This window comes from Flavobacterium polysaccharolyticum (assembly GCF_038739875.1).
Lineage (GTDB): Bacteria > Bacteroidota > Bacteroidia > Flavobacteriales > Flavobacteriaceae > Flavobacterium > Flavobacterium polysaccharolyticum.
In genome coordinates, this window is record NZ_JBCGDP010000003.1 from 173,014 (window position 1) to 230,684 (window position 57,671).

Consider the following 57,671-nt stretch of genomic DNA (forward strand, 5'->3'; position numbering starts at 1 on the left):
AAAAAGAAAATTATATTAAAGCCTTTGGAAATGTACAATTGGTGCAAGGAGACACCCTATTTTTAAATAGTAAATATGCGGAATACAGTGGGAACGTAAAAAAAGCATTCGCCACTGGAAATGCCGTTATGAGCTCACCTGATGCGACTTTAGCCACAGACACCATTAATTTTGATCGCAATACACAAGAAGTATTTTATAATACTAACGGAACCATTGTCAACAAAGAAAATACGCTCAAAAGTAAATCTGGAAGGTATTATGTAACCCAGAAAAAATTTCAATTCTTAACTGCGGTAACTATAACCAATCCAACTTATACCATAAAATCGAATCATCTCGACTATTATAGTAACTCGGGACATTCTTATTTACTTGGGCCTTCGACTATTACAAGTAAAGCGAATTATATTTACACAGAAAAGGGATTTTATGACACTAAGAAAAATTTAGCTCATTTTTTAAATAAATCCTATATCAAATACGACGATCGACTAATCAAGGGAGACAGTTTATATTATGATCGAAATAAAGAATTTGCATCCGCAACGCGAAATGTAAAAATTACAGACTCTATTAACCGAGGAATTGTAAAAGGCCATTACGCCGAAGTGTACAAAAAACAAGATTCCATGTTTGTAACCAAACGTGCCGTAGCGGTTAACTTTGTAGAAAATGACTCAGTGTATATTCATGGCAAAAAATTAATGGTCACAGGAAAAGAAGGCAACCGAATCATCAGAGCTTTCAATAACGTTCGATTTTACAAGACAGATATGAGCGGTAAATGCGATTCCATCCACTCAAGTACCAAAACGGCGTTAACAAAGCTAATTGGTAATCCCATTTTATGGAATGCAGAAAATCAAATTACAGGCGATCTCATGCATTTAATTGGAGATTCTAAAACGGAAAAATTAGACTCTTTAAAAGTCCTCTATAACACGTTTATCGTCTCGAAAGACACCTTGGGTACTGGTTTTAATCAAGTAAAAGGTCAGGATTTATTTGGCAAATTTAAAGATGGAAAACTCCACGATGTCGATATTATAAAAAACACAGAAGTCATTTACTATATGCGGAATGACGATAAAGAACTCATAGGAATCAACAAAAACAAGAGCAGTAAAATCAATATTGTTTTTGATAAAAATGCCATTGAAACTATTACTTTCTTCAAAGAAGTAGATGGTGATATTTTTCCAGAGAAAGATCTTCCCGAAAATGCCCGAAAACTAAAAGGACTCGTCTGGAGAGGGGACGAAAGAATAAAATCGAAAGACGACATTTTCCCACCCGAGGAAAACATAGACAACGAAAAAATTGCCAAACAAACCAAGATAGCAAATGATCGAGCTGGTGTACCTATAAAACCTAGGAAAGAAACATTGAATTACGACAAGAAGAAACCTACAGCAAAGTCAAAAAAATAGCTGAAGCCGATTTTAAGTATTCAAAAACATCCATAATAAAGAAAATGTAACATCTTTATTTAACAACTTAGCATTAAAAATGAATACAGATTTCATCAAATACCAAGCACAAACTTCGCCTTACCCATTAGGAATTGAAGTTTCACATGCCATTGGTTCCTATATTTACGACACAAATAATAAGAAATATTTAGATTTTGTAGCTGGGGTCTCAGCTTGCACATTGGGCCATCAAAACAAACGCGTGAACGATGCTATCAAAAATCAATTAGATAAATATTCGCATGTTATGGTTTACGGTGAATATTCTCAAAGTCCTTCTGTGGCTTTTTGCAAATTATTGGCGGAACAATTACCTGAACCGTTAAAGAAAACCTATTTAGTCAATTCTGGAACAGAAGCTATTGAAGGTGCCTTAAAATTAGCAAGAAGAACCACAGGTAGAAGCCAATTAATCTCATGCCATAATGCCTATCACGGAAACACTATGGGATCAATGAGTGTTATGGGTTTTGAAGAAAGAAAGCAAGTATTTCGTCCTTTAATTCCAGATGTGGATTTTATTACCTTCAACAACGAAGCCGATTTAGAAAAAATAACTACTAAAACTGCAGGAATCATCCTAGAAACCATTCAAGGTGGCGCTGGTTTCATTCAACCAGAAAATGATTTTCTAAACAAAGTAAGACAACGTTGCACTGAAGTTGGTGCTATGATGATTGTTGATGAAATTCAACCTGGATTTGGAAGAACAGGTAAATTATTTGGCTTTCAAAACTATGATGTAATTCCTGATATAGTGGTTATGGGAAAAGGCATGGGCGGCGGAATGCCTGTTGGTGCATTTACAGCAGCACCAGAAATGATGGATTTATTGAGTTATGACCCAAAATTGGGACATATTACCACCTTTGGAGGTCACCCTGTCATTGCGGCAGCTAGTTTGGCTACCTTGCAGGAAATTACCGAGACAAATCTTATGACTGCCGCTTTAGAAAAAGAAAAACTGTTTAGAAGTCTTTTGGTACATCCTTTGATAAAAGAAATCAGAGGAAAAGGATTAATGCTGGCAGCCATGACGGAACACGCCGAAATCACCAACGAAGTAATCTTAAAATGTCAAGACAGAGGATTAATTCTATTTTGGTTACTTTTTGAAGGATGCGCCATACGAATCACACCTCCTCTAACCATTTCAGAAGAAGAAATAAGAGAAGGTTGCGCCATTATTCTTGAGGTAATGAATGAAGTAGCATTAAGCAAAAGCTTATAGCATCACGTTTGAGCAAACAACAAAATGAAATACTTTTTTAAAATCAATTAAGATGTGTTAATTAAATTGTTCACAACAATTCCAAAAAGACCTCACAATAACAGTAAGGTTGCCTACTTTTAGTAAGGCAAACTCAAAAACAATTTAAGTATGCAATTAAGCAACGAAGAAGAAGACTATAGCTTATCGCTATCCAAATTTGAGTCGATGTTGAAAACCAACAAAGTGTTCTTTTTCGACTCCGAGGAATTTGAAGAAATCATTCTTCATTACCTTGATATGGGGAAAGCCAACTTGGCAAAGAAAGCCTTAAAACTAGGACTAGATCAGCATCCCAAATCTACTGGATTAAAACTAGTTCAGGTAGAAATGTTAGTGTATGATGATAAATTAGACCTAGCAGAAAAAATGCTCAATGAGTTGTATGCGATTGAGCCCACAAACGAAGAAATTTTTATTCAAAAAGCTAATATTTGGTCAAAAAGAGACCAACACGAAAAAGCAGTTGAACAACTCAAAATCGCTTTAAAATATACTGACGATTATGCTGATGTTTACAACTTGATAGGCATGGAATATTTGTTTATGGACAATTTAGAATTAGCCAAACAAAGTTTCATACAATGTTTAGAAGAAGACATTGAAGATCAATCTGCCTTGTATAACGTAGTGTATTGTTTTGAATTTTTGGATCAAAACCAAGAAGCAATTGCCTATCTCATCAAATACATTGACAGAAATCCCTATAGCGAAATTGCTTGGCATCAACTAGGTCGTTTGCATTATAGCGTAAAAGAATACGAAAACGCCATTCGTGCCTTTGATTATGCAACACTAATCGACGAAGAATTCTTGGGTGCTTTTATGGAAAAAGCAAAAGCTTTAGAACGTTTAAAAAAATATGAAGAAGCCATTGTAAGTTACACTCGAACTATCGAATTAGACGACGCAACTTCTTATGCTTTACTTCGCATTGGAAAATGCCATGAAAAACTGGGCAATAAAGCATTGGCTCTAAAGTTCTTTAACCAAACCGTTCATGAAGATCCTTTGTTGGACAAAGGTTGGATAGCCATTACTGATTTTTACATGCGTCAAAAAAACTACCAAAAAGCATTGTTTTTTGTCAATAAAGCTTTGGCGATAGACAACCAAAATCGTTTGTATTGGAAACGCTATGCCACCATCAATAAACAAATGAATTTCTTTGAGGAAGCTGAATTTGGATACCGTAAAGCAGTAGAATTTGGCGATTATCAACTGGATACTTGGTTGTTTTGGGTAGATATTTTACAATTTTTGGGTGAATTTGAAACGGCGATACAAACTTTATTACAAGCAGCCGAATTTTTTCCAGAGGAAAATGAAATTGAATATCGATTGGCCGGATTATACCTGATGATCCAAGACGATACTAAAGCAAAATTTCATTTAAGCAATGCGTTACGACTTAATTTTGAAAATTACACTTTAATAGAAGATTTATTCCCAGTAGTTTGGAATCGAAAAATGGTTCAAAACTATATTGCAAAACACAAAAAATAACAATGATTGATTCTCTGAAGATGCGTTTTGGATTACTCGGACGCAATATTAGCTATTCGTTTTCAAAAGGTCATTTTACAGAAAAGTTTAAAGACTCTATTTTTGAGGGTTATACTTATGAAAATTTTGACATTGAGGATATTAATTATTTTACCGAATTAATCAAAAACAATCCCGATTTAAGAGGGTTGAACGTTACTATTCCTTACAAAGAAGCCATACTCCCTTTTTTGGATAAACTTTCAAAAAAAGCATCAGTTATTGGCGCCGTAAACACCATTAAATTCACTAAAAGTGGAAAGCTCAAAGGGTATAATACTGACTATTACGGATTCAAAAAATCATTAGAGCCGCTATTGCAACCGCATCACACAAAAGCACTGATTTTAGGTACGGGTGGTGCAGCAAAGGGTGTTGCTTTTGCATTAGATGAATTAGGGATTTTGTACACCTTTGTTTCGAGAGAAAACAAAGAAAAAACCATTCGCTACGATTTATTGAATGAGACCGTGTTTGAGAACCATACGATTATCATCAACACAACACCACTAGGAACTAGTCCGAACACCGATAATTTCCCAACTATTCCGTATGAATTCTTTACAGAAAAACACATTGCTTATGATTTGATTTACAATCCTGCAGAAACAGTTTTTCTAAAGAAAGCTAAAAAACATGGAGCTCAAACCAAAAACGGATTAGAAATGCTTATTCTACAAGCCGAGAAAGCTTGGCGCATTTGGAATAAATAGATTTTTTATTCTTCATAACAAAACATCAAGTGAATTCATTTGGTGTTTTTTTTTTATTTTATAAAAACCTCCATAAAACACATTCAAGAAAACAACATAAAAAACTAAAAATCAATACATTTACTAAATTAACTTAACATAAATTCATCTTTTTATGAGAAAGCTGTTGGTACTTTTGTGTTTTATACTATCCCATTGGGGAATTGTAAATACTCAAGACGAGATAACGATTCGAAGTGAACAAAAACCATTTTCTGAACCTCGATTTACTTATTTTAGAGAAACAACTGTTTCATTTAATGAATAGTTGAGGCTAAAAAAGTTCATTTAACACCATCAAAATTAGGATATAAAAAACCAATTCGTAATCGCGCCTCGAACATTCGTTTTGATGAGCCTTTAGTCTCTACAAAATCAAATTCTATAATAGCTTTATAAAGTAAGGAAAAATTTTGCAATTAGCCAATCCTTTAGTACCTTTCGCACTATTAAAAATTAACCCTAAACATTTCATAAAATGTTAGACGAAAAGCATGATAACCTGCCCGATGCAGATGGAAGCCAATTATCAGAATTTATTGATAACCAAAACACTATCGAAAATCACATTGATAGTGATTCAATTCCAGCATCAAGTCCAGAAGATTCTACTTCTGAGAATCAAACTATTTTGGATGCCATTGCTAATACCAATGCAGAAGAAAGCGAAGATGAAACCCTAAAAGAACGTCATGACATTCCTATGCTAGATTATGAAGCATTGGATATGGAAACGCTTGTGAATGAATTAAAGCAATTAGTCACTACTGAAAAAGTAATGTCTATCAAAGAACATGTTGAGGAGATAAAAAAAGCATTCTTGGCTAAGTATTATCATCTTTTAGAAGAGAAAAAAGAAGAATTTCAGGTTGAAAATACAGATCCAAACGAGACTTTTGAATATCATTTCCCCTTAAAAAGCAAGTTTGATCAATATTACACACTGTATAAAGAAAATAAAAACATTCATTTTAAGAGTCTTCAAAGCAGTTTAAAAGGCAACCTAGAAACAAGATTAGCCATAGTTGAAGAATTGAGAAATTTAATTGATCCTCAAGCCAATATCAAAGACACGCTAAAACATTTTAACGACTTGAGAGAGCGTTGGAAAAATGCAGGACCAATTCCTAAAGACAAATACAACCATGTTTGGAACAACTATCATTTTCATGTAGAGAATTTTTATGATTATTTACATTTAGATCGTGAAGCAAGAGATATTGATTTTAAACACAACTTGGATTTAAAACTTAAGATAATTGCACGTGTTGAAGAATTAATTCTTGAAGAAGACATCAACAAAGCGTTCCGCGAATTGCAAGATTTACATAAAATCTGGAAAGAAGATATTGGACCAGTTTCCAAAGAACACCGTGATGAAATCTGGAATAAGTTTAGTGAATTAACTAAACAAATGCATGACAAGCGCGAAAAATTGTTCGAAAAACAAAGAGGCTCAGAGCTAGAAAACTTAGCCGCCAAAAAAGAAATCATTGAAAAAATCGAACAATTAGCCACAGAAAAAGTTAATGCTCATGCACAATGGTTACTACAAATAGAAAAAGTGGAAGCACTTAGAAATGCTTTTTTTACAGCAGGAAAAGTACCTTCAGATGTAAATGAAGCAACTTGGTCAGCATTTAAAACTGCAGTTAGAAATTTTAATAGTTTCAAAAATTCTTTTTATAAAGACATCAAAAAAGACCAAACGGAAAATCTAAACAAGAAAATAGCCTTAGTTGCCAAAGCAAAAGAGCTCCAAGAAAGTGAAGATTTTGCAACCACTACTCCGATAATGAAACAAATTCAGGAAGAATGGAAACAAATTGGTCATGTTCCAAGAAAATATTCTGATAAAATTTGGAATGAATTCAAAGAAGCTTGTAATCATTATTTTGCTAAACTTAAAGAGCAACGTAATGAGGAAAACTCCGAAGAAATGGCCGCTTTTGAAAACAAAAAAGCGTATCTAGAGACTATAAAAGAGTTCCAGCTTGTTGGCGATCACAAAACGGATTTAGAGGCTATAAAAAAACACATCGAAACATGGAAAAACTTTGGTAAGGTTCCTTTCCCAAGAAGACATATCGAAGGAAAATTCAATAAAATCTTAGATGCCTTATTCGAGAAGTTGAGCCTTAGCAAGAAAGAAACCGATATGATGCGTTTTTCTAACCGTATGGAAAACTTATCCGAGAGCAATGATGTTCGCAAATTAGATAATGAAAAGATATTCTTGATGCGTAAAATTGAAGAAGTTCAAAACGAAATTTTTCAATTAGAAAACAATATTCAATTTTTCACTAATACCAAGAATGCTAAGAAAGAGAATTCAATAGTACTTGAGGTTAGAAAAAATATTGCTATTCATAAAGAGAGTTTAGAGGTGTGGAAAGAAAAACTACAACAACTTCGAAATTTAAATTTAGAACAATAACTACTTAAATCCTCAATCTTAACAATTGGGGATTTTTTTTATCCACACATCAAAGATTAACAATCATTTAAGTCCATTACTTACATAAACCACCAAGAGAATTGTAGCTTTGCCAAATGGATTTTTTACGTAAAATAGTAATACTATCAGGATTATTGTTTTTGTTTTGTCTTGCACAAAGCGAAAACAAAAATCAAAGTGTTTCCATTTTAGAAACACAAAAAGACTCCAATTTACGTCAACAATTTGCCAACTCATCTTGTTTCATTCAGCCAACAACGTTTCATTTTACAGCAATAAGCAACCGCTTTGATACTCCAAGCTTTGCCTTATTCACTGCTCTTTTTTTCGCTCTAGCACTTGTTAACAATGAAGAAATTATTGCTAAAGCGTTTTCTTCAAAAAGCATTAATCGAGTACCAAGAGTATCCTTTTTACTCTTTCCTGTCCATTATTTTTGGTGATTGTATTGAAATAATTGCATTCAGATACGCATTGTGTCTTAATTACTGATTTTCAAAAATGAATTTCAGCGTTTCATTATTTATCACTTAAAACAAAATAACATGGATACCACAGTTACAATTATCGGTTTAGTAATAATCATTTTAATAACCATACCTCTATACTTCGTTATAAGAGGAAATAGTATCAATAAAAATAAAATTAAAGCGATACAAGCCCTTCACAATGCCGATAACACATTAAACTTTGAAGAAACCGACAAACAAAACAAGAAAGTCTTTTCGATTGACAAAAAGAACAAAGCCTTTCTTTTTATTGATTTCAACCCTAAAGAAACCTTCTATAAATTCTTTGATTTAAACCAAATCGTAGGCTGTCACATGCTCTACACAACAGATCCAGATACCAATAAAACCGTGAAAATTGAATTTGAGTTACTGCATAAACACATCAATCACAAAGAAGTTTTTACCGTTTATGATGCAAAATTCGACCCTATGAATCAAGTCTGCCTTTTTGAGGATGAAAAACTAGCCAAAAACTGGAGACAAAAGATTAATTCTTTGTTGGTTTAAACAACATAATGCATACATAATTAACAACTGAGGAAAGATTTTTTTTATTCTTTTCTCAGTTTTTTAGTGTTTATGATAAATATCATTTCCTTAGGGAGCAATAACAGATATTTTTGTAGTCTAAATTTAAGTTAATTATGAAAAAAAATCTAATTCAAAAATACAACGTGCCAGGACCTAGATATACTAGTTACCCAACGGTACCGTATTGGAATGAGTTGCTTTTTTCTAAAGACTTATGGGTAGAAACACTAAAGCGCTCATTCAAAGAAAGTAATTCAACCGAGGGTATTAGTTTATACATTCATTTGCCTTTTTGCGAAAGTCTTTGCACCTTTTGCGGATGCAACAAAAGAATTACAAAAAATCACAATGTTGAGCATCCTTACATCGAAGCTTTGTTGACGGAATGGAACTTGTATTGTAATCTACTAGAAAAAAAGCCAATCATCAAAGAAATTCACTTGGGAGGAGGAACTCCCACTTTCTTTTCTTCGGAACATTTAGAAAAATTAATCCACGGAATTTTAAGTAAAGCGCATAAAGCTCCTAACTATGAATTTAGTTTTGAAGGGCACCCAAACAATACTACTAAATCACAACTTCAATCGCTGTATGACTTAGGTTTTCGAAGAGTAAGTTTTGGCGTTCAAGATTATTCAGAAACAGTTCAAAACGCCATACACAGAATACAGCCTTTTCATAATGTAGCCAAAGTCACTTTTTGGGCTAAAGAAATTGGGTATACCTCAATAGGTCATGACATTATTTTTGGTCTACCCTTTCAACAACTCGAAGATGTTGTTGATACGATTGAGAAGACAAAATCGTTACATCCTGATCGTTTGGCATTTTATAGCTATGCGCATGTCCCATGGATCAAAGGAAATGGACAAAGAGGTTTTAAAGATTCTGACATTCCAAAGGACGAAGAAAAACGTCAATTGTATGAAATGGGGAAAAAATTATTGAGTAAAAATGGCTACCACGAGATTGGAATGGATCATTTTGCCCTGGAAGAAGACAGTCTTTTTGAGTCATTCAAAAACAAAAAACTACATCGCAATTTTATGGGCTACAGCTCCTCTAAAACCCAACTAATGATTGGTTTGGGCGTATCTTCAATAAGTGACAGTTGGTATAGTTTTGCTCAAAATGTAAAAACCATCGAAGAATACTACGAATGGTTACAAAAAGGCGAATTACCAGTATACCGTGGCCATATTTTAACTCCAGAAGATCTAATCATCAGACAGCATATCCTCAACTTAATGTGTCAATTTCAAACTTCTTGGAAAAACGAAGATACTTATTTTGAAGAACTTCCTGAGGTAATTTCACAATTAGAAGAAATGCAAAAAGACGGTCTAATCACCATCAAGAATCAAAAAATCACTGTCCTAGAAGCAGGAAAACCTTTTGTTCGTAATATTTGTATGGCTTTCGACTTACTACTAAAAAGAAAAGCACCTGAAACGGCGCTTTTTTCTATGACTGTATAAAAGTTAAATCTTTTTTAATGGCAATTTGGATTTTGTTGCACAAATAAACTTGTTGTATTGGGCGAAATATATGGAATACCTAAACCTAATCCTCTTAGAATAAACAATACCCCAATAAAAACAGCAACATAAGGTATGATTTTTTGAATTTTATTTCGAACAGCCAGCGTCAAGAAAGAGTTTATATATACTACTGTGCTCATCAAAGGAATTGTTCCCAATCCAAATAAAATCATATAAAGCACCCCAAGTTCAGGACTTTGCATAGCAATAGCGCCAAACAAAGCTACATACACCATTCCGCAGGGTAAAAATCCATTAAACAAACCAATTGTAAATAATGATTTGTACGTTTTTTTCTTGAATTGACTTCCTAGTTTTTGCTTCAAACTAGAAATTAATCGATAAATGGGTTTCGAAAAATTGTACTTTGCAAAAATGTTTTCTGGAATTAAAACTACTACAATCATTATAATACCGATAACAATAGAAAGTTTTTGCTGAATTCCAGCCATAAAAAAGCCTTTACCCAATAGTCCAAAAAGCAATCCCATACTTCCATAGGCTGTGAGTCTTCCAAAATGATAGGTTAAAATTTGAGTTACCTTCTTAGCCTGATTCGAACGATCTACTGGCAAAAGCATTGCGATAGGTCCACACATTCCAACACAGTGAAAACTACTTATTAATCCGAATAAAAAAGCGGTATATAACATTTGGAGATAACTTTAAATGCTTATTACTTACTTGATGTAAATCGTTTCTTTGGTCAAATACGCTTTGCCTTCATACTGCCATTCCATATTGATGTCCCAGCTTCCCCCAACAAGATTTGTTTTGGGAATGTGCAAAACAGGTTCTGTCAAAGCTAATTTTACTTGAAAATCCAATTTCTTATTAGACGGACGGTATAAAGCTACATTACCAGTAATTTTTTTTGGATCAAAGTTCTCTGGAAAAGTAATCGTAACTTCATTTTCCAATTGTGATACTAGAGGCTTATTAGGCAAATCTTGCGCATTTTGAACTCTTTGCATTTCTTCTTGATAATGAATATCGTGTTTATAATATTCCTCAACCACTAAGTCATTATCGTATTTAGAATCTGATTGTACTTTTACAACAAAGTATAGAATAAACGTCATAAACAAAGCAAAAGCTATTACAATGTATGTTCCCCAATTTAACTTTAATTTCATCTTTTATAATTTAATTATTAAAAACAGTATTAATCAAAACTACGAGGTCCTAAAAAATTGGTCACAGTAGTTTGTATTAATTCATTTCCTTCGTAAACTTCTATTTCAACTTTGGTTTTATCGCTCTCTAATAAGTATTTATTGATTTCGATAAAAAGGGTTCCACTACTCATACCTTGTCTTGGCACCACTAGATTTTGTTTTCCTACCACATTCAATGTTCCTTTAATGTCTTTCAATTTAAAGTGAACGTCTTTAATCTCATTGTTGGACTTATTGATAATCTTGAAGGTGTACACATTGCTTATGTTATTCCCTTTGTGTTGAAACAATTGTCCAGGCAAGCGCAAAATAGACGTTTCAATTTCGGCGCGTAAAAACAATAAACCAGAGAGAATTCCAATTAAAATAAACAGCACAGCACTATAGCCTTTCATTCTAGTTGTGAACTTGAACTTTTCGTTTTTCTCAATTTCATCTTCTGAAGCATAACGAATTAATCCTTTTGGTAAGCCAACACTTTCCATAATCGTATCACACTCGTCAATACAAGCCGTACAATTAATACACTCTAATTGAGTTCCATTTCTAATATCAATTCCGGTTGGACACACATGAACACATTGCTTACAATCAATACAATCACCTTTTCCCGTTGTCGCTCTGTCTTCTTGTTTATTAAATTTTGCACGTCCTTTTTCTTTTTCTCCACGTACAAAATCATAGGCAACATTTATCGATTTATTATCTAATAAAACACCTTGTAAACGACCATACGGACAAGCAATAATACAAACTTGTTCTCTAAACCAAGCGAATACAAAATAAAATACTCCCGTAAAAATCAATAGTGAAATTAATGTGCTCAAATGTCCTTTAGGCCCATCTTCAATCATGTGAAGCAACACATCACTACCTATTAAATAGGCTAAAAATACGTTGGCAATAAAGAAAGAAATCAAAAGAAAGATAAACCATTTTGCAACTTTCTTTCTTATTTTATCGGCATTCCATTCTTGCTTATCCAATCGGATTTGAGCTCCGCGATCACCTTCAATCCAATATTCAATTCTTCTAAAGACCATTTCTAAGAAGATGGTTTGAGGGCAAATCCATCCACAAAAAATACGTCCAAAAATCACAGTAAATAGTATCACAAATACTACTCCCACTATCATGAACAATACAAAGAGATAGAAATCTTGTGGCCAAAATGGAAAGCTAAAAATATTAAAACGACGTTCTAAAACATTGAACATCATGAACTGATTGCCATTAATTTTAATAAATGGATTGGCAACAAGAATGATCAACAAAAAATAACTTAACCATTTGCGATAGTCGTAAAATTTCCCAGAAGGTTTTTTGGGAAAAATGTACTTTCTATTGCCTTCTTCATCGATAGTTGCAATACTATCACGAAAAGATTCATCAGGTAAAACTGCCATGGCTTTTGTTTTTATAAGACTTTTTAAAACGACTGTGTCAAAGCAAAACACTTTGACACAGACTATACAACTATTAAAATTATATTATTTAACTTGAGTGCTATCTTTAGCTGCAGCAACTGCAGCAGCAGCGTCAGCTTTTGGAGCGGCATCATCAACCCAAATTTCACCATCTGGAGCTTTTGGATCTTTAGGATTACTACCTCTTAAAGATAATACATAACTTGCCACTTTTTGCATTTCTTTTGGTTTTAATGTTCCTTTCCAAGAAATCATCCCTTTTCCGTCACGACCACCATTCATAATGGTATGAAAAACGTTTTTGATACCTCCACCCAAAATCCAATGATCATCGGTTAAGTTTGGACCAATTTGACCACCACCATCTGCTCGGTGACAAGCAGCACAATTGGTTGTGAATATTTCTTTTCCAATGGCTAATTCAGCTGGATCAGTCAACAAAGTAACTGTTTTCTCATCCATCAAATCAGGAGCTGTTTTCATATATTCAGCCACTTCAATTTTGGCTTGTGCTATTTCATTTTTCAATTCTGTTTCTTGATCCGGAGCGCCTAATATTTCATAACGAATTAAATATACAGCGGCAAAAACGATACAAGTATAGAATAAATACACCCACCAAGGCGGGAGACTATTATCTAACTCACGAATACCATCATAATCGTGATCCAATAGCAACTCCCCTTCTTTTTCAATTGGAGCCGATTTGGTTAATTTTTTCATTAGATTTTTATACCAATCACTTTGTCCTAAACTAACTGAGGAAGCTTCTTCTAATTTAGCTTTTTGTTCATCTGTTAATAAGCTATAAGTAATAGCATCAATAGCGCTAACCGTGATCTCGATGGCAATCAATAAGAAAAGAAAGACAAACAAGAATACAGAAACCATTGGAAATTTAATAAATGCAGGACGATCCCCTGAGTCGATAAAATACTCCATCGCACCAAAAACGGCGAAGAAAATAAGGGGAACCCTAACGTATACTGGAATTAATTTTTTCATTTTTTTTACGCTTTAAAATTATACAGAAGGATTGTCTTCAAGGGGAATATTGCTCATTTCTTGAATGGTTTCTTTTTTATATGAAAACACCCAAAAAGCTAATCCTACAAAGAAGAAAAAGAAAATCAATAATGAAAGCACTGGATAGATTTCAATCCCTGCAATCGTCTCCATATTGTGTTTAATTTGTTCAAACATCTTCTTTCTTATTTATTGTCCTTTACTTTGATATCAGTACCTAAACGTTGCATATAAGCAATCAAAGCTACAATCTCTCTTTCGTTCATCGGAACAAATTTCTCTCCTCTTGCTTCAGCTTTCTTTTTACTCTCTTCGTAACTTTTCACGAAATCAGGATCATTTTTCAAGCTCTCTTCAATTTTGATAGCTTGCGCTCTCAGGTCTTTTTGTCCGTTGGCAATTTGTGCCTCTGTATATGGAACACCAAGAGTAACCATTGCTTTCATTTTCTTTTCAGTCATAGAAACATCCATCGGCTTGTTATCAAACAGCCATTTATAACTTGGCATAATAGAACCTGCTGAAATACTTTGTGGGCTCCAGAAATGGTTAAAGTGCCAGTTATCGTTGTATTTTTGACCTACACGTTGCAAATCTGGACCTGTACGTTTTGATCCCCAAAGGAATGGATGGTCGTATACAAACTCCCCTGCTTTAGCCTGAGGACCGTAACGCTCTACCTCACTTCTGAATGGTCGAACGGATTGAGAGTGACAGCTAACACAACCTTCACGGATATACAAATCACGCCCTTCTAATTCTAGAGGAGTATAAGGTTTAACACTAGCAATAGTTGGAATATTCGATTTGACCATAATTGTTGGAACAATTTGAATAATTCCTCCAATTAAAATAGCTACAGTAGCTAAAATTGCCATTTGTATTGGTCTTCTTTCTAACCAAGTATGGTATTTTTCACCTCTAAAACGTTTTGAGCTGATATCTTGAAGTGCAGGAGCTTCTGCCAATTCATCTTCAATAGCATCGCTGTTGCGCACGGTTTGTACAATGTTATACACTAACACCAACATTCCGGTTAAGTACAAAGTACCACCAACAGCTCTCATCCAATACATTGGCATAATTTGAGTTACTGTTTCTAAGAAGTTTCCATAAGTTAATGTTCCATCAGGATTGAACTGTTTCCACATGGATGCTTGTAAGAAACCAGCAACATACATTGGCAAAGCATAAAGTATAATCCCTAAAGTACCAATCCAGAAGTGGAAATTCGCCAATTTAGTAGAGTATAAAGTTCCTTTTGACATTCTTGGGATTAACCAATAAATAATACCAAAAGCCATAAACCCGTTCCAAGCTAATGCTCCTACGTGAACGTGTGCAATAATCCAATCCGTATAGTGTGCAATAGCGTTAACATTTTTCAAAGATAACATTGGACCTTCAAAAGTTGCCATACCATAACCCGTCATTGCCACTACGAAGAATTTCAAAACAGGCTCAACTCTAACTTTGTCCCAAACTCCTCTCAAAGTCAACAATCCATTAATCATACCTCCCCAAGATGGAGCAATCAACATTACTGAGAAAACTACTCCTAAGTTTTGTGCCCAAGTAGGCAATGCAGAATACAATAAGTGGTGTGGTCCAGCCCAAATGTATAAGAAAATCAGAGACCAAAAGTGAATGATTGATAAACGATAAGAATAAACAGGACGATTGGCTACTTTAGGCACAAAATAGTACATTAATCCTAAAAACGGCGTTGTTAAGAAAAATGCTACTGCATTGTGACCATACCACCATTGTACTAAAGCATCTTGAACTCCAGCATAAACTGAGTAACTTTTCATTGCCGAAATAGGCAATTCTAAACTATTGAAGATATGTAAAACAGCTACGGTAATAAAAGTAGCTATGTAAAACCAAATCGCTACATACAAGTGACGCTCTCTTCTTTTGAGCATTGTTCCAATCATATTGATACCAAAAACAACCCAAATCAAAGCAATAGCAATATCAATTGGCCATTCTAGCTCAGCATACTCCTTAGATGAAGTATATCCTAACGGTAATGAGACTGCTGCGGCAACAATGATTAACTGCCAGCCCCAAAAATTAAGATTACTCAAGAAATCGCTAAACATTCTCGCTTTTAGCAATCGCTGTAAAGAGTAGTAAACCCCTGCAAACATTGCGTTTCCTACAAAGGCAAAAATAACAGCGTTAGTGTGTAAAGGTCTCAATCTTCCAAAACTCAACCAAGAAATCCCCTCGGTTACGTTTGGAAACAGAAACATAAAAGCCAAAATAAGGCCCACAAGCATTCCCACAACACCAAAAACGATGGTTGCGTAAATGAACTTCTTTACAATTTTGTTGTCGTAATAAAATTGTTGCATTTCCATAATTAAATTAGTTTTCTTTTGTTATTGTTGATTTTTGATTTTTTTTGGCTAACTCATCATCAAAGAGCATTCGCACAGAAGGGGTGTAATCGTCATCGTATTGTCCGGTTCTTACTGCAATAACAAAAGCAACAAAAAAGCCTATAGCGACAAAAATACTGATCGAGATTAAAAGATAAATGACACTCATACTATAAGTTTTATATGGACAAAAATACTTTTAAGAAAAATTTCAAAATATGACTTTTATCATATTTAATCTTGTTTTGTTAAAATTATGCAAAAAAAGAATCTTTCTGGTATAATCTGTTTGTTTTCTTTCGCGAGTAGTAATTACTCATGATAGTTACAAAACTCACTATAGTAATGGTACTCAGCGGCATAATGATGGCTGCAACCAATGGCAAGAGGTTTCCAGTAATCGCAAAGGAGAGTCCAACTACATTATACAACAAGGATAATCCAAAGCTCATTTTTATAGTTTTTATAGCGTCTTTGGACAAGTTTAAAAAGTAGTTTAACTGGAAAAATTCCGATGCATCGAGAATCGCATCACAGGCTGGTGAAAACACATTTACATTCTCTGAAATCGAAATTCCAACATTACTTTGTGCTAAGGCACCTGCATCATTTAATCCATCACCCACCATCATCACATTTTTGCCTTGCTCTTGCAATTGTTTGATAAAAGCTAATTTTTCATCTGGTTTTTGATTAAAAACCAATTCCACATCATCAGGAAGTATTTTTTCTAAAGTAGGTCTTTCGCCTTCGTTATCTCCAGATAATATCTTAATTTCATACTTATTATTCAATACTTGAAATAATTCTTCTAAACCAGTTCGATATTCATTATTAAACACATAATGACCGTAGTATACCTCATCAATTTTGATATGAACCGCAGTTTGCTCCAACTCTTCATCTTGTACTTTACCTACAAAAGAAGCGGAACCAATTTGAATTTGTTTATCTAGCACCTTAGCTTGGATTCCTTTTCCCGGAATTTCATCAAAAAGGAAGACTTTTTCTCTTTTGGTTTCAGGCAAAAAGCCATAGAGCATCCTACTCAAAGGATGATTTGAAGCTCTCAAAACACTCTTTATCATAGCTTGTTCTCCAACGCTCAATTCGACACCTTGATAACTAATATTCGATTTTTTATTGGTAGTTATAGTACCTGTTTTATCAAAAACTATAGTATCGACTTTGGCCAATTGCTCTATTACCAAAGCATTTTTGAGATAGAACTTTTGTTTCCCCATAATCCGTAACACATTCCCCATAGTAAATGGCGCTGTCAAAGCCAATGCACAAGGACAAGCTACAATCAAAACTGCGGTGAAAACATTGAAAGCAGTATTGGCATCAAAAAATATCCAATACAGAAAACCTGCAAATGCAATCAATAATAAAATAGGAGTGAAATAACGCGAAATCGTATCGGTAATGGTTTTGTGTTTTTGCTCGACTTTCTTCTGAAAAATGTCGTTACTCCACAACTGTGTCAAATAACTTTGAGAAACAGAATGCAATACTTCCATTTCGATAACTTTCCCAATTTGTTTTCCTCCCGCAAAGATTTTATCGCCTGAATTTTTTACAATCGGAATCGCTTCGCCAGTAACAAAACTATAATCAATCTCTGATTTTTCGCTAATTAAAATACCATCAACAGGAATAAGTTCTTGATTTCGAATCAATAATCGATCTCCTTTTTGAATATCAAAAACAGGAATACTTTCTTCGGAAGCATCAGGATTAATTCTAGTAATAGCGATAGGAAAATAGGATTTAAAGTCTCTTTCAAAACTTAAAAAACTATAGGTTTTTATCTGAAACATTTTTCCCAAAAGCATGAAAAAAATCAGCCCACATAAACTATCAAAAAATCCAGAACCGTAATCCATGATAATATCAAAGGTGCTTCTGACAAACATGACAACTATCCCAAGCGCGATTGGAATATCAATGTTAAGCATTTTGGAACGAATACTTTTATAAGCCGATACATAATAACCACTTGCCGAATAGAAAAAACTAGGTAAAGAAAGAGCAAAAATCAACCAACGAAAAAAACCACGATATTGATTCAACCAATATTCTTCTACTTCAAAATATTCAGGAAAAGAGAGCAACATAATATTTCCAAAACAAAAGAAAGCCATCCCTAATTTGTAAGTCAAACTTCTATCTATCTTTTCTTTTCCAGTCTCATAATTTTCAAGACTTATGTAGGGTTCATACCCTATAGAACTCAAAAGATAAACGATATCTTTTACGGTTACTAAAGTTGGATTGTAATTGATTCTAACTTTTTTCTCTGGAAAATTGACCTGTGAAATATTGATGCCTGATTGCAATCGCTGTAAGTTTTCTAAAATCCAAATACAAGAACTGCAATGAATATGTGGAATATTTAAAGTAATGATTTCTGTATTTTCTTCTTGAAAATCAAGAAGTTTAGCTACAATAGTTGGATTGTCTAAAAAATCGTATTTTCCTGCAATATCAAGAGGCGTGGCTCCAGGTGATTGTTCAAAATCATAATAGCAAGAGAGGTCATTCGTACTAAATATTTCATAAACCGTTTTACAACCGTTGCAACAAAAAAATTTAGTATCAAAATGGATTTCTTCAGCCTTCTCAATGTCTAAGCCGCAGTGAAAACAATTCTCTTTTTTCATATTTTATTGTTCCTGTTAAAGTGCCGCAAAGGTTGCCAATTGATTCGCTTAAAAATATGATTTTTGTCATAAATTTGCTTATTTTTGCCGAAAATTATTCCAACCGCAAATGAGCAAATGTGAGCAATGTATTGTACGTGAATTTAGTTCTTTAAAAGCACTAAACAAAGAAGAACTCTTAAAAGTTGCTAGTTGTAAAACTTCTTACACCATTAAAAAAGGTGAGCCTCTCTTTGAAGAAGGCGAAGTGATTAACGGTGTGTATTGTGTTAAAGATGGTTTTTGCAAACTATCTAAACTCAGTACCAACGGAAAAGATCAAATTGTAAAACTCGTAAAAGCAGGAGAACTATTAGGACAACGTTCTATGGTTAGTGACGAACCCGCAAATCTCTCAGCTATAGCACTTGAGGACATGGAAGTATGTTTTATTCCAAAATCTGAAATCTTAAATTTCTTCAATAAAAACAATCAATTCTCATTAGGAATGATGAAAAGTATTTGTGGAGACTTGAAAGAATCTGATTTACATGTCGTTTCAATGGCTCAAAAAACAGTAAAAAACAGATTAGCAGAAACCTTAATTTATTTACAAGAGAGTTTTGGAAAAAATGCTGACAATACCTTGAGAATACAACTTTCTAGAGAAGAATTAGCGGGTATGATCGGTACGGCAACCGAAAGCTGCATTCGTATTTTATCTGAATTCAACAAAAGTGGTTTAATCGAATTAGTGGGCAAAAAAATCGCCATTAAAGACTTAAACAAACTAAAAAAAGTAGCAGAATAAGCTAGTTACTCTTTCTTAAAAACAACATAGTAAATAGGAATTCCCAAAGCAACAATTGCTAGTCCAATTCCTGTATTCACTGTTTCATAAACTAAAAGTGTCAAACATATTCCTGTAGCAACTAGAATGTAAAGTGCAGGAACAATAGGATAGCCCAATGCTTTGTATGGTCGCAACGCATTGGGTTCTTTTTTTCTTAAAATGAAGACACCCAATATCGTTAAGATATAAAACAATAGGGAAGCAAAAGTGGCATACGTCAATAAATCCCCAAACTTTCCGGAAACACAAAGTACCGATGCCCAAATACATTGTACCCAAAGCGCCTTGACTGGTACTTGATGTTGATTGAGTTCTGTAGCTTTTCTAAAAAACAATCCTTGATTAGCCATCGCGTAAAACAACCGTCCTCCCGATAAAATTAATCCACTATTACAACCAAAGGTCGAAATCATTATTAATGCGGTCATCACAAAAACGCCCGTATTTCCCATAATCATGCTAGCAGCTGCTGCGCCTACTCTATCATTGGATGCGAACATAATTCCATTTGCAACTACTTCATTACTATTAGGAGTTCCGTGCAATGGCAATAAGGATAAATAAGCTAAATTGGCCAAAACATAAATCACAGTAACAATCAAAGTTCCCAAAAACAAACTTCTGGGGATATTTTTCTTGGGGTCTTTTATTTCACCTGCAATAAACGTGACGTTATTCCATGCATCACTAGAAAATAAAGAATTAATCATCGTTGCAGTGGCAGCTCCTAAAATTGCTGTACCAACTAATTTTGTCACTGTCACAGAACCATCAGGATGTACAACTGTCTTGCTAGCTTCCCACATATTACTAAAATTAGCCGACAAAATATCTTTTTGTAACCCAACATAGATTCCTAAAATTATGAGCGCAAAAAGTGCCAATAATTTAGTTGCCGTTAATATCAATTGAATCCATTTTCCGTTCTCGATTCCTTTGGTATTTATATAGGTCAAAATAAAAATACTAAAAACTGCAAGTACCTGTTTATTAGAAAAAACAAAACTCCCAGATTGGAATAAAACGGTATCCAAAACAGGAAAAAATACAGCACTGTAATTCGCAAATGTAACAGCAATAGCAGCAATAACGCCTGTTTGTATTACCGAAAAAACCGTCCAGCCATAGAGAAAAGAAACCAAGCGACCATAAGCTCTTTGAATATAAACAAACTGTCCGCCTGCATTGGGCATCATTCCTGCCAACTCTCCGTAACTCAAAGCTGCAGCAACGGTAATCAAACCCGTAACCACCCAAATCATTAACAACCAAGCGGCAGAACCAACATCTCTGGCCATCGCTGATGTTACAATAAATATCCCTGAACCAATCATAGAACCAGCTACTAAACTTGTTGCATCGAGTAAGCCTAATGATCGTTTTAATTCGGTTTTGTTTTCTGACATGTAAAGTAGAATTTTATAAAATGAATGGTTTTTTTTCTTTAAAGCTTCTTGGCTTCATTCCAAAAAACATCCATTTCAGCCAAAGTCATATCCATAAGTGGTTTCCCTAGTTCTTCTGCTTTGCTTTCTAGGTATTGAAATCGCTTGATAAACTTTTTATTGGTTCGTTCCAAAGCGTCTTCTGGATTGATGTTTAAAAAACGGGCATAATTAATCATTGAAAATAAAACATCTCCAAACTCGGATTCCATTTTGTCTTGATTTCCTGACGCTACTTCCTCTTGAAGTTCTTGCAATTCCTCTTGCACTTTGTCCCAAACTTGATGGGGTTCCTCCCAATCAAATCCTACTCCTTTTACTTTATCTTGAATTCGGCTAGCTTTAACCAAAGCTGGTAGACTTCTCGGAACACCTTCTAAAACAGATTTTTTTCCTTCTTTCAATTTGAGTTTTTCCCAGTTTTGCTTTACCTCTTCCTCATTTTCCACAACAGTATCTCCATAAATATGAGGATGACGGTGAATGAGTTTTTCGCAAATTTCATTACATACATCGGCAATATCAAAATCTTGTGTTTCGCTTCCGATTTTGGCATAAAAAACCAAATGCAACAGCAAATCGCCAAGCTCTTTTTTGACTTCAGTCAAATCATTATCCAAAATAGCATCGCCTAATTCATAGGTTTCTTCTATGGTCAAGTGACGTAAAGATTGCAAGGTTTGTTTTTTGTCCCAAGGGCATTTTTCTCGCAATTCGTCCATTATGGTCAATAATCGATCAAAGGCTACTAACTGGTCGGCTCTAGAATTCATAGCAATGGTTTTTGGTAAAAATAAAAAAATCCTGTCAAGAAAACGACTCAACAGGATTTTATATTGGTATAAGTACTACTACTCTTTTTTAGCTTTCGCTTTTTTTGGTTTTGCTTCAGCAGCTACTTCCTCAGTAACTGATTCTTCTTTCCCAACCGCTGGAGGCGCATCATCAGTAACTAAACCTCTTTCTTGTAACATATTGTACCAATTCAAGATTTTTTTGATATCTGATGCATATACTCTTTCTTCATCATATTCAGGAAGAACTTCTCTAAAATAAGCATTCAAAGTAGCGTTATCTTCTTTATGAGAAATAGCCTTTCCGTTGTTCTCTTTTTTAGCAATATTCGACATTACTTCTGCCAATGGCTTCTCAGCATCATAAGTATAAACAGAAATTTCAGTCAACAAACTCACGTTGCTTTTTAAACTTACCGTTACTTTTTTTCCATCTAATAAAGATTCGGCAACAAAACCTGTTCTAGTTTGAACTTTCAATGCAAATAAACCTGGTTTACCTGAAATCGCTAAAATTTTTTCTAAATTCATTGTATCTATTTTTATTGTTGGTTGTTAATAGTTTGGCTTGCATTATTTTGAAAATAAGCAGCAAAACTACACCCTAATTTATCTTCCTTTTTTTGCAAAAAATTTCATTCGGTATTCCTGAAAAGTTTTTCCCTCCATGATATTTTTCAACTTCTTTTGAATCAATCTTTTTTTCAAAGATGATATTTTATCCGTGAACAAAATCCCTTCAATATGATCGTATTCGTGTTGAATGACTCTAGCAATCAAGCCGTCAAAAACTTCGGTCTTCATCACAAAATCCTCTTCGCAGTATTCTATTGTTACTATAGGTTTTCTGTAAACATCCTCGCGAACATCTGGAATACTTAAACAACCTTCGTTAAAAGCCCATTCTTCACCTTCTTCTTTGATGATTTTGGCATTAATAAATGTTTTTTTGAATCCTTTTAACTGTTTTTGAGCCGCAGTTTCTAAATCGTCATCATCACTGAACGGTGTTGTATCAACTACAAACAAACGTAAAGGTAAACCTACTTGCTCAGCAGCCAAACCAACTCCAAAAGCATTGTACATGGTTTCATACATGTTTTCAATTACTTCTTTTAAGTTAGGATAATCAGGAGTTACTTCTTCTCCAACTTTTCGTAAAACTGGATCGCCATACCCTATAATTGGTAAAATCATTGTTATCGTAATTAAGTTTATGCCACAAAAGGGGTCTTTCCTTTTTTATTGGTTGGCAAAAATAGTAAAATTTCAACAATGCCGAATTCCTAATGGAGAATAAGTTTCGTTTTTCCTGAATTAACCAAATTCGAAGTACAATTTTATACCTTAAGAAGCGCACAATTCTTACCTTTGAAATGAAATTACCACCATGATCGAAGAAATAAGAAAATTTGCAGATAGTACGCATTTCACCAATGCTTTGAAAGTGACCATAGCTACAGTAACTCCTGTGTTGTTTTTTGTTTACTTAGGACATTTTGAAGTGGGGTTTACAATTGCACTTGGCGCTTTTTTTACCTACCCCAGCGACATTCCTAGCAGTTTAAAACACAAAATAAATGGTCTTATTGTAACTGCAATCTTGGTGGCTTTTGCCAATTTATTAGTCAATCTAGCCTATCCTTATGGCATTATCTTTTACCCGCTTTTTGGCCTACTCATCTTTCTATTCTCCATGATTTCGGTGTATGGACAAAGAGCTACAGCAGTTTCTTTTTCGTGCTTATTGTCTATTTGTTTAGCTTTTGCTCATTTGCATTCAGGATGGGAAATGCTGCAATATTGTGGATTAATGTTTGCTGGAGGATTATTTTATCTCTTGATTTCGTTGCTTTTTTATTATATAAGTCCTTATCGTTTTGTTGAATTGCAATTGGCTTCATGCATTGATTTAACAGCCAAGTATTTAAAACTAAGAGCCGATTTATGGAAAATTGATGCCGATAAAAAAACGATAACAGAAAAACAACTGGCCTTACAAGTTGAAATCAATACTAATCACGAAAACATTCGAAAAGTATTGATAGGAAATCAATCACTTTCTGCGGATTCAGCTCAAAATCGAAAACTTTTGATTGTATTTGTTAATCTAGTCGAAATATTAGAGTTGGCCTTGGCCACCGCTTTTGATCATAAAACACTACACGAAAAATTTGATGCGCATCCACAAATCATCAAAAGTTACTCTACAATTGCTACGAATTTGAAAAAGACTTTGAAGCAATTAAGTAAAAACATCGAAAATAGATCACAATACCGTTCCAAACATTCGTTAATAGATGATTTAAAAAAATTTGAAGCTACTATTTTAGAATATGAAAAAAATCTAGGAGAAGACCTAGCAAAAGAAGGCGTGATAATGTTGACTACCATGTTGCATTATGCCGAAAGTCAGGTCGAAAAAATAAAGATCATTGAACGTGCTTTTAATTTAAAAATAAAAGAGGAAGATGTAAAGGTACATCGAAAAGAGTTAGAAAAATTCCTAACACCTCAGTACTATCCCTTGTCAACATTTATTAATAACTTAAGCTTTTCCTCTACCCTTTTTAGACATTCCCTGCGCCTATCAATTACACTACTGTTTGGCTTTTTAATTGGCACTTTTTTGCCTTTTCAAAATGTATTTTGGATTTTACTCACCATCATTGTAATCATGCGTCCTGGATACGGATTGACCAAAGAACGTTCGTTTCAGCGAACCTTTGGAACTTTCCTTGGAGGCTTCATTGCTTTTGGTTGTATTTATTTCATTGACAACAATGTTGTATTGAGCTTGATGGCTATTTTATGCGTTCTTTTAGGTATGTCTTTTACCAATATTAGTTATAAAACTAGCGCAACTTTTGTTACGATGTATGTGGTTTTCTTGTACAGTATACTTACCCCAAACATTGCTAATGTGATTGAATTTAGAATTATTGACACCATAGTTGGAGCAGTTTTGGCTTATACTTTCAATCATTTTGTTTGGCCTTCTTGGGAATTCATAAATACACCCAACCATATAGAAAAAGTAATTCTTGCCAATAGAAAATACCTGAATGAAATTGCTCTTTTCTATAACAAAAAAGGAAATGTTACAACGGTTTATAAAGTCGCTAGAAAAAATGCCTTTATTGAGATTGGAAACCTTATGGCATCGTTTCAACGTATGAGCCAAGAACCCAAATCACAACAAAAAAAAATTGCTCAAGTATACAAATTGACTGTTTTGAATCATACGTTACTTTCTTCAATTGCATCTATGGGAACGTACATTCAATCACACAAAACAACGGCCGCTTCTGACGCCTTCAATCGTGTGATGGCAACTGCCTTACAAAACTTAGACGATGCATTACTTGTTTTAAATCCTTCTTATTCCTCTAAAACCGCTCCAATTTCAACTTCTGAAAAAGCAAAAGGTTTTACTGAACTTATGGCAATCCGTATGAAGGAATTAACAGAAAAAAGTACTTTGGACACTACAACCAACAAAGTACAAATGCAAGAAGCACAACTCATAATCGAGCAGTTAATTTGGTTGATTAATCTCTCTGAAAATATCTTAAAAAACACCAAATTATTAATAGAAAAAGAATAAAAAAAAACCCCAAATTTCTAAATGAAATATGGGGCTAAATGAACAAAATTAATCCTTTACAAATTTAAAACTTCAGCGGTATTTGCTCTCACCTCTGCTAATAACGCTGGATTTTCATTCAAAGCTTGTCCGTAAGAAGGTATCATTTTTTTGACTTTTTCTTTCCATTCAGAAGATTGCATCTCTTTTTCAAAGCATTTTCCAACCAAATCTACCATAATCGAAACTGCTGTAGAAGCACCTGGAGAAGCACCTAAAAGAACGGCCAAACTACCATCGGCAGTAGTAATCATCTCCGTTCCAAATTCTAATTTACCAATCAATTCTTCGTCTCTTTTTATAACTTGAACACGTTGGCCTGCGCGTTCTAGCTTCCAATCTTTGGTTTTAGCATTTGGCACATATTCTCTCAAAGCGTTCATTCGATCTTTTGGAGATTGACGAACTTGTTCAATTAAATACTTTGTGAGTGGAATGTTTTTATATCCAGCCACCAACATAGGTATAACATTGTCTGGTTTTATAGACAATGGCAAATCAGAATAAGAGCCATTTTTTAAGAATCGAGTCGAAAAGCCTGCAAAAGGTCCAAAAAGCAATGCCTTTTCTCCATCAATCATACGAGAATCTACATGAGGCACCGACATTGGTGGTGCTCCCACACTTGCTTTCCCATATACCTTGGCTTGATGCTGTGCAATTACTTCTGGATTGGTACACTTTAACCACTGCCCACTCACGGGAAAACCACCATATCCTTTACCTTCAGGAACATCTGCTTTTTCTAATAAAGGAAGTGAACCACCTCCAGCTCCTATAAAGACAAACTTTGTATACGCTTTTATTTTTTGATCCGATTCCAGATCAGTGATTTTTATGCGCCATCTTTTATCCTCACATTGTTTCAATTTCTTTACTTCATGACCAAAATGAATCGTTACTCCATCTAAAGAAGTTAAGTGCGCCAACATCATTCTTGTCAAAGTCCCGAAGTTAACATCAGTTCCTATTTTCATAGAAGTCGCAGCGACTTTCTCTCCTTCTTTTCTGCCATTCATAACCAAAGGCATCCATTGCTTTAATTCTGAAGCATCGGTACTAAATTCCATATCCGCAAAAAGAGGATTGGCTTGCAAAACATTGAATCTATTTGTCAAGAAGGCAACATTTTCTTCTCCCCAAACAAAACTAATATGCGGTATGCTTTTAATGAATTCTTTTGCTGAGGCCAATTTACCTTCGCTTACAAGGTAGGACCAAAATTGTCTTGAAACCTCAAACTGTTCTGCTATGCTAATGGCTTTAGCAGGATTAATAGTGCCATCTGGACTCTCGGGAGTATAGTTTAATTCACAAAAAGCAGAGTGCCCTGTTCCTGCATTATTCCAAGCATCTGAGCTTTCTAATGCGGCAGCATCTAAACGTTCGTAAATTTCAATCTTAAGATCTGGCTGTAATTCTTTAAGCAATAACCCTAAAGTGGCGCTCATAATTCCAGCACCAATTAACACTACATCACTATTGGTTCTTATGGTTGTATCTGACATGGTTCATTGTGTTTTTTAAAGGTGCAAAAATAGTTCATAAAAACACAATAAAAAAAACAAAATTGTAGAGAGATTCATTACAAAAGAAACATTTAGCGACAAGTATGTTACAGTTACAACTCTAGTAAACAATTACCTGTGACTCAAGTAATCTTGTAGCATTATTGTAGCCGAAATTTCATCGATAAGCGCTTTATTTTGGCGCTGTTTTTTACTTAATCCACCATCAATCATGGATTGAAAAGCCAATTTAGAAGTAAATCGTTCGTCAACTCTAATCACTTTCATTTCTGGAAAATGATTGGTAAAATGTGTTACAAAACCTTTAATAATAGAAGCACTTTGTGAAGGCTCTCCGTTCATTTGTTTGGGTTCCCCAATCAATACTGCTTCGACTTTTTCTTTAGCAAAATAATCTTTCAAGAAATCAATTGCAGTAGCAGAAGGTATAGTGGTTAAACCCGAAGCTATGATTTGTAGTTCATCGGTAACTGCTATTCCAGTGCGTTTTTGTCCGTAATCTATGGCGAGAATTCTTGGCATTTGTGACTATTTAAGGAGCAAATATACACAAAGAAATCTTTTAAATTCAAAACACAAACCGCTCCAATGTATTGAAGCAGTTTGTGTGTATTGCAATTTCAAAAACTAAAGAATACCAAAAAAACGTTTAAAGAAACCTCTTTCCTCTTCTACCGCAATTGGAGAATCAGGTTTTTGTGAACGTTCATATTCAGTAAACAAATCATTAATATATTCAACGTATGAACGGTTTTTTTCTTCTAAAAAACCAATCAAATACTTTTCACTATATTCTACTCCGCTTGCTTTTTCAATTTGTAGCAACTTTTTGTATAATGGCTCAATATGATTAGAGATAATTTCTTGAGGAACGGCTCTTCTTCTCCCAAAATAATTGGTGATTTCACCATTTTCATTTTTAGTTGATTCAAAATCGGTAACTACCCAATAGTACCTACCTGATTTTGCTAGATTTTTAACCACCGCGTGAAAATTAGCCCCTTGTTTTAAATTTTCCCACAATACTTTAAAAAGTACTTTTGGCATGTCTGGATGTCTAATAATACTATGAGGTTGCCCCATAAGTTCATAATCTTCGTATCCGCAAACATCAACAAAAACCTCATTTGCATACTCGATGATGCCACGATGATCGGTTTTGCTCATAATAATTCTAGACTTGTCCCATACTACCTCTTTGTCAATAACTACTGGTTGTTTAAATAATTCGTTGGCTTCCATTTTTAATAAATATTAGTTGGTTTCTTTTTGAGAGCACTGTTATCGGACTACAATGCATGAAACAAAATTATGTATATCACATTTTTTAAAACATGATTTTTATCATTTGCCTTTTCGATATCGATATCGACACTAGATTTCGCTTTATTTATAGACTAATAATCCAGTTTTACTTATTATTTTTTCACAAAAAGATTAAAAATGTTAGTATTAAATGAACAAAGTTAGATTTACAAAAAATCGAATTATCTTTGCAAAAAATATTTTTAACATGAACGAATTACAAACTATTATAGAACAAGCTTGGGAAAACAGAGCTTTATTACAAGAAACCACTACAACAGATGCGATTAGAGAAGTAATCGAATTACTTGATGCTGGTAAACTTCGTGTTGCAGAGCCTATTGGCGACGGATGGCAAGTAAACGAATGGGTAAAGAAAGCAGTGGTAATGTACTTCCCTATTCAAAAAATGGAAACTTGGGAATCTGGAATTTTTGAGTATCATGACAAAATGTTATTAAAGAGAGGCTATGCTGAAAAAGGAATTCGTGTGGTTCCTAATGCCGTAGCACGTTACGGAGCCTATATCTCAAGTGGTGTGATTTTAATGCCTAGTTATGTTAACATTGGAGCTTATGTAGACGAAGGAACTATGGTAGATACTTGGGCTACTGTTGGAAGTTGTGCACAAATTGGTAAAAACGTACACTTAAGTGGTGGTGTTGGAATTGGTGGTGTTTTAGAACCTTTACAAGCTGCTCCTGTAATTATTGAAGACGGTGCATTTATTGGTTCACGCTGTATTGTAGTAGAAGGTGTTCACGTAGGAAAAGAAGCAGTACTTGGAGCTAACGTTTGCTTGACTGCCTCTACAAAGATTATAGACGTTACTGGTGATGAACCTGTTGAAATGAAAGGCTTTGTTCCTGCACGTTCAGTGGTGATTCCTGGAAGTTATACTAAAAAATTCGCTGCTGGTGAATTCCAAGTTCCTTGCGCTTTGATTATTGGAACTCGTAAACCTTCAACAGACTTAAAAACCTCATTAAACAATGCCCTTCGCGAGTATGATGTAGCGGTATAATCTCAGAAAACAATACTGAAATTCCAAATTCCAATTGACTTCAAGAGGAATTTGGAATTTTTATTTATATTTTTTTTGCAGTTTTAAAAGCTTGGCATATTTCATATAAGAGAAAAAACTTTGAATCATTGCGATCGATAATCCGTCTACTCCATTTAAAAAACCTCTCTTAAAAAAATAACAACGAATAAAGGCAACCAGTCCATTTAAAACTGGTTTAAAAGCATTTATTCTTTTTCCCTGATCGAACAATTGTTGTGCATGCCAACCAGAATATTGATTTTTTTTAGCTATAATCTGGTCTAAAGAATCCCATCCGTAATGCAAAATATGTACTGCTACTTTTTTCTCATTTATAGCAACAATTTTTTGATGCACTTTAGAATCTGATGGATGAGCTGTTTTTTTATTAAAGAAACGAACCTTGTGATCTGGATACCATCCTGAAAAGTCAATTAACTTATCTGCAAGAAAGTTTTTTACCCTAAAACTAAAAGCATCGTAATTCCCTTCCAGATATTTTTTATTCAATATAAATCCTTCTGCGTCTCTATCAAGAAACTCATCTGCATCTAAATTTAAAATCCAATCGTTTTTGCAATATGGAAGACCGTGAGTGCGTTGAGGACCATCTCCTAAAAAGCTTTGTTGAATAACAATTGCCCCTTTTTCTTTAGCAATTTCTACTGTACGATCTTTACTAAAAGAGTCTACAACAATTACTTCATCACAAACTTTTAATAAAGCATCAATACATTTTCCAATGTTTTTTTCTTCATTAAAAGTAATAACCAGACCACTAATTTCCATCACAAAATTTAATTTATCAAATCACAAAAATAAAACATTTTTACTTTAGTTTTCCTTGAATCATATTATACTGTTGCTGACTTTATAAAATAGTTTGTAATTTAGCCCATAAAAAGAACATTAATCAAATGAAAATATTAGTCATACAGCAAAAAAGAATTGGAGACGTCTTAACTAGTACAATAATCTGTAACAATTTAAAAGCTAAATTTCCAGATGCTGTAATCGATTATATGTGCTACCCAAATTCTGTTGATGTATTAAAAGAAAATCCGAGCATTGACAATATTATACCACTATCAAATAAAGTTAGAAAATCAACTCCTTCTCTTTTTAAATTTATTTTTAAAATCCGAAGTAATAAATATGATGTAGTTATAGATGTTTACTCTAAGTTGGAAACTAATTTAATCACCTTATTTTCAGGTGCTAAATATAAAGTTTCTTATCGAAAATGGTATACAAAGGCATTCTACAACTACACTTACGAGCGTCTAGATGCCGTAGAATCTGAACATGGATTAGCTATTGAAAATCGTCTAATGCTTTTAAAACCTCTTATTTCAGAAAAGATTACAAATGTAAAGCCGAAAATCTTCCTGAAAGACTCCGAAATCAATAACGCTAAAAACCTTCTAAAAAGCCATCAAGTTGATAGTGAAAAACCATTAATTATGTTTGGAATTTTAGGTAGTGAAACGTATAAAACGTATCCTTTGGAGGGAATGGCAAAAATTATAGATTTTACCGTTGCCAAAACCAAAGGCACAATCATTTTTAATTACGTTCCGTTTCAAAAAGATTTAGCATTAGAAGTCTATAATTATTGCAACGAAGAAACAAAAAAACACATTATATTGGATTTATACTCTACGGAATTACGTGAGTTTTTAGCGCTTCTCTCTCAATGCGAAATGTTAATTGGGAACGAAGGTGGCGCAGTAAATATGGCAAAAGCACTTGATGTCCCTACTTTTTCAATATTTACCCCTTCTGTCAGAAAAGAAACTTGGCAACTATTTGAAAATGAAGCCAAAAATACTTCTATTCACCTAAAAGACCTCAAACCAGAAATATACCAACAGTTTACAGAGCAACAAATCAAAGATCGTACTTTTGAATATTATGCTGAATATCCTTTAGATCTTATGCTAGAAAAATTAGCAACTTATTTTAAGGAATATAAAAATTGAAAAAATAGTACAGATGAGTGCTAGTAAAAAGCCCAATTTATCAGTTCTAATTATTACACTAAATGAAGAACGCCATATTAAATCATTGCTAGAAAATATTGACTTTGCAGATGAAATAATTGTAATCGATTCATTCAGCAAAGATAAAACGGTTGAAATCATTAACACATTCACCAACGTCAAGCTAATTCAAAACCAATTTATCAATTATACTTCTCAAAGAAATTTTGCATTAGATCAAGCAAAAAACGATTGGATATTATTTATTGATGCTGATGAAAAATTAACCCCCAATTTAAAATCTGAAATACTCAAAACCATAGAGGATAATAACTCCGCAAATGCGTATTTGATTCACAGAACTTTTATGTTCAAAAATAAGAAATTACATTTCAGTGGATGGCAAACTGATAAAATTTTCAGACTCTTTAAAAAATCAGACTGTAGATACAACGAGGATAGAATTGTGCATGAGAAACTAATTGTGAATGGAGAAATTGGTACTTTAAAACATAAAATCATCCATTTTTCATATACTTCCTATAAGGATTATAAGTTGAAAATGTATAATTATGGTGTTTTAAAAGCTCAAGAAAAAATAAAAAAAGGACAAAAACCATCATACCTAAAAATGGTCTTTCATCCTGCATATACTTTTTTATACCAATTTTTAATTAGACTGGGCTTTTTAGATGGCCTAAAAGGGATTACAATATGCTATCTTAATGCTTACAGCGTTTTCATTCGATACAAAGAAATACATCGAATTACTTTTTCCAGAATTTGAGTTTCTTTTTTAGACGTTTTTTTCTGTAAAATTTTTCTTGAAAATCAGTAGTGTATTTCCATAATGTCTCAAAAATTTTTTCTTCAGATTCTGAATACAATTTTGAATATTCGTTGCTCATCACTGCCACCATTTCTTTTACGGGAGTCAAACGACATAGGTTTTTCATTCGCATTTCAAATGACATGGAGTCATGAAATTCCATTCGGTTTAAATCAACCAAAAAGAATTCATAATTTCCATTGTCGCTTTTTTTAATCAATGTATTTCCCGGTGAATGGTCCAGAAACTCGATTCCTTTTTGATGAAGCTCATAGCTAAATCGAGTAAATTGTCTCAATATTTTATCGTGATCGGGATAATCTGGAACTTCTACTAATTCCCTGTACGTTAAATCCGCATCTAAATGTTCGCTAACATAATAACTATCTCGTAATCCAAAAACATTAAAATTCTCTAAAAAGGCCATAGGTTGTGGGGTTCCAATGCCTTTTTCTAGTAAGATCGTAGCATATTCATAAGAACGTCGTGCTTTTGACTTTCTAAAGTAACGATAGGCAACTTTATTAATAATATTTGGAATCTTGAATGATTTAATATTGATTGCTACTCCCTCTACATCAAATATTTTAATAACGTTTCGCTGACCATTACCAAACAACTGCCCTGAAGTGTTGAAATTATTGATAAGAGATAGAATATCTCGGGATTTTTTTACTGCTTTTGAAAATTTAAATTTTGATATCATTGAGTAGAATTTCTTTGCTAATAATTAATTTGACATCCCTTCAAGGTAAGCAATCCTAAATTTATTAAATGCTAATAGCCAAAAATAGTTTCTTTTACATTTGATGACTTCAGCAAATTGAAAGAAGCAAAAATAACTTTATAATTTAGTAATAACCAATCACACCTTACCTTTTCTTATTCTTTACCAAGTATTTTAGCCATTGTCCAAAGTTCTTAGTAAAAATATACCATTTTGAAACACTTAATCTTTTTTCATTTTCAATAATCTCTTTGATTTGAGGAATACTTTTTGTTGAAAAATAACCTAAGCTCTTCCATCTTTTAGGTTGCAAATAGTAAAAATCCTTATATTCTTTATAATTATTTTCATTAACTACTATCCATTTATCTAGAAATCCTTTGTCTAAATCTATATTATGCCCCCAATTTTCTAGTTTAAAGCGTAGCTCATCCTCTGTTCTTGACAGCGACTCATGCAAAACAATATTGTTAGTATATATCTGACGCTCTTTAATTCTTCGTCCAGTTTTATAATTAGGAAAATTGGTCGCAAAAATTGCTTTTAAAGGTTTATCAACATACAAAATACCATTAGTGGTATACTTGTAAAGCATAACCCAATAAGCACAAATTTGGATTGGATTTTTTTCTGGATTAATTAAATAAGAGTCGTATTTTCTAAGGTCAGAAACAAATTTTTTAAAATCAACAAAATATTCATCACAATCAACCTGAACAATCCAATTTCCGATTCCCATTTTCTCAGCAAGCATTTTTCTTTCTCTGATTTCACATTCCATTGTAGTCAACTCGGGAACATAAAAATCATCTTCGTAAATGACTACTTTTTTATCTACATCAAAAGCCTTAATCCACTCAAAAAAGGAATCGTTAATACTAAAACTACCACCATTCCAAGTATTTCTATTTTTATCAATAGCAATAAAAACTTCATCAGACTCACCATATACAGTTGGAAGTGAGGTTTTCAATAATTCATAATCGTACGAAACTAGGTAGCCTGTTTGTATCTTTCCTGCCATAATAACCAATTTAAAAGTTGTGCAATTTAGGATTTTATTATCTATTTTTGCCTCATGAAAAAAGAATATGATTATCTAATAGTAGGCTCAGGTCTCTTTGGCAGCGTGTTTGCACATGAAGCAACAAAAATTGGAAAAAAATGTCTTGTTATCGATAAAAGAAATCATAGTGGTGGAAACATTCATTGTGAAAATATTGAAGGTATAAATGTTCATAAATACGGCCCACATATTTTTCATACCAATGACAAAAAGATATGGGATTATGTAAATCAATTTGCTGATTTCAATCATTTTGTTTACTCACCTTTATCCTTTTCTAAAGGTAAACTATATAATTTGCCTTTCAATATGAATACTTTTTATCAATTATGGGGGACAAAAACACCAGAAGAGGCTAAAGCTAAAATAGAAGAACAAGTAGCTATTTATGGTTTTGAAAAGCCAAAAAACCTAGAAGAACAGGCATTAAGTATTGTTGGAAAAGATATTTATGAACAATTCATTAAAGAATATACTGAAAAACAATGGGGTCGAAAAGCAACTGACTTGCCTGCTTTTATCATCAAAAGAATCCCTATTAGATTCACATTTGACAATAATTACTTTAATGACAAATACCAAGGAATTCCTATTGGAGGTTATAATAAAATTATAGAAAATTTATTAAAAAATGTTGAAGTAAAACTTAGCACCAATTATTTCGAAAATAAAGAATTTTTCGAGAATATCGCTACAAAAATTGTTTTTACAGGAAAAATCGATGAATATTTTGATTACCAATATGGAAAACTAGAATACCGTTCGTTACGATTTGAATCTGAAATCCTAGAAACAGAAAATTTTCAAGGAAATGCTGGTATCAATTATAATGATAGTGAGTTTGGGTATACTCGAATCGTTGAACACAAACATTTTGAATTTGGCAACCAAAAGAAAACAGTCATTACAAAAGAATATCCTGAAAATTGGACATCTGAAAAAGAAGCTTATTATCCCATCAACGACGAGAAAAATCAAGAAATATATCTTAATTACAAAAAACTATCAGAAAACCTTAACCATGTGATTTTCGGGGGAAGGTTAGCTGAATATAGGTATTACGACATGCATCAAGTAATTGCTTCCGCTTTACATAAATCAAAAATAGAACTTCAGAATGACTAAAATATTTATTGTTACACACGAAAAAAGTCCAATATTAGCAAATGATATTCTCGTGCCTATTCAGGTTGGAAACAGAGCCAACATAGAAACTAACATTTTAAGGGACAATACTTTAAATAACATTTCTAACAAAAACAATAATTTTTGCGAATTGACTGCAGCCTATTGGATTTGGAAAAATTATAAAGAGGCAGAAATTGTGGGTATTTGTCATTACAGAAGATACTTTAATTTTTTTAACCCAATTTATAACTTAAAACCTTCTGCTCAGAAAAAAATAAGTGTTTCAAAATTTAAACAAACAAAGACAAGTACCAGTCCGGCGAGTGTTGTAAATAAGAAAATCACTTCTATACTCAGTAATCATGATATCATATTAGTTAGGCCTTATGAATTCAAAAAAGACTCCTTAAGCCAAAATTACTGTGATGATCACAGACCTGAGGATTGGGAATTGACAAAAAAAATCATTATCGACAAATATCCCCAATATACTGAAAGTGTAAAATTATTTTTAGACGAAGGAACCAAATTCCACATGGGTAACATGTCAATTTGCCGAAAAAAATTATTTGATGAATATCATGAATGGTTATTTTCAATCCTTTTCGAACTTGAGTCTAAAATAACCATACCTGAAGACCCATATCAAGCTAGAGTATTTGGTTTTATATCCGAAAGGCTAATCAACTTATACGTATACCACAATAAACTAAAAATAAAAGGAATACCATCTTATAAAATTATTGATCTCTAAGCGGAAAAAAAACTCAATATTTCTAAAAAACAATAACTAAATAACTATTTCAAAATACGAATTCTACTTGATAAAAGAATATATTTAGTCAATATCATTTTAAATAAACAAAATCTAAATATCCTAAATAAAAATACCTCAAAAAACGAATACTAATTATTAAAATTAAATATTTTTTTAAGTTTTAAAGTCAATTATTCACAAAAAACACTGCAATAAAGAAATTTTTAAAATTTAATTTTCATCATTAACATTATATTATGATATTTGGCTCAAATAATCTTAAATAATTTTAACATGAGAATCAATTTTAAGCATTTTTTGAGTTTGCTTTTTGCCCTATTTGTGCAAATTACTGTAGCTCAAGAAATCACAGTAACTGGAGTAGTTACAGATCAAGCTGGAATTCCTATTCCTGGGGCTAACGTACTTGTAAAAGGTACGAAATCAAGTACCCAAACTGATTTTTCAGGAATTTTTGCTATAAAAGCTACTACTAGTGATATACTGACTATTAGTTTTGTGGGTATGACAACAGTTGAAGTAAAGGCTTCAGCAAAAGTTTCCGTAAAACTGAAAGATACTTCTAACTTACTAGAAAATGTTGTAGTTGTAGGTTACGGTACTCAATCAAAAAAGAAATCAACAGATGCAATTGCAAGAGTAACTGCCAAAGACATTCAGCAAATTCCTGTTTCAAACGTTCAGAATGCTTTGGTTGGGAAATTAGCAGGAGTTCAGATAACACAAACCAATGGTAAAGTTGAAGGCGGTGTTAGTGTTCGTGTTAGAGGCGCTGCTAGTATTAGTGCGGGTAAAGAACCACTCTATGTATTAGATGGAATTCCATTAATCACAACGGATGAGTCTAGCAATGGTGCTCCAACAAATCCATTATTAACATTGAGTACAAACGAAATTGAATCAATTGACGTGTTAAAAGATGCTTCTTCAGCTGCAATTTATGGAGCTAGAGGAGCAAATGGTGTTGTCATTATAACAACAAAAAAAGGTAAAGAAGGCAAAGGAACTTTCTCCATCAACTTGTCACAAGGTGTTAGCGAAGCGACTAACAAAAGAAAATGGTTAAACGCAGCTCAATATATAGAATTATTTACAGAAGCTTCTATAAACGGAACAGGTGATGCATCTGAGGCTGAATCTTATTTTGACACTTATGCTGCAGGTACGGACTGGAGAAATTTAGAAGTTAATACAGATTGGCAAGATCAAGCATTCAGAAACGGATTTTCAACAGATGCAGATTTCTCTGTATCTGGAGGTGATGCCAAGACTAAATATTTTTTCTCTGGAGCTTACAACAATACAACGGGTATTATAGTTGATAATGATTTAGAAAGAATAACGGCTAGAACAAATATCTCTCATAAACTAACTGATCGTTTTACAGCAGGTATGAATTTGAGTTTCTCAAGATCTCAAATCAATAGAGTTCAAGACGATAACTCTTTTACTACTCCATTGCAAATGGTTGCTCAATCTCCACTTGCTCCTGTACGATTGGCTGATGGTTCTCCAAACCAAAACACTGAATATGTAAATTATGTGCAAGCAGCAGATAATTCTTTTTACAAAACTTTGGTTAGAAGAGTTATTGGAAAAGTATATGGAGAATTTAAAATTCTTTCATTTTTAAAAGCTAACAGTGATTTTTCATATGATTTAATGTCTCAAACAGAAGATGCTTGGTATGGAAAAAACTTCCCTAATATGGGAACAGACGGTGAAGTTTTTGCTAGTGCAGTAAATAATGAAACATACATCACAAGCAACTACTTAACTTTTGATAAAACATTTGCTGAAAACCATGATGTCAACATTGTTGCTGGTATGGAATTTAATAAATTTAATAGAAGATACCAAGATGTAACTAGCATCTACTTCCCTAATGACAGCTTTACAACTGTAGATGGTGGTGCTGAAGTAAATGCTGGTTCAGGAAACGAAACCGATTATACTTTTGTATCTCAATTTGGAAGGTTAAGCTATTCTTATGCTAACAAATACTTAGTTAAAGCAAGTATCCGTCGTGATGGTTCTTCTAGATTTGGAGCTAACAATAGATTTGGAACTTTCCCAGCTGTTTCTGCTGGATGGGTGGTTTCAGAAGAGAACTTCTTAAAAGACAACGCTATTGTTTCTTACTTAAAATTTAAAGGTAGTTGGGGTAAACTTGGAAATGCAGAATTAGGGAACTTTGCCTCTAGACAATTCTATGGACCTAACTCTTATAATCTTAAATCTGGATTAACATTTACTCAAGCAGGAAACCCAAATTTAACTTGGGAAACATCATCTCAAATTGACTTTGGAGCTGAAGTAGGATTTTTTAAAAGAATCAATTTGGAAGCTGACTACTACAAAAAAACAACTGACGGATTGTTATTTAGCGTCCCTCTTTCTCTTAGCTCTGGTGCAACATCGATAAACCAAAACATTGGAGAAATCGAAAGTAAAGGAATTGAGTTTGTATTAAACACTAAAAATATAGACACAGAAGACTTTAAATGGAGTACCAATTTTAATTTAACAACTAACAAAACAAAAGTTCTTTCATTACCTAATGACAGCAAAGATATAGTTGGTACATATACCATCAACCGTGTAGGTGAGAATGTTTCTTCTTTCTATTTAAAAGAATACGCAGGAGTTGACCCTGCAAATGGTGATGCCTTATTTTATTTAAATACTGTAAATCCCGATGGCTCTATAGATAGAACTAAAACTAATGATTATGCTGCAGCTCAAAGAGTAATTGCTGGAAATCCTTTCCCTACTTTGATGGCTGGTTTAACCAACACTATCAATTACAAAGGTTTAGATTTTTCTTTCACTTTCCAAGGAGAATGGGGAGCAAGTATCTACAATTCAGCAGGCATATTTCAATCTGTATCAGGAGATTATCTTGACAACCAAACAGTTGATCAATTAAACCGCTGGAGAAATCCAGGTGACATCACTAATGTACCACAAGCTAGACTTTATGGAAGTAATGGCACTGGACACTCTACAAGATTCTTAGACAAAGCAGACTTTGTTCGTTTAAGAAATTTAACCATTGGTTTTACTTTGCCAAGCAGTGTAGTAAAAGATCTTGGAATGAGTAGCGTTCGTTTTTATGGAACAGGAGTAAATATACTTACTTTTACTAACTATAGTGGTTACGATCCAGAAGCAAGAAGAGATGATTCAGGAATCGGAGAAGAATTCTATTCTGCTCCACCAGCTAGAACAATTGCATTGGGTGTAAATATTAATTTCTAATAATAAAAAAAATGAAAGTCAATAAATTAATTATATATTCATTACTTACTGCTCTATTTATTAGCTGTGAGAGCGAATTAGAGATAGATCCTAGACAAAGTGAGGATGCTACAATAACTTTAAGTACAGAAAGTGGAATAACCAATATACTTACTGGTACCTATGCTATTGCTGCCACTGGTGATCTTTATGGAGGCAGAGTTCAAATTTCAGGAGACTTACTTGCCCAAACAGGAGTTACAAGCACTACAGATTTAAGATGGAGAGGTACTTTTGTACCCTTTAGACAAATGTATGCTAAAACAATGCTTATAGATAATGGCTTCGCTCAAAATATTTGGGCAAGAAATTATGAGATCATTAATGCTGCAAATATTGTAATCGAAAATATCGATAAAGTTGTTGATCCTAGTAAACAAACAAGAATGATAGCCGAGGCTAATTTCTTAAAGTCTTTAGCTTATTTTGATTTAGTACGCTTTTTTGCAAAACCTTACGAAGCTGGTAAAACAAATAGTCAATTAGGAGTTGTAGTAAGAGACAAAGCAATCTATGATTACACTAAAGATTATTCCAAAGAAAGAAGCTCTGTTGAAGAAATTTATGCTCTAGTTATAGCTGGTTTAAACAAAGCTTATACAGATCTTCCTGCAGACAACAGCTTTTACGCAAATAAATACGCTGCAAAAGCACTTTTAGCTAGAGTATATCTACAAATGCAAAATTACCCAGCGGCTAGAGATGCTGCTAATGATGTCATTGCTAACAGTGGCGCAAAATTAATGGCAACTTATAAAGAAGCATTCAATCACGATGTAAATCAAGCTGAAGATATTTTTGCGATCCAAATCACCAATCAAACAGGAACAAATGACATGATTACATTCTATGCCTCTGGTTTAAATGGTGGTCGTGGTGGTGATGTTGAATTAAGATCAACTTATTTGGACAAATTTGATGATGTGAATGACGAAAGAAAAAATTTTAATTACATCAATTCTGTAAATAGTCGTAGATTAACTTCTAAGTACACTAATCAATTTGGCGATGTACCTGTCATTCGTTTAGCAGAAATGTATTTGATTCGTGCTGAAGCAAACCTTCAAGCTGGAACAACAATTGGAGACACTCCTCTAGATGATATCAATAGATTAAGAACTAGAGCAAAAGCTACTTTGTTTAGTACAGTTACTTTGACTGACATTCTTCGTGAGAGAGAACTAGAACTAGGTATGGAAGGCTTTAGAATTCATGATATCAAAAGAACCAAAGGCTCTGTAAGTTCTTCTATCCCATGGGATTCAGATTTATTAGTTTTCCCTATTCCTCAAAGAGAAAAAGATGTGAATGGATTAATCACTCAAAATCCTGGATATTAATCTTCTTTTGTTCAGTACTTTTAAAACCACTCCAAAATTCGGAGTGGTTTTTTTATACGCTAAAAAAAAAGCATACCATCAAAACGATGGTATGCCTTTTAAAGCTAATCAATAGAAATAATTCACTTACTCAATGGGTAAAACTAAAGTTGAAGTTACTGCCTCCAGCACCTGAAATGCCGTCTCTGCCATCTTATTCCCTTTGGTATCCAATAAAGGATTCACCTCAACTACTTCTATACAAACTACTTTTTTGGTTTTAATGATTTGATCAATTATAGCAATTACTTCATATTGATCAAAACCTTTGGCTACTGGTGTTCCTGTTCCATAAGAAATCAAGTCGCAATCCATCGAATCAACATCAAAGGATATATATAAAACTTCGCAATGAGACAGCTTTACCAAAGCTTCTGCCACACAAGTCTCTAAACCTCTATAACGTACTTCGTCTACTTTATAATTGCGAATAGACAGTCGTTCCATTTGTTGATCTTCTGCTTCTTCGGTATCACGAACTCCAAAATACACCAAATTCTCTGGCTGAATTTTAGGCCCTTTGTACCCAATTTGCTTCATATCTTCCCAATACTTTTGAGTATCAGGATCTACAGCATTTGTTTTAGAATCCAAATTATCATTTGCCAATGCTGCTGCCAAAGGCATACCGTGAATATTCCCAGAAGGTGAAGTATAAGGCGAATGTAAATCGGCATGCGCATCAATCCAAATTACTCCAACATTTTGTTCTGGAAATGCAGATTTTATACCACTAATCGTTCCTAAAGCCGAGGAGTGATCTCCTGAAAGCACGATTGGAAAATAATCCTTCAAGTTTTTATGAATCGAGTTATTCAAACGAATACATTGCTCCACTACATGTTCAATTCGTTTGGCAACAGTACTCCTATTTTTATCGTAAATCGATTCATTATGCGTTTTGATATCTTCAAAAGGAAATTGATTAAAATAATCACTTCCTTGATTGATAGCTGCAATTTCAATAGCGTCTACCCCTAAATCAGAACCACGAGTACCCGCTCCGATATCGGATCTATTTTTAATTAATTTAATAGGCTTCATACAACTTCCTAGATAAAGTCATTTAACGCTTTTTCAATAATCACTAAACACTCTTGAATTTGCTCTTCGGTAATAACCAATGGTGGTGCAAAACGAATTTTGTTCCCGTGAGTAGGTTTGGCTAACAAACCATAATCTCTAAATCGCAAACAAATATCCCAAGCCAAATCAGAATCTTCATCACTATTGATGACAATAGCATTCAACAAACCTTTTCCTCTCACCAAAGCAATCAATGGATTTCTGGCAGCTATATCATTTAATCCTTGTCTTAGTATATTGCCTAAACGATCAGCATTAGCGGCTAAATTCTCCTCTTTTATAACCTCCAAAGCAGCAATAGCAACAGCAGCTGCCACTGGATTTCCACCAAAAGTAGAACCGTGTTGTCCTGGTTTGATGACATTCATAATCTCATTATTGGCCAAAACTGCCGATACTGGGTACACTCCACCAGAAATGGCTTTCCCAAGAATAAGAATATCTGGTTTTACTTCAGGCGTTTTAGAACAGCCTTTTTCACAAGAACAATTTCCGCAAGTAGCCAATAAACGTCCTGTACGAGCGATTCCTGTTTGAACTTCATCGGCAATAAAAAGAGCATTATGCGCTTCACAAAGAGCCTTAGCTTTAGCTAAATACCCTTCAGAAGGCACGTATACTCCAGCTTCACCTTGAATAGGCTCCACTAAAAAACCAGCAATATTAGGTGAAGATTGCAGTGCTTTTTCTAATGCATCGATATCATCATAAGGAATTCTGATAAAACCTTCGGTGAATGGACCAAAACTTTTACGCGCTCCTTCATCATTAGAAAAAGAAATAATAGTAGTAGTTCTTCCGTGGAAATTATTTTCGCAAACAATCACTTGTGCTTGATTTTCTGGAATACCTTTCACTTCATACGCCCATTTACGGCATAATTTCAAAGCAGTTTCTACTGCTTCAGCTCCAGTGTTCATTGGTAAAACTTTGTCAAAGCCGAAATAATCAGTAATATATTCTTCGAACACGCCTAATTTATCATTATGAAAAGCACGAGAAGTTAAGGTCAACTTTTGTGCTTGCTCAATCATCGCTCCAACAATTTTTGGATGACAATGTCCTTGATTCACGGCTGAATAAGCAGAAAGAAAATCAAAGTATTTTTTCCCATCAACATCCCAGACATAAACTCCTTCCCCTCGCTCTAAAACTACCGGTAACGGATGATAATTATGTGCGCCGTATTGATCTTCTTTTGCTATCAAAATTTCGGATTTTGAAGAGAGAATTTGTTCTGTATGTATCATTTTATAGGTCTTTAATTAATATTTCAAAAGCAAAAGTAATATAATTAATTTAAATGTTTGTAAAAAAAGTAAATTTTGACTCAAATTTTTCTTTAAAAAATATTTTTTTGTTTTTTTACACACTTATCAAAGTCATTTTGTTATTTTTGAAATCGAATTAACGCTTTCATTTTGAAATGAAATAAAAATAATTACTTTTATAAATGAAATAAAAAGTGATTTTAACTTAAAAATACATTTAAAAATGGAAGTATTAGACGAATTTGACATCAATATTATTAAGGAATTAGAGAAAGATGGTAGAATGGCTTTTTCTGCAATTGCCACTAGTCTCAAAATTTCGAATACGATGGTGCATCAACGAATCAACCGATTAATTGACCAAGGTGTAATCACTGGAATCAAACCCGTAATTAACGAGAAAAAAATTGGTTATGACTGGGGTGCTTTTACCGGTATTACCTTAAATAAAGATGCCGATTCAAAAAGAGTTATTGACGAATTGAAAGAAATTCCAGAGATAACCGAATGTTATTTTATTACCGGCTCCTTCACCTTATATATAAAGTTGATTGCAAAAGATCACGAACATATGAGAAAATTGCTGTATGAAAAAATAGATAACATTCCGGGTATAGCCAAAACCGATTCTATAATCGAGTTAGGTTGTGCCTTTAAGCGCAATGTAACCTTATAAACCACTTAATAATGTTCCCTGATTTTCTAACCAAACCAACCAAAAATGACATTATACTAATTTCTTCTTTTCTTTTATCATTCAGTTTATTGGCCTGTAGTAGCGATTCTAACGAATTCGAAAAACCAATTTCGACTCCTACCTATACTCCTATCCCCTCTTCGATTGGAATCGTGGGAGACTCAAAAGATGTTACAGTAACCACTAGTGCAGGAACTGTTTTGATGGGTGGCTCTACTGATGTAGACAGTGCTATGAAATGGATGATCAACAAAAGTATCGGAGGAGATGTAGTAATCATTAGAGCATCAGGGGCAACAGGTTACAATCAATACTTATACGATTTAGTAAAAGTAAATGGCATCCACCAAGTAAATTCTGTAGAAACCTTACTTATAAACAGTGCCGAACTTGCCAACAATCCAAAAGTAGCTGAACGCATCAAAGAAGCTGAAATGCTTTTTATTGCTGGTGGAGACCAAGCCAATTATATTCGCTTTTGGAGAAACACTCCCGTTGAAGAGGCGCTTAATTACCTAATTAATATAAAAAAAGTACCCGTTGGCGGAACTAGCGCAGGTTGTGCCATTCTTGGTGAAGCCGTTTTTACCGCCGAAAACAACACTATTACTTCTGAGGAAGCTTTATTGAATCCTTTTGACTTAAAAATGACTTTAGCAAAAAGTGATTTTATCAACAATCCTTTTCTTAAAAATACAATCACCGACACCCATTACAACAATCCCGACAGAAAAGGAAGACACATTACTTTTTTAGCCCGTTTATCCACTGATTTTAACTGGCAAGAAGCCAAGGGAATCGGTGTAGAAGAAGAAACTGCGGTTTGTATTGACGAAAACGGAAAAGCAGTAGTTTACGGAACTGGAACTGCTTATTTCTTGAAAGGCAGTAGTGAAAAACCTGAAAAATGTAGTCCAAGCAATAAACTCAATTGGATAAACAATAAAAAAGCTATTCAAGCCTACTTAATCACAGGTAAAGAAACTGGAAATGGCTCTTTTGATTTGACCAATTGGAGCACTATTTCTGGAGGAACTTCTAAAAATATGTATGTTACTGATGGCGTTCTTTCTATAGAATAAATCAGATAGCACAATCTCATCCTGAATACGTTTTCATTATTAATACCATTTATTATGCAATTTCCAAAAGTAAGATTATCACAACTTTTCATTACCCTACTTTTACTATCAACCACTATAGTTGAAGCTCAAAAAAACAAAGGAAAATTATTCATCATTGGTGGCGGAAAACGCTCCGACGTATTGATGAATCAGATGCTAAAAGTAGCTGACTTAAAAACCAAAGATTTTATTGTGGTGCTTCCAATGTCTAGTGAAGAACCTGATAGTGCTTATATTTATTTCAAAAAACAGTTAAGTAAACTTACACCTCGCCCTATCGTAATGCTCAATTTTGACAAAACCACCAGTCAAAATAAAGTCCTTACGGATTCGCTACAAAAAGCCAAACTCATCTTCATAAGCGGTGGAGATCAAACCCGTTTTATGGGAGTAGTTCGCGGAACTCCTATTTATGATGCCATTCACAAAGCACATCAAAACGGAAGCACAATTGCTGGAACTAGTGCTGGCGCAGCGGTTATGTGTGAAAATATGATTACGGGGAACCAAAAATTAGAAACCAAATACACCGAAACCTTTGACAATATCCGCTATGACAATCTTGAAATTAATTCGGGTTTGGGCTTAGTAAAAAACGTAATTATTGACCAGCATTTTCTAAAAAGAAGTCGCTACAATCGCTTACTGACGGGCTTAGTTGATTTCCCTAATCACGTTGGAATTGGTATTGACGAAAGTACCGCCATTGTTGTCAGAGACAAAACCGTAGAAGTCGTAGGCGAAAGCGAAGTCATCGTGGTTAAAAATCCTAAAGAAATCAAGAAAGTACCCAAGAATCATCTCGTTAGCATCAAATCTTTAGAAATGAGCGTTTTGATTGAAGGTCAAAAATTTAATATCCAATAAAATGAAGACACAATACTATTGGGCGATTGTTTGGATGCTACTATTGAGTCCAATGACTTCAATTTGGGCACAACAATTAACGGCTTCAGAAGTAAAACGAATGGAGCAACAAGCCAAACAAGTCACCATCATCAGAGACAATTGGGGCATTGCTCACGTATACGGAAAGACCGATGCTGATGCCGTTTTTGGTATGTTGTATGCGCAATGCGAAGACGACTTTAAGCGTGTCGAAATGAACTATATCGATAAGTTAGGACGTTTGGCCGAAGTAAAAGGCGCTGGCGTTTTGTACAATGATTTAGAAACCCGTTTACTTATTGACGCTGAAGAAGCCAAAGCCGATTACAAAAAAGCGGCGCCTTGGCTCAAAAAACTAATGAACAGTTATGCTGATGCCATCAACTATTACTTGCACAAACATCCTGAAGTAAAACCATTATTGCTGACTCGTTTTGAACCTTGGTTTCCTTTGCTTTGGACTGATGGTAGTATTGGCGCGATTAGCACCGCCGATTTAAGCACGGGCGAACTGAAAGCTTTTTACTCTGGCAACAAAGACAAAGTTGCTTACATTGAAAGAGATGTAAATGTACAAACAGGCTCCAATGGATTTGCTATTGCTCCTTCAAAATCGGTGACGGGTAATGCGCTTTTGTACATCAATCCACACACAACTTTTTATTTTAGACCCGAAATCCAAATCAGTAGTCAAGAAGGATTGAACGCCTACGGAGCCGTGACTTGGGGGCAATTTTTTATTTACCAAGGTTTTAATGAAAACTGTGGCTGGATGCATACGTCTTCGAATGTAGATGTAGCCGATATGTATGCAGAAAAAATAGTCGACCAAAAAGGAAAACTTTTTTATGAATACGACGGAAAATTATTGCCCGTAAAAGAAAAAAACATCGTCATTAAGTATTTGGACAAAGGACAAATGGCCTCCAAAACCATCAAGACCTATTTTACGATTCACGGTCCGATTATGGCTAAACGAGACGGAAAATGGATTAGTTTGAAATCCAAAAACCGCAATATGGAAAGTTTGGTCCAAAGTTGGGTGAGAACCAAATCAAAGGATTTCAAGGACTACCAAAAAGCGATGGATTTAAAAGCCAACACTTCTAACAATACAGTGTACGCCGACAACAAAGGCAACATTGCCTATTGGCACGGGAACTTTATTCCGATGCGCGATAAAAGTCTAAATTGGGCCAAAGTAGTCGATGGAACCACTTCCAAAACCCAATGGAAAGGTTTACATCCAGTATCTGAAACCGTGCATTTGTACAATCCAAGTAACGGATGGCTCCAAAATTGTAACTCCACTCCCTATTCTGTAGCAGGTACCAATAGCCCAAAAGAATCCAACTATTTGCCTTATATGGCACCTGATGGAGAAAACTTTAGAGGAGTTAATGCTGTTCGTATTTTTAGTCAAGACAAAAAATACACCTTAGACAACTTGATTACGGATGGTTACGACACCAAACTTTCGGCTTTTGAAGTGCTACTTCCAGCTTTGATTGCAAATTTTCAAAAAGATGCTGAAGCTCAAGAACCCAAATTCAAAGATTTGGAAGCTCCAATTCAAGTGTTGAAAAATTGGAATTATTATTCAAATGTAAATTCTGTGGCGACTACTTTGGCTAATGAATGGGCGTTCAAATTGAATCCAATTTTGCAAAAAGTCTACATTGACGAAGGTGAAAAAGACCAAGTAGAGAATATGACCGAGTTTGCCAAAACTGCTAGCATTGATGATATGTTACCACAATTAAGAGAAGTTGTTCAGGAACTGCAAGCCAAATTTGGAAAATGGGAAATTCCGTGGGGCGACATCAACCGTTTTCAACGTCCTTCGGGAGACATAGACTTAACGTATGACGACAACCAAGAAAGTTTAGCAATGGGCACCGCTTCTGTATTGTGGGGAAGTTTACCTGCTTTCAAAAGTTCGTACCAAAACAATAGCAAAAAACGCTATGGTTACAATGGTAACAGCTTTATTTGTGCGGTTGAATTTGGTCCAAAAATAAAAGCCAAGTCTTTATTGGCAGGAGGAAATTCAGGAGACCCTAACTCGAAACACTTTTTTGACCAAGCCAAAATGTATCAAAACGCTCAATTCAAAGACGTTTTATTCTACAAAGATGACGTCCAAAAAAATGCTGAGAAAACCTATCATCCTGGTGAGTAATACCAATCTATAATTCAAATGCCCTCGTAAATTTTTCACGAGGGTATTTTTTTTGAGTAATATTACTGATATTTGTTAAAAACTAACCCTATGAGAAATATAATAGTCCTATTCTTGACGCTACTATTTTGTAGCCTCTCGAGTAATGCCCAACTAAAAGCCGTTTCCTATCAAGATGAGAATCAAAAACTAAACGGCTTTGCCATTCAACCCAAGAAAAAAAGCAGCCAAAAACCAGGAATTCTGATTCTTCCAGCGTGGAAAGGTATTGATGAACATTCCAAACAAACCGCTATCGAATTGTCAAATCTAGGATATCACGCCTTTATTGCCGATATTTATGGAGAAGGAAATTATCCAAAAGACAATGCCGAAGCTGGAAAAAATGCAGGTTTTTACAAAAAAAACACCGACTTGTACCAGAAAAGAATTAGCCTAGCCTTGGCGCAACTCATTCAATCTGGCGCCAATCCCGATAATATTGCAGTGATTGGTTTTTGCTTTGGTGGAACAGGCGCTTTAGAAGCCGCACGAGGCAATATGAACATCAAAGGAGTGATATCCTTTCACGGCGGTTTAGGTAAAGATGCGACCCGCGCCACTACTCCAATCCAAGCTAAAGTTTTGGCTTGCCACGGTGCCGATGATCCTTTTGTTCCCAAAGAAGAAATTGCAGCCTTTCAACAAGAAATGCGCGATGCCAAAGCCGATTGGGAAATGATTTATTATGCCAATGCCGTGCACTCCTTTACCGATCCAAATGCAGGAAACGACAACTCCAAAGGAGCCGCTTACAATGAAAAAGCTGCAAAACGTTCTTTCGAACACATGCAACTTTTCTTAAACGAAATTTTAAAAAAATAAAAAAGTTAACCGCAGATTCGCAAATTGATAGAAATTCAAAGCAAAAATAATTCACTCTCAAGCCAAAGAAAAACAACCGCAAATTCGCAAATTAAAACTATACTAACGAAAAAATAATTTGCGAATTTGCGGTTAATTAAATTAATGCATTCGTGGCCATACTAACCCACAACACTATTCAAAATAATTTGCGAATTTGCGGTAAATTAAACACCCGCAACGATAAAAAAATTAGTGCATTAGTGGCCATACTAACCCACAACACTATTCAAAATAATTTGCGAATTTGCGGTAAATTAAACACCCGCAACGATAAAAAAATTAGTGCATTCGTGGCCATACTAACCACAACACTATTTAAAATAATTTGAATTTGCGTTAAATAAAATCCTTAAAAAAATGATTCAAAAAGCATTAGTATGTGCTGTACTTGTTAGCCTTTCCTGTACAGCACAAAACAAAACCAAAGCAGCGCCCATAGAAAAATACCTGGCTACCATTACCCAAACCGACCTAAAAAAACACCTAACTATCGTAGCTTCGGACGAAATGGAAGGACGCGACACAGGAACCGAAGGTCAAAAAAAAGCCGGTCGCTATCTCATCGAACAATACAAAAAAAACGGCATTTCGTTTCCCGATGGTGCCTCCGACTATTACCAAAAAGTTCCCGCCGAGTTCATGAAGTCCAATTATGGTCCCAAACTCAATGACTCCGAGAACATTTGGGCCTTCATCAAAGGAACTGAAAAACCGGACGAAATCTTGGTCATTTCTGCCCATTACGACCATGTTGGCGTTAAAAATGGTGACGTTTACAATGGCGCCGACGATGATGGCTCAGGAACCGTAGCACTTTTAGAAATAGCACAAGCCTTTCAATTGGCAAAAAAACAAGGTCACGGGCCTAAACGTTCCATCTTAATTTTGCATGTAACAGGCGAAGAACACGGCTTGCACGGATCTCGTTTTTATGCCAAAAACCCATTATTTCCCTTAAAAAATACCATCGCCGACATCAATATTGACATGATTGGACGTCGCGATTTTGACCATCCAAAGACCAACAATTACGTTTATGTCATTGGTGCCGATAGATTGTCGAGTCAACTACACGACATCACTGTGGCGGCCAACGACAAATACACCAAATTAGATTTGGATTTCAAATACAACGACAAGAAGGACCCCAATCATTTTTATGAGCGTTCCGACCATTACAACTTTGCAAAAAATGGCATCCCGTCGGTATTTTTGTTCAATGGCGTACACGAAGACTACCATAAAAAAACCGATGAAGTCAGCAAAATAGAGTTTGACGCCCTAGCCAAAAGAACCCAATTGGCCTTTGCTATGGCTTGGGAATTGGCCAACAGACCCGAACGCCCAGTAGTAGACAAACCTTTACAATAGCAAAATTCGAAGGAGCAGGGAAAATAGGCTTTTTTGCCAGCATAGGTCCCGCCATCCGCTGTATCTTTGCTTTTTTAAAGGAAAAAAGCAAAGGATGCCGCTGCTGTCGGGGCTAAAAGGAAACATTTTTGATGATTTGAGGGAAAAATAAAGCGAAACGAACTTTCTGGTTGTATTGAGAGAAAGTTTGTTTCGCCTATACAAAAGTTGGCAGTAAGACTAAAACGGAAAAACTAATAAAGACCTAATGCAATAAATGGGGAAATTTAATATAAAGAAATTACCAAAAGGTTTTCGATTTTTGTTTACGTTGAAAGAAATCAAGGAAATTGAAAATTTTGCTGGAGTAAAATTTAAAAATGTGACTAACGGAAACTTAACTAACTCTAACAAGTTTGATAATGATGCATATATACAAAGTAGTTTCCGAGCTTTCTCAATTCACGGCATAAAATCAGAATCAAATTGGGAGTTTAGTTTACATCAAGACGGTTTTAGAGAAGAATTATTGCCTAATATACACGAAGAAGAAATAAAGATATTATCATCAAAGAAAATAAAAGATTATTTAAATCAAGTTAACCATTCAAAAGAAACAGATTGCTATAAAACCCCTGAACTTTGGTCATTTATTATGATAACGGAAAATAAGGCGAAAGTTACTTGGAAAGAAATCAAATAGTAAAAAGTCCTACTACCAACAGCTACAACGGATTTGGACAATTGGCTTAATGGAAAGTTGGTTTTGTATTTGGCAGTTTAGTGACAACCGAAAAATAAATCTTAATTTAGAACCCAAACCCGCTGTAGTACCAGAACGTTATGCCAAATTATATGACACGACAACTAATTATTTTCTTGACAATTTTATTTACAGCGTGCGGACAGAAAAACGCAACAATAAAAAATGATAAAGTTGAAAACCATTCATTCATTTTAACGGAAAGTTCGCAGGAATTTTCAATTTCAAAAACAACCCTAGAAGATTTTACAAAAGCAAAAAATAGTTACAAAGACAAATTAATTCAAGACACGCTTAATATCAGAAAAGTAAATGGTATAACCGAAGTGTATCTCAATAGACCACATTATCCATCATCCGTTATTTTCAAAGACACGCTTGTTGGACTTGGAGAAACTGAAGAAAGAGAATATCATTATCTTGGACACTTTCCCGACCTTGACAATTATTTAGTTTCAGGAACATTCTGGGAACATTACGAATGTTATCTAATTGACAAAAAAACAGGCAGGAAGACGACAACTTGGAATAGACCTTTCCTTTCGCCCACTTCAAAATACTTTGCGAATTTATCAATGACTTACGGACTTGAAGGAGTTCCAAATGGCATTCAAATTTGGAAAGTTGAGACAGCAAACCAAAATTATTTAAGCAAATATTTAGAACTTGACCAACAAATATGGGTTCCTGACGACTTTGTTTGGGAAACAAACAATTCATTAATTTTAAAAGTTGCTTCGGTTGACAAGTATTTGAATGAAAATGGACAACCAAACGAAAAGGACTTTTATTATTTAAGACTACTATTGAAAAGATGAAAGAAAGAATAACTGGGCATAACACACGTGGCTGTTGCACAACTAAAAAAAAGACTAAATCTAACTTTTAATCATTTTTTTTAAACAAATCAACCATTGAAAATCAATATATTATATTTTAAATAATTTGATAAATCAGAATTTTAAGAAGGAATTTTAGTTGTGCAACAAGCACACACGCTACAAGCAATTTAGGTATTAGGCTTAATTTGAAATTGGTTTTGTATTTGAAAGATTTGACAAATCCGAAGAATGGTCTTAATTTAGTCCCCCCCCGAAGCAGCTACAGAAAGTTAGTAGAAATTTATACACCAAACGATACTAAATGACACAAATAAAAAAGAAACAACATTACGTTTGGAAAAAATATCTAATGTCTTGGTCTAATAAGAACCAAATCTTTGCTTCATTTAAAAGTTCACGTAAAATCATCAAAACTAATATTGAAGGAGTAGCACAAGAGCGTTTCTTCTATGCTTTGGAAGAACTTACGGAAGAAGAGGAAATTATTTTAAAAGAACTTATCACGTTGTGGAGTAATGATATCGTTCGCCCCCTTTTAATGGAATATTACCAAATGATTACAATTTATTCTAAAATAAATCGTACCATAAAAAGCATAGATTTAAGTACAGTAAATTCTACCGAATTAGACAAAAATCTGGCTTTATTGAAAGCCAATACAATTGAAAATATGCATACAAGTTTTGAAAAATTTGGAGAGAGACTAATTGCAATTCGGAAAGTTGAGGATTTAGAATTTCTTGATAATGAACGAGAACTATTAACTACAATGATTTATGTTTGTTTTCAATATCTCAGAACAAAGAATATGAGAGAAGTTATAAAACCAATTATTACTAAATACCCATACATATCTAATAAATTTTTGAATTTCATCCCATTTATTTATGCATTAGGAATAGCCAATTCATTAACATATGAAAAAAATATTAAATTCATTTATTTTGATAACAAAACAGAAATTGATTTTATAACAACTGATCAACCAATTATAAATGCCAAAAAACATATTATTAGTGACACTGGAATTGTTTCACAACTAGAGTATTATTACCCCATAACCCCAAAAATAGCGATTATTATTCATTATCAAGAACAGGAAGAAAAACGTAAATATGTATTAATTGAAAAACAACAAGTAAATCATTATAACGATTTAATGATTAGTAATGCAAAAGAATTTGTCTTTTCAAGCACAGAAGAACAATTAATGTTCATTTAAACAGATACCACAACGGATTTGGACAATTGGCTTAATGAAAAGTTAATTTTATATTTGGGATGATTTGGTAAATCTGTGAATACGCCTATTTTAGTCTCAAACCAATGTAGCGATAAGATGCTAACAATATTTCAAAGAACAAAATGATCATAGAACAAGTAATAGGATTTACAAAATTGCTAAGCAAAATATTTTTTTTGGTAATAACCTGTTTATTATCATTTGCGTATGGCACAGCTTTGTCTATAAAAATTGAACATCCAAACTTTAAAAATTTACCAGTAAGTGATTTTTTTATTTTTGGTACTATACTAATTATTATGATTTTTATTAATCTTAAAGTCTTTGGGATTTTGAAACCTCGCTCCGTAACGACTACCTAATTCATCGCTCAAACCACAAATATCCTTATCATTGTAGTCTATACCATAGCTTAAGTGTTCATTTTCTAAAACCAGAACTATCAATTAAAAATATGTCCAAATTAAAAGCCATCAGAGAATTTCAAAACCTCACCCAAGAAGAATTAGCACAAAAATCAGGTGTTTCGGTAAGAACGATTCAGCGCATTGAAACGGGAAAAGAACCCAAAGGATATACTCTTAAAGTCTTAGCTCAAGTATTAGCAATTGAAGCGAATGAATTACTTACTGAAAAACCCGCAAAAGAAAATTTAGCAGATGTCGAAGAAATCGATAAAAAGCAAGAAACCGATCCAATCAATTTTACCAAGCTAAAATTAATCAATCTTTCTTCCATTCCGTTTATCATTATTCCTCCTTTTAATATTATCATTCCATTGCTGCTAATGTTTAGAATGAAACAAAGAAACAGCCTAGCAAAGCAACTTATTTCCATACAAATACTTTGGACTATAATGGCTCCAATTATTTTTATGTTGGGTATTTTTTTGAAACTAGGCAATCAATTCACAATTTTGCTTATGGCACTAATTGTACTTTCAAATGTGATACTTATCCTTAGAAACGCTGTAGCCTTAGACAAAGAAAAAAAGCTTTTTTTTACACTGAATTTCAGCATTCTATAAAAACTGACGGGTAGTTGTCAGGTTATTGTCAGGTTTGTTTTTACGTTTTTAAAATGCAAAGCACATAGCTTTGTTTCTGGAATTAAAATCGCAAAACAAAAATAATTATGGCAAAAAAAATTATCATTAGCTTTATCATTGTTCTGTTTTTTGGAACAAAAAGCCAAGCTCAAATCGAGAAAAACTCAGCTTTATACCAAACTATTCTTTCAAAAGACAGTCTGTTGTTTGAGGTCGGTTTTAATCATTGCAACATCACTCAGTTTGAAAACTTGTTGAGTGATACGTTTGAGTTCTTTCACGATAAAGACAGTATTTCCTATAAAAAAGAGTTTCTAAACAAGTTTAAAAATGGCTTGTGCAAATCGCCAACAACTTACCAATCAAGACGAGAATTGAGTAAAGAAAGTACCGAAATTTTTCCTCTTTATAAGAACCAAGTACTATATGGAGCCATTCAAACAGGAAATCATAAATTCTATGAAACGATTTCAGGCCATAAAGAAACCTTTGCAGGTTCTGCAAAATTTACTCACGTTTGGCTTTTAGAAAATGGTGTTTGGAAATTAGCCAAAAGTTTAAGTTATGACCATCAAGACAACAATAATTCTAACTATCAATCTTCCATTTTTGACAACGATACTAAAATAGAAAAGTGGTTACTAGAAAACAAAGTGCCTACTTTAGGAATTGGTGTTATTAAAGAAGGAAAATTGCAACAAGTAAAAGTATTTGGAACCATAAAAAAAGGCATAACGGCTCCATACAACACTATATTTAATGTCGCTTCACTAACCAAACCCATAACGGCTATGATAGCTTTAAAATTAGTGAATTTAGGCAAATGGGATTTGGATGAACCTGTTTTTAAATATTGGATTGACCCTGATGTTTCAAAAGACAAAAATTCCAAAATACTTACAACAAGACATATTTTAAGCCATCAAACTGGATTTACCAATTGGCGCGGAAATAACAAAGACGGAAAACTTCATTTTGAATTTGAACCAGGAACGAAGTATCAATATTCGGGAGAAGGTTTTGAATATTTGAGAAAAGCGATAGAAAGTAAATTTCATAAATCACTTAACGAATTAGCAAGTGAATTGATTTTTAAACCATTAGAAATGACAGACACCAACTATTTTTGGAACAATAAAACAGATATTTCACGATTTGCAATAGGTTATGACGCTAAAGGAATGGCTTACGAAATAGAAAAAAACAAAACAGCCAACGGTGCTGACAATTTATTGACAACCGTTGAAGATTATGGAAAATTCTTGACAAGCGTTATGAATAGCGATGGTTTAAGTGATGACCTATTTAACGAGATGGTTAAAAATCAAGTCGAAACCAAAAATGGAAAACATTTTGGACTTGGTTTTGAAATATATGATCTTGGAAATGGGGAATATGCTTTATCCCACGGTGGTTCTGACAAAGGCTGTCAAACCATAGTATTTATTTTTCCAAAGACAAAGCAAGGGTTACTTATTTTTACCAACGTAGATAATGGCTATAAAGTTTATGAAAAAATAGTAAAACATTATTTAGGAGCGTATGGAAACAAAATATTTGAAATAGAAACAAAATAAAAACAAAATAAAAACTACCGATAACAGCAGTAACTATTGTAAAATTTCCGATAATGCAGATTTGAAACCTTGCCCACACACTATGTGAAGAAGTTGAAAAAAAATTAAGTTTAATAATTAGAGAATTTTAGTAGGTTTACGTCTTTTAAGAAGCATAAAAAAGTACAAAGTAAGGGTGCTTTGTGCGGCAGACGGCAGACACAATTTTACGACAAATAAGAGATCATACAAATGACACATTTTCCAGTAAGCAATTCTAATCTTTCAGCGACTCATCTTGGACTGTTTTTACAGGAAAAATATTCATTGAGCAAAGACACCAAATGCCAACTGATAAAAGCGGGGATCAATGACACGTATGTAATAAGTGATAAATCAGACCAATTTGTGTTTAGAGTGTATAGTTTAAACTGGCGAACAAAAGTAGCAATTGGAGAAGAAATTAAATTATTACAGCAATTAAAACAACATAACATTTCTGTTTCCTATCCATTATCTGATGATGAAGATAATTACATACAAACATTAAATGCCCCAGAAGGCGAAAGATTTGGGGTGCTTTTTACCTTTGCAGAAGGGGAAAAATTACACATAACGTCACCAGAAGCACATTTCCAAATTGGACAACTTATGGCGCGACTTCATAAGGTCACCAATAATCAAAAGTTAAATCGGATAGACTACACCCCAGAAGTAATTCTTATTGACTCATTACAAAAAGTATCACACTTTTTAAATAATGACAGCGAAGAAATGGCCTTTATGAAATTGGCCCAATCGTATTTATTAGACCAATTCGCGAATTCCAAGACTTCTCAAATTCGACAAGGAGTTGTGCATCTCGACATTTGGTTTGACAATCTAAATATCACAAAAGATAATAAAGTAACCATCTTCGATTTTGACTTCTGTGGAAACGGTTGGCTTTGCTTAGACATTGCGTATTATATTTTACAGCTTCACAACATTGAGAAATATGAGGCAAAAGATTACCAACCTAAAATCGACAGTTTTATTAAAGGATACGAATCGATAACACCAATAAGCGCAGAAGAAAAACGGCTTATTCCTATGCTTGGAGTAAGTTTATACTTTTTTTATTTAGGTATTCAATGTCAACGTTACGACAATTGGTCGAACTCCTTTTTGAGCGAGAACTATTTGAAAAGATATATAAACGGGCTTGTCAAAAGATACTATGACATTTATAAACTTGGAGTGTAATCAAAACTATTAACTTGCAAAATCGAATAGTAATGGGCTAAAGCCCATTCTTTAAATGAGTTTCGTATTGGACTTTATCCAAAATCTAGTGATTTTGCTGTTTTAAAAGTTCTTAAAAACTATACATTTGATAAATTCTCCTACTCCAAAAAATAGATTACTTTGTTTCTAAAAACTTCGCCGCAGTGACTTTTGGGATAATAACAACATAATCGTAGCCCATTATAATCCTATAAAGTTCCATATCATTTACTTTTATTGTTCCTTTTTCTACTTCGGTTCTTATAGGAAGTAAATCAAAACAATGCCAATCATCAGTAGAAACAGCGTTGAATAGTGGCTTTAAAGATTTTAAACTTTCACTGTTTTCATCTACTAACTGTTCTTCAAATCCTTTAAATGGTGAAGACTGCATCCCAGATTTTCCAACAATCATTATGTGCATCGATTTTTTAAACTGGCTATCTGCAATATTGTTTACTAAGTTTCCTAAATCATAAATCTTCAACAAGCTTTCTCCTTTTGGCAAATGATTCGCTCCAAACTTAAATAAGTTTTTCTTGTCTTTCCATTCTTGATATACGTTCATCAAATTATTTTTCATCAGCTGAATGCGTAAATGATGACTCTGTTCTTTATAAATTATAGCCGTCAATTGTAATGCAAGAACTATTTCCCTCTCTTCTTTTCTTAAATTGAGGCTAAGAAGTTCCGTAATTTGTTTTTGAAAATTATCTGTCAACAAATAAAAGTCACCTTTGTGCTCTTTTAAAAATCTTGAGAAAGATATCCTTGAATTTTCTGCTATATCCTTATAAATCTCCTTAGCTCGACTATTTTTAGTCTTTTGTGCGAGTTCATTACAAACTAATCTGTCTGCGACTAAAAGTATTTGATCTGTTCCATAAATGGCA

The 57,671-nt window shown here is 33.9% G+C and carries 50 protein-coding genes (2 of these 50 only partly in view); 29 read left to right on the plus strand and 21 right to left on the minus strand.

Annotation, left to right across the window (positions count from 1 at the left end; genetic code table 11):
* From WFZ86_RS04250 to hemN, 8 genes are all read left to right on the plus strand, one after another.
* Positions 1-1,433, plus strand: the 3' portion of a protein-coding gene (locus WFZ86_RS04250) for an OstA-like protein (RefSeq protein ID WP_342690783.1). The gene continues 211 nt to the left of window position 1, outside the view; the window shows 1,433 of its 1,644 coding nt (coding positions 212-1,644); its start codon lies off the left edge, out of view; it ends in the stop codon at positions 1,431-1,433.
* 79 nt (positions 1,434-1,512) lie between these two features.
* Positions 1,513-2,706, plus strand: a complete 1,194-nt coding sequence (locus tag WFZ86_RS04255; protein WP_342690784.1) for an aspartate aminotransferase family protein — start codon at positions 1,513-1,515, stop codon at positions 2,704-2,706.
* A gap of 150 nt (positions 2,707-2,856) precedes the next feature.
* On the plus strand, positions 2,857-4,251 hold the full coding sequence (locus WFZ86_RS04260; protein ID WP_342690785.1) for a tetratricopeptide repeat protein: 1,395 nt from the start codon (positions 2,857-2,859) through the stop codon (positions 4,249-4,251).
* A gap of 2 nt (positions 4,252-4,253) precedes the next feature.
* Positions 4,254-5,003 carry a shikimate dehydrogenase family protein gene (locus WFZ86_RS04265; protein WP_342690786.1) on the plus strand — a complete coding sequence of 250 codons (750 nt, stop codon included), beginning with the start codon at positions 4,254-4,256 and terminating at the stop codon, positions 5,001-5,003.
* Between the two features lie 154 nt (positions 5,004-5,157).
* Positions 5,158-5,310, plus strand: coding sequence for a hypothetical protein (locus WFZ86_RS04270; protein ID WP_342690787.1), 153 nt, complete (start codon positions 5,158-5,160; stop codon positions 5,308-5,310).
* A 210-nt stretch (positions 5,311-5,520) separates the two neighbouring features.
* Positions 5,521-7,479, plus strand: a complete 1,959-nt coding sequence (locus tag WFZ86_RS04275; RefSeq protein ID WP_342690788.1) for a DUF349 domain-containing protein — start codon at positions 5,521-5,523, stop codon at positions 7,477-7,479.
* Between the two features lie 566 nt (positions 7,480-8,045).
* The gene (locus WFZ86_RS04280; protein ID WP_342690789.1) at positions 8,046-8,519 is read left to right on the plus strand and encodes a hypothetical protein; all 474 of its coding nucleotides are present in this window, start codon (positions 8,046-8,048) and stop codon (positions 8,517-8,519) included.
* 137 nt (positions 8,520-8,656) lie between these two features.
* Complete coding sequence (gene hemN, locus WFZ86_RS04285) at positions 8,657-10,021, plus strand: oxygen-independent coproporphyrinogen III oxidase (RefSeq protein ID WP_342690790.1); 1,365 nt, start codon at positions 8,657-8,659, stop codon at positions 10,019-10,021.
* A gap of 14 nt (positions 10,022-10,035) precedes the next feature.
* Here hemN and WFZ86_RS04290 read toward each other — a convergent pair whose 3' ends face one another.
* From WFZ86_RS04290 to WFZ86_RS04325, 8 genes are all read right to left on the minus strand, one after another.
* A complete protein-coding gene (locus WFZ86_RS04290) occupies positions 10,036-10,737 on the minus strand; it encodes a sulfite exporter TauE/SafE family protein (protein WP_342690791.1) in 702 nt (233 codons plus the stop codon).
* A 27-nt stretch (positions 10,738-10,764) separates the two neighbouring features.
* On the minus strand, positions 10,765-11,220 hold the full coding sequence (locus tag WFZ86_RS04295; protein ID WP_342690792.1) for a FixH family protein: 456 nt from the start codon (positions 11,218-11,220) through the stop codon (positions 10,765-10,767).
* Between the two features lie 29 nt (positions 11,221-11,249).
* On the minus strand, positions 11,250-12,668 hold the full coding sequence (gene ccoG / locus WFZ86_RS04300; protein WP_342690793.1) for a cytochrome c oxidase accessory protein CcoG: 1,419 nt from the start codon (positions 12,666-12,668) through the stop codon (positions 11,250-11,252).
* A gap of 84 nt (positions 12,669-12,752) precedes the next feature.
* On the minus strand, positions 12,753-13,694 hold the full coding sequence (locus WFZ86_RS04305; RefSeq protein WP_342690794.1) for a cbb3-type cytochrome c oxidase N-terminal domain-containing protein: 942 nt from the start codon (positions 13,692-13,694) through the stop codon (positions 12,753-12,755).
* Between the two features lie 18 nt (positions 13,695-13,712).
* On the minus strand, positions 13,713-13,892 hold the full coding sequence (locus WFZ86_RS04310; protein WP_159686312.1) for a CcoQ/FixQ family Cbb3-type cytochrome c oxidase assembly chaperone: 180 nt from the start codon (positions 13,890-13,892) through the stop codon (positions 13,713-13,715).
* Positions 13,893-13,900: 8 nt separating this feature from the next.
* Entirely contained in the window at positions 13,901-16,084 is a 2,184-nt protein-coding gene (gene ccoN / locus WFZ86_RS04315; protein ID WP_159686307.1) for a cytochrome-c oxidase, cbb3-type subunit I, read from the minus strand.
* A gap of 7 nt (positions 16,085-16,091) precedes the next feature.
* Entirely contained in the window at positions 16,092-16,274 is a 183-nt protein-coding gene (gene ccoS, locus WFZ86_RS04320; protein ID WP_064715144.1) for a cbb3-type cytochrome oxidase assembly protein CcoS, read from the minus strand.
* Between the two features lie 85 nt (positions 16,275-16,359).
* The gene (locus tag WFZ86_RS04325) at positions 16,360-18,771 is read right to left on the minus strand and encodes a heavy metal translocating P-type ATPase (RefSeq protein ID WP_342690795.1); all 2,412 of its coding nucleotides are present in this window, start codon (positions 18,769-18,771) and stop codon (positions 16,360-16,362) included.
* Between the two features lie 109 nt (positions 18,772-18,880).
* Here WFZ86_RS04325 and WFZ86_RS04330 point away from each other — a divergent pair, with 109 nt between their 5' ends.
* Complete coding sequence (locus WFZ86_RS04330; RefSeq protein ID WP_342690796.1) at positions 18,881-19,561, plus strand: Crp/Fnr family transcriptional regulator; 681 nt, start codon at positions 18,881-18,883, stop codon at positions 19,559-19,561.
* Between the two features lie 5 nt (positions 19,562-19,566).
* Here the strand turns inward: WFZ86_RS04330 and WFZ86_RS04335 are convergent, their stop codons facing one another.
* From WFZ86_RS04335 to def, 4 genes are all read right to left on the minus strand, one after another.
* Entirely contained in the window at positions 19,567-21,009 is a 1,443-nt protein-coding gene (locus tag WFZ86_RS04335) for an APC family permease (protein ID WP_342690797.1), read from the minus strand.
* Between the two features lie 38 nt (positions 21,010-21,047).
* Complete coding sequence (gene mazG, locus WFZ86_RS04340) at positions 21,048-21,821, minus strand: nucleoside triphosphate pyrophosphohydrolase (RefSeq protein WP_342690798.1); 774 nt, start codon at positions 21,819-21,821, stop codon at positions 21,048-21,050.
* A 78-nt stretch (positions 21,822-21,899) separates the two neighbouring features.
* Positions 21,900-22,373 (minus strand): DUF5606 family protein, encoded by a 474-nt coding sequence (locus WFZ86_RS04345; protein WP_159686289.1) that lies wholly within the window; start codon positions 22,371-22,373, stop codon positions 21,900-21,902.
* A 78-nt stretch (positions 22,374-22,451) separates the two neighbouring features.
* Positions 22,452-23,039 (minus strand): peptide deformylase, encoded by a 588-nt coding sequence (gene def, locus WFZ86_RS04350; protein WP_315169875.1) that lies wholly within the window; start codon positions 23,037-23,039, stop codon positions 22,452-22,454.
* Positions 23,040-23,232: 193 nt separating this feature from the next.
* On the opposite strand from def, the gene WFZ86_RS04355 reads away from it, so the two are divergent.
* The gene (locus WFZ86_RS04355; RefSeq protein WP_342690799.1) at positions 23,233-25,449 is read left to right on the plus strand and encodes an FUSC family protein; all 2,217 of its coding nucleotides are present in this window, start codon (positions 23,233-23,235) and stop codon (positions 25,447-25,449) included.
* Positions 25,450-25,505: 56 nt separating this feature from the next.
* Here WFZ86_RS04355 and WFZ86_RS04360 read toward each other — a convergent pair whose 3' ends face one another.
* The 3 genes from WFZ86_RS04360 to WFZ86_RS04370 form a co-directional block, all read right to left on the minus strand.
* On the minus strand, positions 25,506-26,996 hold the full coding sequence (locus tag WFZ86_RS04360) for a malate:quinone oxidoreductase (protein WP_342690800.1): 1,491 nt from the start codon (positions 26,994-26,996) through the stop codon (positions 25,506-25,508).
* A 132-nt stretch (positions 26,997-27,128) separates the two neighbouring features.
* Positions 27,129-27,539, minus strand: a complete 411-nt coding sequence (gene ruvX, locus WFZ86_RS04365; protein ID WP_342690801.1) for a Holliday junction resolvase RuvX — start codon at positions 27,537-27,539, stop codon at positions 27,129-27,131.
* Between the two features lie 105 nt (positions 27,540-27,644).
* Positions 27,645-28,259: a PAS domain-containing protein gene (locus tag WFZ86_RS04370; RefSeq protein ID WP_342690802.1), complete on the minus strand. Its 615-nt coding sequence runs from the start codon at positions 28,257-28,259 to the stop codon at positions 27,645-27,647.
* A 271-nt stretch (positions 28,260-28,530) separates the two neighbouring features.
* Between WFZ86_RS04370 and WFZ86_RS04375 the strand changes: the two genes are divergently transcribed.
* Entirely contained in the window at positions 28,531-29,346 is an 816-nt protein-coding gene (locus tag WFZ86_RS04375; protein WP_342690803.1) for a 2,3,4,5-tetrahydropyridine-2,6-dicarboxylate N-succinyltransferase, read from the plus strand.
* Positions 29,347-29,406: 60 nt separating this feature from the next.
* On the opposite strand, the gene WFZ86_RS04380 is transcribed toward WFZ86_RS04375, so the two are convergent.
* Complete coding sequence (locus tag WFZ86_RS04380; RefSeq protein ID WP_342690804.1) at positions 29,407-30,156, minus strand: glycosyltransferase family 2 protein; 750 nt, start codon at positions 30,154-30,156, stop codon at positions 29,407-29,409.
* 128 nt (positions 30,157-30,284) lie between these two features.
* Between WFZ86_RS04380 and WFZ86_RS04385 the strand changes: the two genes are divergently transcribed.
* Together WFZ86_RS04385 and WFZ86_RS04390 are read left to right on the plus strand one after the other, a co-directional pair.
* Positions 30,285-31,349, plus strand: a complete 1,065-nt coding sequence (locus WFZ86_RS04385) for a glycosyltransferase family 9 protein (protein WP_342690805.1) — start codon at positions 30,285-30,287, stop codon at positions 31,347-31,349.
* Positions 31,350-31,362: 13 nt separating this feature from the next.
* Entirely contained in the window at positions 31,363-32,136 is a 774-nt protein-coding gene (locus tag WFZ86_RS04390) for a glycosyltransferase family 2 protein (protein ID WP_342690806.1), read from the plus strand.
* Here WFZ86_RS04390 and WFZ86_RS04395 read toward each other — a convergent pair.
* Together WFZ86_RS04395 and WFZ86_RS04400 are read right to left on the minus strand one after the other, a co-directional pair.
* Positions 32,117-32,884, minus strand: a complete 768-nt coding sequence (locus WFZ86_RS04395; protein WP_342690807.1) for a lipopolysaccharide kinase InaA family protein — start codon at positions 32,882-32,884, stop codon at positions 32,117-32,119. The genes WFZ86_RS04390 and WFZ86_RS04395 overlap by 20 nt on opposite strands.
* Positions 32,885-33,050: 166 nt before the next feature.
* The gene (locus WFZ86_RS04400; RefSeq protein ID WP_342690808.1) at positions 33,051-33,929 is read right to left on the minus strand and encodes a hypothetical protein; all 879 of its coding nucleotides are present in this window, start codon (positions 33,927-33,929) and stop codon (positions 33,051-33,053) included.
* Between the two features lie 54 nt (positions 33,930-33,983).
* On the opposite strand from WFZ86_RS04400, the gene glf reads away from it, so the two are divergent.
* The 4 genes from glf (at position 33,984) to WFZ86_RS04420 (ending at position 40,517) form a co-directional block, all read left to right on the plus strand.
* Positions 33,984-35,096, plus strand: a complete 1,113-nt coding sequence (gene glf / locus WFZ86_RS04405) for a UDP-galactopyranose mutase (protein WP_342690809.1) — start codon at positions 33,984-33,986, stop codon at positions 35,094-35,096.
* Positions 35,089-35,853, plus strand: coding sequence for a DUF4422 domain-containing protein (locus tag WFZ86_RS04410; protein WP_342690810.1), 765 nt, complete (start codon positions 35,089-35,091; stop codon positions 35,851-35,853). The genes glf and WFZ86_RS04410 overlap by 8 nt, the downstream gene beginning before the upstream one ends.
* Before the next feature lie 297 nt (positions 35,854-36,150).
* Positions 36,151-39,138: a SusC/RagA family TonB-linked outer membrane protein gene (locus WFZ86_RS04415; RefSeq protein WP_342690811.1), complete on the plus strand. Its 2,988-nt coding sequence runs from the start codon at positions 36,151-36,153 to the stop codon at positions 39,136-39,138.
* An 11-nt stretch (positions 39,139-39,149) separates the two neighbouring features.
* Complete coding sequence (locus tag WFZ86_RS04420; RefSeq protein ID WP_342690812.1) at positions 39,150-40,517, plus strand: RagB/SusD family nutrient uptake outer membrane protein; 1,368 nt, start codon at positions 39,150-39,152, stop codon at positions 40,515-40,517.
* Between the two features lie 126 nt (positions 40,518-40,643).
* On the opposite strand, the gene WFZ86_RS04425 is transcribed toward WFZ86_RS04420, so the two are convergent.
* Both WFZ86_RS04425 and rocD read right to left on the minus strand, forming a co-directional pair.
* The gene (locus WFZ86_RS04425; protein WP_342690813.1) at positions 40,644-41,600 is read right to left on the minus strand and encodes an arginase; all 957 of its coding nucleotides are present in this window, start codon (positions 41,598-41,600) and stop codon (positions 40,644-40,646) included.
* A gap of 8 nt (positions 41,601-41,608) precedes the next feature.
* A complete protein-coding gene (rocD, locus tag WFZ86_RS04430) occupies positions 41,609-42,892 on the minus strand; it encodes an ornithine--oxo-acid transaminase (RefSeq protein WP_342690814.1) in 1,284 nt (427 codons plus the stop codon).
* Positions 42,893-43,136: 244 nt separating this feature from the next.
* Here rocD and WFZ86_RS04435 point away from each other — a divergent pair, with 244 nt between their 5' ends.
* The 12 genes from WFZ86_RS04435 to WFZ86_RS04490 all read left to right on the plus strand — a co-directional run bounded on the left by WFZ86_RS04435 (position 43,137) and on the right by WFZ86_RS04490 (position 56,757).
* Positions 43,137-43,589 carry an Lrp/AsnC family transcriptional regulator gene (locus tag WFZ86_RS04435; protein WP_159686241.1) on the plus strand — a complete coding sequence of 151 codons (453 nt, stop codon included), beginning with the start codon at positions 43,137-43,139 and terminating at the stop codon, positions 43,587-43,589.
* 11 nt (positions 43,590-43,600) lie between these two features.
* Positions 43,601-44,692 (plus strand): cyanophycinase, encoded by a 1,092-nt coding sequence (locus WFZ86_RS04440; RefSeq protein WP_342690815.1) that lies wholly within the window; start codon positions 43,601-43,603, stop codon positions 44,690-44,692.
* Between the two features lie 54 nt (positions 44,693-44,746).
* Positions 44,747-45,601 carry a cyanophycinase gene (locus WFZ86_RS04445; RefSeq protein WP_342690816.1) on the plus strand — a complete coding sequence of 285 codons (855 nt, stop codon included), beginning with the start codon at positions 44,747-44,749 and terminating at the stop codon, positions 45,599-45,601.
* 1 nt (position 45,602) lies between these two features.
* Positions 45,603-47,804, plus strand: a complete 2,202-nt coding sequence (locus WFZ86_RS04450; protein WP_342690817.1) for a penicillin acylase family protein — start codon at positions 45,603-45,605, stop codon at positions 47,802-47,804.
* Positions 47,805-47,894: 90 nt separating this feature from the next.
* Complete coding sequence (locus tag WFZ86_RS04455; protein ID WP_342690818.1) at positions 47,895-48,668, plus strand: dienelactone hydrolase family protein; 774 nt, start codon at positions 47,895-47,897, stop codon at positions 48,666-48,668.
* Between the two features lie 399 nt (positions 48,669-49,067).
* The gene (locus tag WFZ86_RS04460) at positions 49,068-50,081 is read left to right on the plus strand and encodes a M28 family metallopeptidase (protein WP_342690819.1); all 1,014 of its coding nucleotides are present in this window, start codon (positions 49,068-49,070) and stop codon (positions 50,079-50,081) included.
* Between the two features lie 256 nt (positions 50,082-50,337).
* Positions 50,338-50,763: a hypothetical protein gene (locus WFZ86_RS04465; protein WP_342690820.1), complete on the plus strand. Its 426-nt coding sequence runs from the start codon at positions 50,338-50,340 to the stop codon at positions 50,761-50,763.
* 152 nt (positions 50,764-50,915) lie between these two features.
* The gene (locus WFZ86_RS04470) at positions 50,916-51,641 is read left to right on the plus strand and encodes a hypothetical protein (RefSeq protein WP_315169904.1); all 726 of its coding nucleotides are present in this window, start codon (positions 50,916-50,918) and stop codon (positions 51,639-51,641) included.
* Between the two features lie 325 nt (positions 51,642-51,966).
* A complete protein-coding gene (locus tag WFZ86_RS04475; protein ID WP_342690821.1) occupies positions 51,967-52,887 on the plus strand; it encodes a DUF4238 domain-containing protein in 921 nt (306 codons plus the stop codon).
* 475 nt (positions 52,888-53,362) lie between these two features.
* Positions 53,363-53,935, plus strand: a complete 573-nt coding sequence (locus WFZ86_RS04480; protein WP_342690822.1) for a helix-turn-helix domain-containing protein — start codon at positions 53,363-53,365, stop codon at positions 53,933-53,935.
* A 107-nt stretch (positions 53,936-54,042) separates the two neighbouring features.
* Complete coding sequence (locus WFZ86_RS04485; protein WP_342690823.1) at positions 54,043-55,533, plus strand: serine hydrolase domain-containing protein; 1,491 nt, start codon at positions 54,043-54,045, stop codon at positions 55,531-55,533.
* Positions 55,534-55,764: 231 nt separating this feature from the next.
* Positions 55,765-56,757: a phosphotransferase gene (locus WFZ86_RS04490; RefSeq protein WP_342690824.1), complete on the plus strand. Its 993-nt coding sequence runs from the start codon at positions 55,765-55,767 to the stop codon at positions 56,755-56,757.
* Between the two features lie 157 nt (positions 56,758-56,914).
* Here the strand turns inward: WFZ86_RS04490 and WFZ86_RS04495 are convergent, their stop codons facing one another.
* Positions 56,915-57,671: the 3' portion of a hypothetical protein gene (locus WFZ86_RS04495; RefSeq protein WP_342690825.1), read on the minus strand. It continues 434 nt past the right edge of the window; only the last 757 of its 1,191 coding nucleotides appear in the window; its start codon lies beyond the right edge, outside the window — the gene reads right to left on this strand; the stop codon is at positions 56,915-56,917.

Coding starts and splice junctions, on each gene's coding strand:
- WFZ86_RS04395 (WP_342690807.1), bottom strand. CDS start 32,884: ATGATATCAAAATTTAAATTTTCAAAAGCAGTAAAAAAATCCCGAGAT.
- WFZ86_RS04295 (WP_342690792.1), bottom strand. CDS start 11,220: ATGAAATTAAAGTTAAATTGGGGAACATACATTGTAATAGCTTTTGCT.
- WFZ86_RS04415 (WP_342690811.1), top strand. CDS start 36,151: ATGAGAATCAATTTTAAGCATTTTTTGAGTTTGCTTTTTGCCCTATTT.
- WFZ86_RS04305 (WP_342690794.1), bottom strand. CDS start 13,694: ATGAAAAAATTAATTCCAGTATACGTTAGGGTTCCCCTTATTTTCTTC.
- WFZ86_RS04435 (WP_159686241.1), top strand. CDS start 43,137: ATGGAAGTATTAGACGAATTTGACATCAATATTATTAAGGAATTAGAG.
- WFZ86_RS04455 (WP_342690818.1), top strand. CDS start 47,895: ATGAGAAATATAATAGTCCTATTCTTGACGCTACTATTTTGTAGCCTC.
- WFZ86_RS04290 (WP_342690791.1), bottom strand. CDS start 10,737: ATGTTATATACCGCTTTTTTATTCGGATTAATAAGTAGTTTTCACTGT.
- WFZ86_RS04420 (WP_342690812.1), top strand. CDS start 39,150: ATGAAAGTCAATAAATTAATTATATATTCATTACTTACTGCTCTATTT.
- WFZ86_RS04470 (WP_315169904.1), top strand. CDS start 50,916: ATGACACGACAACTAATTATTTTCTTGACAATTTTATTTACAGCGTGC.
- WFZ86_RS04385 (WP_342690805.1), top strand. CDS start 30,285: ATGAAAATATTAGTCATACAGCAAAAAAGAATTGGAGACGTCTTAACT.
- rocD (WP_342690814.1), bottom strand. CDS start 42,892: ATGATACATACAGAACAAATTCTCTCTTCAAAATCCGAAATTTTGATA.
- WFZ86_RS04280 (WP_342690789.1), top strand. CDS start 8,046: ATGGATACCACAGTTACAATTATCGGTTTAGTAATAATCATTTTAATA.
- ccoN (WP_159686307.1), bottom strand. CDS start 16,084: ATGGAAATGCAACAATTTTATTACGACAACAAAATTGTAAAGAAGTTC.
- mazG (WP_342690798.1), bottom strand. CDS start 21,821: ATGAATTCTAGAGCCGACCAGTTAGTAGCCTTTGATCGATTATTGACC.
- ccoS (WP_064715144.1), bottom strand. CDS start 16,274: ATGAGTGTCATTTATCTTTTAATCTCGATCAGTATTTTTGTCGCTATA.
- WFZ86_RS04475 (WP_342690821.1), top strand. CDS start 51,967: ATGACACAAATAAAAAAGAAACAACATTACGTTTGGAAAAAATATCTA.
- WFZ86_RS04485 (WP_342690823.1), top strand. CDS start 54,043: ATGGCAAAAAAAATTATCATTAGCTTTATCATTGTTCTGTTTTTTGGA.
- WFZ86_RS04370 (WP_342690802.1), bottom strand. CDS start 28,259: ATGGAAGCCAACGAATTATTTAAACAACCAGTAGTTATTGACAAAGAG.
- WFZ86_RS04375 (WP_342690803.1), top strand. CDS start 28,531: ATGAACGAATTACAAACTATTATAGAACAAGCTTGGGAAAACAGAGCT.
- WFZ86_RS04330 (WP_342690796.1), top strand. CDS start 18,881: ATGAGCAAATGTGAGCAATGTATTGTACGTGAATTTAGTTCTTTAAAA.
- WFZ86_RS04255 (WP_342690784.1), top strand. CDS start 1,513: ATGAATACAGATTTCATCAAATACCAAGCACAAACTTCGCCTTACCCA.
- WFZ86_RS04325 (WP_342690795.1), bottom strand. CDS start 18,771: ATGAAAAAAGAGAATTGTTTTCACTGCGGCTTAGACATTGAGAAGGCT.
- WFZ86_RS04345 (WP_159686289.1), bottom strand. CDS start 22,373: ATGAATTTAGAAAAAATTTTAGCGATTTCAGGTAAACCAGGTTTATTT.
- WFZ86_RS04355 (WP_342690799.1), top strand. CDS start 23,233: ATGATCGAAGAAATAAGAAAATTTGCAGATAGTACGCATTTCACCAAT.
- WFZ86_RS04410 (WP_342690810.1), top strand. CDS start 35,089: ATGACTAAAATATTTATTGTTACACACGAAAAAAGTCCAATATTAGCA.
- def (WP_315169875.1), bottom strand. CDS start 23,039: ATGATTTTACCAATTATAGGGTATGGCGATCCAGTTTTACGAAAAGTT.
- WFZ86_RS04460 (WP_342690819.1), top strand. CDS start 49,068: ATGATTCAAAAAGCATTAGTATGTGCTGTACTTGTTAGCCTTTCCTGT.
- WFZ86_RS04260 (WP_342690785.1), top strand. CDS start 2,857: ATGCAATTAAGCAACGAAGAAGAAGACTATAGCTTATCGCTATCCAAA.
- WFZ86_RS04480 (WP_342690822.1), top strand. CDS start 53,363: ATGTCCAAATTAAAAGCCATCAGAGAATTTCAAAACCTCACCCAAGAA.
- WFZ86_RS04390 (WP_342690806.1), top strand. CDS start 31,363: ATGAGTGCTAGTAAAAAGCCCAATTTATCAGTTCTAATTATTACACTA.
- WFZ86_RS04400 (WP_342690808.1), bottom strand. CDS start 33,929: ATGGCAGGAAAGATACAAACAGGCTACCTAGTTTCGTACGATTATGAA.
- WFZ86_RS04380 (WP_342690804.1), bottom strand. CDS start 30,156: ATGGAAATTAGTGGTCTGGTTATTACTTTTAATGAAGAAAAAAACATT.
- WFZ86_RS04465 (WP_342690820.1), top strand. CDS start 50,338: ATGGGGAAATTTAATATAAAGAAATTACCAAAAGGTTTTCGATTTTTG.
- hemN (WP_342690790.1), top strand. CDS start 8,657: ATGAAAAAAAATCTAATTCAAAAATACAACGTGCCAGGACCTAGATAT.
- WFZ86_RS04360 (WP_342690800.1), bottom strand. CDS start 26,996: ATGTCAGATACAACCATAAGAACCAATAGTGATGTAGTGTTAATTGGT.
- WFZ86_RS04445 (WP_342690816.1), top strand. CDS start 44,747: ATGCAATTTCCAAAAGTAAGATTATCACAACTTTTCATTACCCTACTT.
- WFZ86_RS04265 (WP_342690786.1), top strand. CDS start 4,254: ATGATTGATTCTCTGAAGATGCGTTTTGGATTACTCGGACGCAATATT.
- WFZ86_RS04270 (WP_342690787.1), top strand. CDS start 5,158: ATGAGAAAGCTGTTGGTACTTTTGTGTTTTATACTATCCCATTGGGGA.
- WFZ86_RS04425 (WP_342690813.1), bottom strand. CDS start 41,600: ATGAAGCCTATTAAATTAATTAAAAATAGATCCGATATCGGAGCGGGT.
- WFZ86_RS04310 (WP_159686312.1), bottom strand. CDS start 13,892: ATGTTTGAACAAATTAAACACAATATGGAGACGATTGCAGGGATTGAA.
- WFZ86_RS04450 (WP_342690817.1), top strand. CDS start 45,603: ATGAAGACACAATACTATTGGGCGATTGTTTGGATGCTACTATTGAGT.
- WFZ86_RS04440 (WP_342690815.1), top strand. CDS start 43,601: ATGTTCCCTGATTTTCTAACCAAACCAACCAAAAATGACATTATACTA.
- glf (WP_342690809.1), top strand. CDS start 33,984: ATGAAAAAAGAATATGATTATCTAATAGTAGGCTCAGGTCTCTTTGGC.
- WFZ86_RS04335 (WP_342690797.1), bottom strand. CDS start 21,009: ATGTCAGAAAACAAAACCGAATTAAAACGATCATTAGGCTTACTCGAT.
- WFZ86_RS04275 (WP_342690788.1), top strand. CDS start 5,521: ATGTTAGACGAAAAGCATGATAACCTGCCCGATGCAGATGGAAGCCAA.
- ccoG (WP_342690793.1), bottom strand. CDS start 12,668: ATGGCAGTTTTACCTGATGAATCTTTTCGTGATAGTATTGCAACTATC.
- ruvX (WP_342690801.1), bottom strand. CDS start 27,539: ATGCCAAGAATTCTCGCCATAGATTACGGACAAAAACGCACTGGAATA.
- WFZ86_RS04490 (WP_342690824.1), top strand. CDS start 55,765: ATGACACATTTTCCAGTAAGCAATTCTAATCTTTCAGCGACTCATCTT.